At 67.6% G+C, this 56,121-nt stretch carries 52 protein-coding genes and 1 tRNA gene (2 of these 53 running past the window's edge); 31 read left to right on the forward strand and 22 right to left on the reverse strand.

The genetic code is table 11. The features are described from left to right. A protein-coding gene (locus tag MNI96_RS16750) for an aldehyde dehydrogenase family protein (protein ID WP_249695019.1) crosses the window boundary here: on the forward strand, nucleotides 1-769 show its 3' portion. 686 nt of this gene lie to the left of the window's left edge; 769 of the gene's 1,455 nt are visible here — the last part of the coding sequence; its start codon lies off the left edge, out of view; the stop codon is at nucleotides 767-769. Nucleotides 770-957: 188 nt separating this feature from the next. Here MNI96_RS16750 and guaA read toward each other — a convergent pair whose 3' ends face one another. Next, entirely contained in the window at nucleotides 958-2,523 is a 1,566-nt protein-coding gene (gene guaA / locus MNI96_RS16755) for a glutamine-hydrolyzing GMP synthase (protein WP_249695020.1), read from the reverse strand. Between the two features lie 245 nt (nucleotides 2,524-2,768). On the opposite strand from guaA, the gene MNI96_RS16760 reads away from it, so the two are divergent. Beyond that, nucleotides 2,769-3,977 (forward strand): tetratricopeptide repeat protein, encoded by a 1,209-nt coding sequence (locus MNI96_RS16760; RefSeq protein ID WP_249695021.1) that lies wholly within the window; start codon nucleotides 2,769-2,771, stop codon nucleotides 3,975-3,977. 112 nt (nucleotides 3,978-4,089) lie between these two features. On the opposite strand, the gene MNI96_RS16765 is transcribed toward MNI96_RS16760, so the two are convergent. The 4 genes from MNI96_RS16765 to MNI96_RS22120 form a co-directional block, all read right to left on the reverse strand. Beyond that, nucleotides 4,090-5,388 (reverse strand): RsmB/NOP family class I SAM-dependent RNA methyltransferase, encoded by a 1,299-nt coding sequence (locus tag MNI96_RS16765; protein WP_249695022.1) that lies wholly within the window; start codon nucleotides 5,386-5,388, stop codon nucleotides 4,090-4,092. Nucleotides 5,389-6,108: 720 nt separating this feature from the next. Next, nucleotides 6,109-7,611 carry an IMP dehydrogenase gene (guaB, locus tag MNI96_RS16770; protein ID WP_249695023.1) on the reverse strand — a complete coding sequence of 501 codons (1,503 nt, stop codon included), beginning with the start codon at nucleotides 7,609-7,611 and terminating at the stop codon, nucleotides 6,109-6,111. A gap of 188 nt (nucleotides 7,612-7,799) precedes the next feature. After that, nucleotides 7,800-8,498: an RlmE family RNA methyltransferase gene (locus MNI96_RS16775; RefSeq protein ID WP_249695024.1), complete on the reverse strand. Its 699-nt coding sequence runs from the start codon at nucleotides 8,496-8,498 to the stop codon at nucleotides 7,800-7,802. Nucleotides 8,499-8,507: 9 nt separating this feature from the next. Beyond that, nucleotides 8,508-9,482 (reverse strand): Ppx/GppA phosphatase family protein, encoded by a 975-nt coding sequence (locus MNI96_RS22120; RefSeq protein ID WP_502960354.1) that lies wholly within the window; start codon nucleotides 9,480-9,482, stop codon nucleotides 8,508-8,510. 1,128 nt (nucleotides 9,483-10,610) lie between these two features. Between MNI96_RS22120 and MNI96_RS16785 the strand changes: the two genes are divergently transcribed. From MNI96_RS16785 to MNI96_RS16850, 14 genes are all read left to right on the forward strand, one after another. Further along, a tRNA-Gln gene (locus tag MNI96_RS16785) sits at nucleotides 10,611-10,684 on the forward strand. Nucleotides 10,685-10,816: 132 nt separating this feature from the next. Then, entirely contained in the window at nucleotides 10,817-12,127 is a 1,311-nt protein-coding gene (locus MNI96_RS16790) for a hypothetical protein (protein ID WP_249695025.1), read from the forward strand. Nucleotides 12,128-12,271: 144 nt separating this feature from the next. Next, nucleotides 12,272-13,873 (forward strand): ankyrin repeat domain-containing protein, encoded by a 1,602-nt coding sequence (locus MNI96_RS16795; RefSeq protein WP_249695215.1) that lies wholly within the window; start codon nucleotides 12,272-12,274, stop codon nucleotides 13,871-13,873. A gap of 319 nt (nucleotides 13,874-14,192) precedes the next feature. Then, on the forward strand, nucleotides 14,193-14,972 hold the full coding sequence (locus tag MNI96_RS16800; protein ID WP_249695027.1) for a FadR/GntR family transcriptional regulator: 780 nt from the start codon (nucleotides 14,193-14,195) through the stop codon (nucleotides 14,970-14,972). A 162-nt stretch (nucleotides 14,973-15,134) separates the two neighbouring features. Beyond that, nucleotides 15,135-16,019 (forward strand): ABC transporter ATP-binding protein, encoded by an 885-nt coding sequence (locus MNI96_RS16805; RefSeq protein ID WP_249695028.1) that lies wholly within the window; start codon nucleotides 15,135-15,137, stop codon nucleotides 16,017-16,019. Continuing rightward, nucleotides 16,016-16,897 carry a branched-chain amino acid ABC transporter permease gene (locus MNI96_RS16810; protein ID WP_249695030.1) on the forward strand — a complete coding sequence of 294 codons (882 nt, stop codon included), beginning with the start codon at nucleotides 16,016-16,018 and terminating at the stop codon, nucleotides 16,895-16,897. The genes MNI96_RS16805 and MNI96_RS16810 overlap by 4 nt, the downstream gene beginning before the upstream one ends. 1 nt (nucleotide 16,898) lies before the next feature. Further along, nucleotides 16,899-17,942 carry a branched-chain amino acid ABC transporter permease gene (locus MNI96_RS16815; protein WP_249695032.1) on the forward strand — a complete coding sequence of 348 codons (1,044 nt, stop codon included), beginning with the start codon at nucleotides 16,899-16,901 and terminating at the stop codon, nucleotides 17,940-17,942. A 36-nt stretch (nucleotides 17,943-17,978) separates the two neighbouring features. Next, the gene (locus MNI96_RS16820; protein WP_249695035.1) at nucleotides 17,979-19,148 is read left to right on the forward strand and encodes an ABC transporter substrate-binding protein; all 1,170 of its coding nucleotides are present in this window, start codon (nucleotides 17,979-17,981) and stop codon (nucleotides 19,146-19,148) included. 5 nt (nucleotides 19,149-19,153) lie between these two features. Then, nucleotides 19,154-19,963: an ABC transporter ATP-binding protein gene (locus MNI96_RS16825; RefSeq protein ID WP_249695037.1), complete on the forward strand. Its 810-nt coding sequence runs from the start codon at nucleotides 19,154-19,156 to the stop codon at nucleotides 19,961-19,963. 11 nt (nucleotides 19,964-19,974) lie between these two features. After that, complete coding sequence (locus MNI96_RS16830) at nucleotides 19,975-21,780, forward strand: AMP-dependent synthetase/ligase (protein WP_249695039.1); 1,806 nt, start codon at nucleotides 19,975-19,977, stop codon at nucleotides 21,778-21,780. 41 nt (nucleotides 21,781-21,821) lie between these two features. Then, on the forward strand, nucleotides 21,822-23,030 hold the full coding sequence (locus tag MNI96_RS16835; RefSeq protein WP_249695041.1) for an acetyl-CoA C-acetyltransferase: 1,209 nt from the start codon (nucleotides 21,822-21,824) through the stop codon (nucleotides 23,028-23,030). Between the two features lie 10 nt (nucleotides 23,031-23,040). Then, nucleotides 23,041-24,432 carry an enoyl-CoA hydratase-related protein gene (locus MNI96_RS16840; protein ID WP_249695043.1) on the forward strand — a complete coding sequence of 464 codons (1,392 nt, stop codon included), beginning with the start codon at nucleotides 23,041-23,043 and terminating at the stop codon, nucleotides 24,430-24,432. Then, nucleotides 24,429-25,223: an enoyl-CoA hydratase/isomerase family protein gene (locus MNI96_RS16845; protein ID WP_249695045.1), complete on the forward strand. Its 795-nt coding sequence runs from the start codon at nucleotides 24,429-24,431 to the stop codon at nucleotides 25,221-25,223. The genes MNI96_RS16840 and MNI96_RS16845 overlap by 4 nt, the downstream gene beginning before the upstream one ends. Nucleotides 25,224-25,257: 34 nt before the next feature. Beyond that, complete coding sequence (locus MNI96_RS16850) at nucleotides 25,258-26,196, forward strand: NAD(P)H-dependent flavin oxidoreductase (protein WP_249695047.1); 939 nt, start codon at nucleotides 25,258-25,260, stop codon at nucleotides 26,194-26,196. Between the two features lie 18 nt (nucleotides 26,197-26,214). Here the strand turns inward: MNI96_RS16850 and MNI96_RS16855 are convergent, their stop codons facing one another. The 3 genes from MNI96_RS16855 to MNI96_RS16865 form a co-directional block, all read right to left on the reverse strand. After that, nucleotides 26,215-26,421, reverse strand: coding sequence for a hypothetical protein (locus MNI96_RS16855; protein ID WP_249695048.1), 207 nt, complete (start codon nucleotides 26,419-26,421; stop codon nucleotides 26,215-26,217). 13 nt (nucleotides 26,422-26,434) lie between these two features. Continuing rightward, nucleotides 26,435-26,929, reverse strand: coding sequence for a GNAT family N-acetyltransferase (locus MNI96_RS16860; RefSeq protein WP_249695050.1), 495 nt, complete (start codon nucleotides 26,927-26,929; stop codon nucleotides 26,435-26,437). A 116-nt stretch (nucleotides 26,930-27,045) separates the two neighbouring features. Further along, nucleotides 27,046-27,945 carry a LysR family transcriptional regulator gene (locus tag MNI96_RS16865; protein ID WP_249695052.1) on the reverse strand — a complete coding sequence of 300 codons (900 nt, stop codon included), beginning with the start codon at nucleotides 27,943-27,945 and terminating at the stop codon, nucleotides 27,046-27,048. Between the two features lie 127 nt (nucleotides 27,946-28,072). Here MNI96_RS16865 and MNI96_RS16870 point away from each other — a divergent pair, with 127 nt between their 5' ends. From MNI96_RS16870 to MNI96_RS16915, 10 genes are all read left to right on the forward strand, one after another. Beyond that, nucleotides 28,073-29,005 (forward strand): VOC family protein, encoded by a 933-nt coding sequence (locus MNI96_RS16870; RefSeq protein ID WP_249695054.1) that lies wholly within the window; start codon nucleotides 28,073-28,075, stop codon nucleotides 29,003-29,005. 74 nt (nucleotides 29,006-29,079) lie between these two features. Continuing rightward, nucleotides 29,080-29,682 (forward strand): alpha/beta hydrolase, encoded by a 603-nt coding sequence (locus tag MNI96_RS16875; protein ID WP_249695056.1) that lies wholly within the window; start codon nucleotides 29,080-29,082, stop codon nucleotides 29,680-29,682. Between the two features lie 31 nt (nucleotides 29,683-29,713). Beyond that, nucleotides 29,714-30,430, forward strand: coding sequence for a pirin family protein (locus MNI96_RS16880; RefSeq protein ID WP_249695058.1), 717 nt, complete (start codon nucleotides 29,714-29,716; stop codon nucleotides 30,428-30,430). A 175-nt stretch (nucleotides 30,431-30,605) separates the two neighbouring features. Then, complete coding sequence (locus tag MNI96_RS16885; RefSeq protein ID WP_249695060.1) at nucleotides 30,606-31,520, forward strand: AraC family transcriptional regulator; 915 nt, start codon at nucleotides 30,606-30,608, stop codon at nucleotides 31,518-31,520. 115 nt (nucleotides 31,521-31,635) lie between these two features. Beyond that, entirely contained in the window at nucleotides 31,636-32,292 is a 657-nt protein-coding gene (locus MNI96_RS16890; RefSeq protein ID WP_249695062.1) for a hydrolase, read from the forward strand. Nucleotides 32,293-32,364: 72 nt separating this feature from the next. Then, entirely contained in the window at nucleotides 32,365-32,619 is a 255-nt protein-coding gene (locus MNI96_RS16895) for a DUF1427 family protein (protein WP_249695063.1), read from the forward strand. A 54-nt stretch (nucleotides 32,620-32,673) separates the two neighbouring features. Next, nucleotides 32,674-33,165 carry a hypothetical protein gene (locus tag MNI96_RS16900; protein ID WP_249695064.1) on the forward strand — a complete coding sequence of 164 codons (492 nt, stop codon included), beginning with the start codon at nucleotides 32,674-32,676 and terminating at the stop codon, nucleotides 33,163-33,165. A 29-nt stretch (nucleotides 33,166-33,194) separates the two neighbouring features. Continuing rightward, on the forward strand, nucleotides 33,195-35,063 hold the full coding sequence (locus tag MNI96_RS16905) for an amidohydrolase (RefSeq protein WP_249695065.1): 1,869 nt from the start codon (nucleotides 33,195-33,197) through the stop codon (nucleotides 35,061-35,063). 5 nt (nucleotides 35,064-35,068) lie between these two features. After that, entirely contained in the window at nucleotides 35,069-36,703 is a 1,635-nt protein-coding gene (locus tag MNI96_RS16910) for an MFS transporter (RefSeq protein WP_249695066.1), read from the forward strand. Next, complete coding sequence (locus MNI96_RS16915; protein ID WP_249695067.1) at nucleotides 36,700-37,518, forward strand: alpha/beta fold hydrolase; 819 nt, start codon at nucleotides 36,700-36,702, stop codon at nucleotides 37,516-37,518. The genes MNI96_RS16910 and MNI96_RS16915 overlap by 4 nt, the downstream gene beginning before the upstream one ends. On the opposite strand, the gene MNI96_RS16920 is transcribed toward MNI96_RS16915, so the two are convergent. After that, nucleotides 37,508-38,458: a LysR substrate-binding domain-containing protein gene (locus MNI96_RS16920; protein WP_249695068.1), complete on the reverse strand. Its 951-nt coding sequence runs from the start codon at nucleotides 38,456-38,458 to the stop codon at nucleotides 37,508-37,510. The two genes, MNI96_RS16915 and MNI96_RS16920, sit on opposite strands and share 11 nt — an antisense overlap. Nucleotides 38,459-38,777: 319 nt before the next feature. On the opposite strand from MNI96_RS16920, the gene katG reads away from it, so the two are divergent. From katG to MNI96_RS16935, 3 genes are all read left to right on the forward strand, one after another. Further along, on the forward strand, nucleotides 38,778-40,982 hold the full coding sequence (gene katG, locus MNI96_RS16925; RefSeq protein WP_249695070.1) for a catalase/peroxidase HPI: 2,205 nt from the start codon (nucleotides 38,778-38,780) through the stop codon (nucleotides 40,980-40,982). A gap of 321 nt (nucleotides 40,983-41,303) precedes the next feature. Further along, on the forward strand, nucleotides 41,304-42,227 hold the full coding sequence (locus tag MNI96_RS16930; RefSeq protein WP_249695073.1) for a dihydrodipicolinate synthase family protein: 924 nt from the start codon (nucleotides 41,304-41,306) through the stop codon (nucleotides 42,225-42,227). Next, nucleotides 42,227-43,003 (forward strand): SDR family oxidoreductase, encoded by a 777-nt coding sequence (locus MNI96_RS16935; RefSeq protein WP_249695075.1) that lies wholly within the window; start codon nucleotides 42,227-42,229, stop codon nucleotides 43,001-43,003. The genes MNI96_RS16930 and MNI96_RS16935 overlap by 1 nt, the downstream gene beginning before the upstream one ends. 37 nt (nucleotides 43,004-43,040) lie before the next feature. On the opposite strand, the gene MNI96_RS16940 is transcribed toward MNI96_RS16935, so the two are convergent. Genes MNI96_RS16940 through MNI96_RS16950 form a run of 3 tightly spaced genes read right to left on the reverse strand, consistent with a single transcriptional unit; the run spans nucleotide 43,041 to nucleotide 45,741 of the window. Continuing rightward, a complete protein-coding gene (locus MNI96_RS16940; protein ID WP_249695077.1) occupies nucleotides 43,041-43,802 on the reverse strand; it encodes an enoyl-CoA hydratase/isomerase family protein in 762 nt (253 codons plus the stop codon). Then, nucleotides 43,799-45,103, reverse strand: coding sequence for a phenylacetate--CoA ligase family protein (locus MNI96_RS16945; protein ID WP_249695079.1), 1,305 nt, complete (start codon nucleotides 45,101-45,103; stop codon nucleotides 43,799-43,801). The genes MNI96_RS16940 and MNI96_RS16945 overlap by 4 nt, the downstream gene beginning before the upstream one ends. Further along, nucleotides 45,100-45,741, reverse strand: coding sequence for a TetR/AcrR family transcriptional regulator (locus MNI96_RS16950; protein WP_249695081.1), 642 nt, complete (start codon nucleotides 45,739-45,741; stop codon nucleotides 45,100-45,102). Before MNI96_RS16950 ends, MNI96_RS16945 begins: the two co-directional genes overlap by 4 nt. A gap of 883 nt (nucleotides 45,742-46,624) precedes the next feature. On the opposite strand from MNI96_RS16950, the gene MNI96_RS16955 reads away from it, so the two are divergent. Beyond that, on the forward strand, nucleotides 46,625-46,855 hold the full coding sequence (locus tag MNI96_RS16955) for a hypothetical protein (protein WP_249695083.1): 231 nt from the start codon (nucleotides 46,625-46,627) through the stop codon (nucleotides 46,853-46,855). A 30-nt stretch (nucleotides 46,856-46,885) separates the two neighbouring features. On the opposite strand, the gene MNI96_RS16960 is transcribed toward MNI96_RS16955, so the two are convergent. Both MNI96_RS16960 and MNI96_RS16965 read right to left on the reverse strand, forming a co-directional pair. Then, nucleotides 46,886-48,220 (reverse strand): SDR family oxidoreductase, encoded by a 1,335-nt coding sequence (locus tag MNI96_RS16960; protein WP_249695084.1) that lies wholly within the window; start codon nucleotides 48,218-48,220, stop codon nucleotides 46,886-46,888. A gap of 3 nt (nucleotides 48,221-48,223) precedes the next feature. Next, nucleotides 48,224-48,691 carry a DUF2269 family protein gene (locus MNI96_RS16965; protein WP_249695087.1) on the reverse strand — a complete coding sequence of 156 codons (468 nt, stop codon included), beginning with the start codon at nucleotides 48,689-48,691 and terminating at the stop codon, nucleotides 48,224-48,226. Nucleotides 48,692-48,840: 149 nt separating this feature from the next. Here MNI96_RS16965 and MNI96_RS16970 point away from each other — a divergent pair, with 149 nt between their 5' ends. Then, nucleotides 48,841-50,055, forward strand: a complete 1,215-nt coding sequence (locus MNI96_RS16970; RefSeq protein ID WP_249695088.1) for an MFS transporter — start codon at nucleotides 48,841-48,843, stop codon at nucleotides 50,053-50,055. Nucleotides 50,056-50,092: 37 nt separating this feature from the next. Here MNI96_RS16970 and queF read toward each other — a convergent pair whose 3' ends face one another. From queF to MNI96_RS17010, 8 genes are all read right to left on the reverse strand, one after another. After that, nucleotides 50,093-50,560 (reverse strand): preQ(1) synthase, encoded by a 468-nt coding sequence (gene queF, locus MNI96_RS16975; protein WP_249695090.1) that lies wholly within the window; start codon nucleotides 50,558-50,560, stop codon nucleotides 50,093-50,095. A gap of 78 nt (nucleotides 50,561-50,638) precedes the next feature. Beyond that, nucleotides 50,639-51,055: a Fic family protein gene (locus MNI96_RS16980; protein WP_249695092.1), complete on the reverse strand. Its 417-nt coding sequence runs from the start codon at nucleotides 51,053-51,055 to the stop codon at nucleotides 50,639-50,641. Further along, nucleotides 51,052-51,243 (reverse strand): hypothetical protein, encoded by a 192-nt coding sequence (locus tag MNI96_RS16985; protein WP_249695094.1) that lies wholly within the window; start codon nucleotides 51,241-51,243, stop codon nucleotides 51,052-51,054. Before MNI96_RS16985 ends, MNI96_RS16980 begins: the two co-directional genes overlap by 4 nt. Nucleotides 51,244-51,347: 104 nt before the next feature. Continuing rightward, entirely contained in the window at nucleotides 51,348-52,262 is a 915-nt protein-coding gene (locus MNI96_RS16990) for a LysR family transcriptional regulator (RefSeq protein ID WP_249695096.1), read from the reverse strand. 182 nt (nucleotides 52,263-52,444) lie between these two features. Further along, nucleotides 52,445-53,257 carry a class II aldolase/adducin family protein gene (locus MNI96_RS16995; protein ID WP_249695098.1) on the reverse strand — a complete coding sequence of 271 codons (813 nt, stop codon included), beginning with the start codon at nucleotides 53,255-53,257 and terminating at the stop codon, nucleotides 52,445-52,447. A 109-nt stretch (nucleotides 53,258-53,366) separates the two neighbouring features. Next, nucleotides 53,367-54,689: a TRAP transporter large permease gene (locus tag MNI96_RS17000; RefSeq protein ID WP_249695100.1), complete on the reverse strand. Its 1,323-nt coding sequence runs from the start codon at nucleotides 54,687-54,689 to the stop codon at nucleotides 53,367-53,369. Continuing rightward, entirely contained in the window at nucleotides 54,686-55,240 is a 555-nt protein-coding gene (locus MNI96_RS17005; RefSeq protein WP_249695102.1) for a TRAP transporter small permease subunit, read from the reverse strand. The genes MNI96_RS17000 and MNI96_RS17005 overlap by 4 nt, the downstream gene beginning before the upstream one ends. Nucleotides 55,241-55,338: 98 nt before the next feature. Then, nucleotides 55,339-56,121: the 3' portion of a C4-dicarboxylate TRAP transporter substrate-binding protein gene (locus tag MNI96_RS17010; protein WP_249695103.1), read on the reverse strand. 276 nt of this gene lie beyond the right edge of the window; the window shows 783 of its 1,059 coding nt (coding positions 277-1,059); its start codon lies beyond the right edge, outside the window; its stop codon occupies nucleotides 55,339-55,341.

Genomic DNA, 56,121 nt, shown 5'->3' on the forward strand with positions numbered 1-56,121 from the left:
GCGGACCGGCGCTGCCATCGGCGCGGTCGGCGCAGCCCGGATAAAGCGGTTCGGCCTTGAGCTTGGGGGCAAGGCGCCGATGATCGTATTCGACGATGCCGACATCGCCCCGATGTTGCCTGTGCTCGAAAAGGCGCTAACTGTGTTCGCCGGTCAATTCTGCATGACGGGTTCCCGACTGCTCGTTCAGGACGCGGTGTACGCTACCGTTCGGGATCAGCTCGCCGAGCGACTGCGTGCCGTGCGTGTCGGCCCAGCCTCCGATCCAGCGAGTGACATGGGCCCGCTCATCGACAAGGCGAACGTCGAGCGGGTCGACAAGGTCGTCCAGAACGCGATCAACGCCGGGGCCAACCCGGTCGTCCGCGGGGGCCCGATCACTGATGGTCCGCTAGCCAAGGGAGCGTTCTTCCGCCCCGCCTTGCTCGAGGTCACCAAGAACAGCCTTGCTATCGTGCAGGAGGAGACCTTCGGTCCGGTTCTCACCATCCAGCGCTTCGGCGACGAAGACGAAGCCATCGGCCTCGCCAACGACAGCGACTACGGCTTGTCCGCCAGCGTCTGGACGCGCGACCTCGACCGCGCCCTGCGGGTAGCCCAGGCCCTGGAGGCGGGCAGCGTCTTCGTGAACGACTGGGCGAAGGTGTATGACAGCACCGAGGAGGGCGGGTTCAAGCTGTCCGGACTGGGTAGGCTGAACGGCCACGCCGCGCTCGACGACTTCATTGAATACAAGCACATCGCGCTGAAACCGGGACTAAACATCTAGCTGGCGGTTTTATTGCGCAAATTGGCTGAGGCTTTTCCAACAGTTTTGTTTTGGACGCTCGTTTAAATCCGCGACCGCAACTGAGGTCAGCAAGTTCGCCGCGATCGTGTGTGCATATTATCCGGTATCTATCGAGACGTTTGAGCCACCAGTGCCACGACGCGGTATCGTAAGAAACTATGCTCTCGTCACTCCCACTCGATTGTTCCGGGGGGCTTGGAGGTGATGTCGTAGGTCACCCGGTTGATGCCCTCGACCTCGTTGATAATCCGCGTCGCGGTTTCGCCGAGGAACTCGTGGGTAAAGGGGTAATAGTCCGCCGTCATACCGTCGACCGATGTCACCGCGCGCAGCGCGCAGGCATAGTCGTAGGTCCGCCCGTCGCCCATCACGCCGACCGTGCGCACCGGCAGGATCGCCACGAAGGCCTGCCAGATCTCGTCATAGAGGCCATGGCGGCGGATTTGGTCGATATAGACCGCATCCGCCTTGCGCAGGATGTCGAGCTTCGCCCGCGTGATCTCGCCGGGGCAGCGGATCGCAAGGCCGGGTCCGGGGAACGGATGGCGGCCGATGAAGCTGTCGGGAAGACCGAGCTCGCGTCCGAGCGCCCTCACCTCGTCCTTGAACAGCTCGCGCAGGGGCTCGACCAGCTTCAGCCCCATCTTCTCCGGCAGACCGCCGACATTGTGGTGGCTCTTGATCGTCACCGAGGGACCGCCCGAGAAGGAGACGCTCTCGATCACATCCGGATAAAGCGTGCCCTGCGCCAGGAATTCGGCGCCGTCGATGCTGTTCGCATGCTTCTGGAACACGTCGATGAAGAGCTTGCCGATGGTCTTGCGCTTCACTTCCGGATCGCTGACGCCCTCCAGCGCCGACAGGAACAGCTCCTGCTCGTCGGCATGGATCAGGCGGATGTTGTAGTGGTCGCGGAACATGGCCACGACCTCCTCCGCCTCGCCGAGGCGCAGCAGGCCGTGATCGACGAAGACGCAGGTGAGCTGATCGCCGATCGCCTCGTGGATCAGCACCGCCGCAACCGAACTGTCGACGCCGCCGGACAGACCGCAGATCACCTTCTTGTCGCCCACCTGCTCGCGGATCTTGCGGATCGCCTCCTCGCGATAGGCGCCCATCGTCCAGTCGCCGGTGAAGCCGGCCAGCTTGACGAAGTTCTCGTAGAGCCGCTTGCCGTTCGGCGTGTGGTGCACTTCCGGGTGGAACTGCACGGCGAAGAACCGGCGCTGCGGATCTGCGGTGATGGCGAAGGGCGCATTGGGCGAGGTGCCGAACACCTGGAAGCCCGGAGCCAGCCGGCTGACATGATCGCCATGGCTCATCCAGACCTGCTCGCGCCCGCCGTCGAACCAGCCATCGAGGAAGGGCAGCCGCTGCTCAGTCGGCGTCACATAGGCCCGGCCGAACTCCGCCGTGCCGCCACCGCCGGAGATCTTACCGCCTTCGACCTGGCCGCCGAGATCCTGCATCATCACCTGCTGTCCGTAGCAGATGCCGAGGATCGGCACGCCGAGTTCGTAGACGGAGGCCGGCGGGCGGGGCGATCCCTGGCGGGTTACCGAGTCCGGGCCGCCGGAGAAGATCACCGCCTTCGGCCGGAACTCGGCCAGAAAGTCGTCGGTGACGTTCTGAAAGGGATGGATCTCGCAATAGACGTTCAGCTCGCGCAAACGCCGCGCGATGAGCTGGGTTACCTGCGAGCCGAAATCGATGATGAGGAGCTGGTCGGTCATGGGCAGCTAATAGCCAAAGCGTGGCGGGTTTTGAACAGGAATCTTGCGCCGTCAGCCCTGCATTTACCGCAATGCCGCAATCTTGCCGGACGGATGCGGATAACTGCAGGAACGGGCGCAGGAACTTTGACCATCTGGACGAAGCACCCTACGCTCCCGCAATGATCTGCTTTGCAGACCGCGCGGCCGAATCGCCGCTGTCGGACCGCAACGGCACTAGCGCGGCTCAGGAGCCCACCCAATCCATGGCCTCATTCCTTTCGCCGCCCGAAGCCTCCGATGCTCTCATCGCGGCCGCCGCACGCGAATCCGCCGGCGACTTCAACGGCGCCCTCGACATCTACCGTGCGCTGATGACCCGCGATCCGGAGGACTTCGAAGCCCGCTACCGCGCCGGCACCGCGATGATGCGCAAGGGCGACCTCGAGGAAGCGGTGACCTTGCTGCGCCAGGTGGTGTTCACCCGCCCCGAACACGGCCCCGCCCGCGCCAATCTGGGCAATGCTCTGCTGCTGCTGGGACGCTACGACCAGGCCCGCGAGGCATTCCTGGCGGTGCTCGACTTCGACCGCGACAACCGCAACGCCCTCTATGGCCTGTCGACCATACTGATCCGCTCGGGCCGCCATGCCCAGGCCGCTCCCCATGCCCGCCGCCTGCTCAAGGCGATGCCCGAAAGCGCCGCCGCCTTGACGCTGGATGCCGATGCCCAGGCGCCGCTCGGCAATGTGGCCGCCGCCATCGCCCAGTATCGCCATGCCCTGCGCCTCGACGAAACTTATGTTCCGGCCCTGAAAGGGCTGGCCCGCATCCTGTTCCGCCAGGCTCGCCACGAGGAAGCGCTGGACGCGGCCACCCATGCGGTGGCGCGCGGGGCCGCCGATGCCGAGATCATGGCCCTGCTCGGATCGATTCACCTGGCCGGCGAGCGCTGGAGCGAAGCGATCGAGGCCTTTGCCGACGCGCAGGAGCTTGAGCCCGACAATCCGGAGCACCCGATCCAGCTCAGCCATGCCTGCCGCAAGGCGGGCGACCTTGCCGGCGCCCTGTCCAACGCCCGTGCCGCATGGGAGCTGGATGCGGACAACCGGGCTGCCGGAAATGCCCTCGGCACTGCGCTCGCGGCCGCCGGTGCCGGCCTGCAGGCCCGAAGCGTGCTGATGGCCGCCGGCCAGCGCGACCGCGTGCCCCAGGGGGTCTGGCGCGATCTCGACGTGCTGGTGCCGCAGCTCGAAAAGCAGGCGGTGGAGCGGGCACAGGAAGCGGCAGAGCGGGCCGAGCGACTGCTCGCCGAACGCCAGCAACCGACCGATCAAGCCCCTGCGGCGGAAGAGCTGTTCACCGAACCCGCATCGAACGAGATAGAGCAGACAGGACACGCCGAAGGCGAGACCGGCGAAGAGGGCGAGACACGGCGCGATCCGGAGAACCTGCCGCTCTTTCCCGGAATGTGACGGCCAACGCCGGCCGGCCCGGCATCTGACATGCGAACTCATTCCGCCTGAAACGAAAAAGGCTGCCCGCAAGCAGCCTCTCGCATCGGATATCGCTGTCGCCTCCGGCGGCTCAGGTTTCTTCGCGGCGCCGCAGCAGGGCGATGAAGAAGCCGTCCGTCGCGGTGCGCGCAGGGCTCAGCGTCGCAAAGCCCGGCTCCTCGAAGCGCGGTCGCGGCGCAGCCTCGCCGAACAGCTCCGTCCAGCGCGGCTCCAGCGACACGACCTCGAAGTCGGGGGCCTCTGCCAGGAATGCGCGCACCTGCTCGCCGTTCTCGCAAGGCAGCAGCGAGCATGTCGCGTAGAGGAGGTGGCCACCGGGGCGCACATGCCGGCTCGCGGCGGACAGCACCTCGCGCTGCTCGCGCACGCGCGCGGCCAGGGCATTGGGCGTGATGCGCCATTTGGAGTCGGGCCGCCTGCGCCACACGCCCGTGCCCGAGCACGGAACGTCGACGAAAACCAGATCCATCCGCCCTTCGAGATCGGCGAGCGACGTCGCTTCCGGGTCGCGAACCTGGATGTTGCGGGCGCCTGCGCGCTGCAGCCGCTCGAAAATCGGCGCCAGACGCAGCTTGCTGGCATCGTGGGCATAGATCTGACCGCGATTGCCCATGGCGCCGGCCAGCGCCAGCGTCTTGCCGCCGCCGCCGGCGCAATAGTCCAGAACCTGCGTCGGCTCGACGGACGCGGCGACGAGCGCCGCCACTTGGCTCGCCTCGTCCTGCAGCTCGAACCAGCCCTTTCGGAATCCCTCTTCCGCCTGAACGTGCGGCGCACGCTCCTTGCCGAGCGGCGGCTCGATCCTCAGTCCCACCGGCGAGATCGCCGTCTCGTGCAGGGCGAGATGAGAGAGCTTGCGCAGCATACGCTCGCGGTCGCCCTTCAGCAGGTTGACGCGCAGGTCGATAGGCGCACGGGCGGCAAGCGCCCTGCCCTCCTCGACCGCGGCATCGCCGAACGCCTCATGGAACTGCGACCACAGCCACTCTGGAATGTCGGCCGCCACATGCGGCGCCAAGTCCGAAGGCAGCTCGGCGACAAGGCGTGCCGCCTCGGCCTCGGTCACCGGTTCCGGGGCGAAGCGGTCGCCGTCGAGAACCGCAAGAAGGCCGTCGACGCCGAAGCCCCAGATCCGCGCATAAGTGGCAAGAACCAGTGCACGCGGGCTCTCGTCCTGCATGATCGCGGCCAGCGACAGCCGCCGCCGCAGCGCATCGAAGACGAGATTGGCGATGACCAGCCGGTCGCCCGACCCGGCAAAACGGTGCTGCCGTCCCCAGTCGCGCAGCGCATCCTGCACCGGCCGGCGCGCCTGCTCGACGTCGCCGAGAATCTCGATTGCCGCCGCCAGGCGGCCTCCGTCCTTCATCTTCCGTGCCCTCGAAATTCATCCATGCGCACCGGCCTGTCGCGGAACTGGCCGCGCCGCGCAGCCGCTGCCTGAGGCGCGACGCGCAACATCCTGCCGGCAAGCCCGTCACCGCCCTGCCGGCCGGCACTGCGCCCTTTCGGCTGCTTTAACCGATCCGTCACCGATTGCCAATCTCCGGCCACCCTTCCGGTTTTGTTGCCGTCTGTCGATTTTTCGGCCATCTTCATCCAGGGATTGTATTATAAGCCAACCTTAAGTAGGAATGAATAGTTATTATTTACATATTACAACTTTATCTCAACCAATACGTGCCGACGAGTAGAATAGAAATAACGCTTCCATAACGTCCGCAGGCGCCAAATCTTTCCGACCGGAGGAGGATGCCATGCGCCAAGACATCAACCAGCCATCAGCAAGTCCGACAACGGATCCCGAAAAGGAAATCCGCGCCTGGAAGGCGTATTTCACGTATGCGGCTCAGGACATGGCCGGGGAATCCCCAGAGCTTCTCGTCGCCTGCGCGCACCGCCTTCTGGAGATGTCGCGGGCGCCACGTGCGCCCCGCCGCGGAGGCCGGCGACCCGCCTCGCCCACCGTAGCTGCGGAAGCTTCCGCGAGCTGATCGCCCGGATTCGAGGCAAGAGACGTCGGAAACGATAACGGGCGGGAGATATCTCCCGCCCGTTGCTTTTGTCATTGGCGTTGCCCGCGCCGCGCTCAGACGCCGCCGGGATAGTTGGGGCTCTCGCGGGTGATCGTGACATCGTGGGCGTGGCTTTCGCGCAGGCCCGCGCCGGAGATCCGCACGAAACGTGCCTTCTCCTGGAGATCGGGAATGCTGCGCGCGCCGACATAGCCCATGGCCGCACGCAGGCCTCCGCCGAGCTGATGCAGGACGCTGGCAAGCGGTCCCTTGTAGGGCACCTGCCCCTCAATGCCTTCCGGCACCAGCTTCAGGGTGTCGCGCACCTCGGCCTGGAAGTAGCGGTCGGCGGAGCCGCGCGCCATCGCGCCGACCGAGCCCATGCCGCGATACGCCTTGTAGGAGCGGCCCTGGTGCAGATAGACCTCGCCCGGGCTCTCGTCCGTGCCCGCCAGCAGCGAGCCGACCATAGCGGCCGAAGCACCCGCAGCCAGCGCCTTGGCGAGATCGCCGGAGAACTTGATGCCGCCGTCGGCGACGACCGGCACGCCGTCCTTCTCCGCGGCCGCGCAGGCTTCCATGATTGCCGTCAGCTGGGGAACGCCGACACCGGCGACGATGCGCGTGGTGCAGATCGACCCCGGCCCGATACCGACCTTGACCGCATCCGCGCCCGCATCGATCAGTGCCCGCGTGCCGTCGCCCGTGGCGACATTGCCGGCCAGGACCTGCACCGCGTTGGACTGCGCCTTCACCCGGCGGACCATCTCCAGCACGCGCTCCGAATGGCCGTGAGCGGTATCGACGACCAGCAGGTCGACGCCGGCATCCATCAGCCGCTCGGCCCGCTCGAAGCCCTCCGGCCCGACGCTCGTCGCCGCCGCGACCCGCAGGCGGCCCTGCTCGTCCTTGGAGGCGTTGGGATTGAGCTGCGCCTTCTCCATGTCCTTCACGGTGATCAGGCCGACGCAGTTCTGCCGGTCGTCGACGACGAGCAGCTTCTCGATGCGATGGGCATGCAGCAGCCGCTTGGCTTCCGCCTGGCTGACCGTGTCGCGCACGGTCACCAGTCCCTCGCGCGTCATGAGCTCGGCAACGCGCTGCGCCGGATCGGAGGCGAAACGCACGTCGCGGTTGGTCAGGATGCCGACCAGACGACCGACATGCTGGCCGCCGGCGCCGCCGTTCTCGACCACCGGAACACCGGAGATACCGAAGCGCTGCATCAGGTCCAGCGCTTCCTGCAGCGTCGCGTCCGGGCCGATCACCAGCGGGTTTACCACCATGCCGGACTCGAACTTCTTCACCTGGCGGACCTGCTCGGCTTGCTGGTCGACGGTCAGGTTGCGGTGGATGACGCCGATGCCGCCGGCCTGCGCCATCGCGATGGCGAGGCGCCCTTCTGTGACGGTGTCCATGGCGCTCGACAAGATCGGCAGGTTCAGCTCGAGCTCGCGCGTCACGCGGGTGCGCAGATCCGTTTCCGCCGGCAGGACCTCGGAATGGCCCGGCATCAGCAGGACGTCGTCGAAGGTCAGAGCCTCCGTACCATGGATGGACTGGTAAAATGAGGGCATCGGCCAGTTCCCCTTTCAGGAAAAACGAAACTCGTCCGGTCGGGAGGCGTCCGGAAGAGAAATCGCAGATGGGAGAAGTTGGCGCGGGTCATTAACACGCGTGCGACGGGAAGGGAAGCGCGATCGCGGAAGGACCGGCCCCTCCACGATCTTTTCTTCAAGGTTCCGATACGACGACTGCCGTCCGCTCAGTCCTGCCGACCGCGAAAACCCTTCGCAAGCACATAGAGTTCCGGGCTTTCCTTGCGGCTCGCCGGCGGCTTGATGTGATGCACCGTCTGATAGTCGCGCTTGAGCTCGGCCAGCTGGTCGTTCTCCGCCCCGCCGCGAAACACCTTCGACAGGAAGGCCCCGCCCGGCGCCAGATTCTCGCGGGCAAAGAGAGCGGCGACCTCGAACAGGTGCGTCGTGCGCAAGTGGTCGGTCTGACGGTGGCCGGTGGTCGGCGACGCCATGTCGGACATCACGAGGTCCGGCGCGTGGCCGCCCAGCGCCTGCAACAGGGCCTCGGGCGCATCGTCGTCCAGAAAATCCTTCAGCAGCAGCACCACGCCGGGCAGGGGCTCGACCTCCAGATAGTCGATGCCGACGATCAGCGGATCCGCGTCGGTCGAACCGGTCTTGGCCGCCGCCACCTGGCACCATCCGCCGGGCGCGGCACCCAGATCGACGATCCTCTGGCCCGGCTTCAGCAGCTTGTGCTTCTCATCGATCTCCAGCAGCTTGTAGGCCGCACGCGACCGGTAACCGTCGATCTTCGACCGGCGGACGTAAGGGTCGTTGAGCTGTCGCTGCAGCCAGCGGGTGGAGGAGTTGGAGCGCTTGCGCGCGGTCTTCACCCGCTCGAACATGCCGCGGTCGCCGCGTCCGCGGCCCGAAGTGGTCATTGCCTTGTCCTATCTCGTGCGCCCGCGCGGGCGCTGTCGGTGCGGCGGCTTGCGGCGCCAGACATTGTCGGCAGCCATCAGCTCCATCAGGATGCCCTCGCGCAAGCCCCGGTCGGCGACACGCAGCCGCTGGCAGGGCCAGCGCCGCCGGATCGCCTCCAGGATTGCACAGCCGGCCAGCACCAGATCGGCCCGGTCGGCGCCGATGCAGGGGTTGTCGACGCGCTCCTCATAGGGCATCGCGCGTAGCCGCTCAATCATCGCGGTGACGTCTTCATTGTCCATCCACGCCCCGTCGACCCGACGCCGGTCGTAGCGCTTCAGGCCGAAATGCACGCCGGCCAGCGTCGTGACGGTGCCGGACGTGCCGAGCATGTGTACCTTGCCGTCGCAGATGGCGGCACTCAACTCGCGGCCGAGCGTGAAGGCCTCCAGATGTGCGCGCGCATCGTTGACCATCGTCTCGAAGGTGTCGGCCGTGACATGGCGTCCGCCGTGGCGTTCTGCAAGATTGACCACGCCGACAGGCAGCGAGATCCAGGCCCGGATGAAGCGGGTGAGCGCCACACCGCGCGCGCCGCAGCGGTTGCGCAGGTCCAGCCAGACGATTTCCGACGAGCCGCCGCCGATGTCGAAGAGCACGACACCGTTGGCATCCGGACACACCAGCGAGGCACAACCCGCGACCGCCAGCCGCGCCTCGGTTTCCCGCGACGCGATCTCCAGCGCAAGCCCGGTCTCCTGGCGCACCCGTTCGATGAATTGCGGGCCGTTTTCGGCCGCGCGGCAAGCCTCGGTGGCGATCAGGCGGAAGCGTTCGACGCCCCGGTCCTGCAGCTTGTCGCGACAGCAGGCCAGCGCTTCGAGCGCCCGATCCATCGCCGGCTCGCTCAGGCGGTTGGTGTGGCCGAGCCCCTCGCCCAGCCGGACGATCCGCGAATAGGCGTCGACCACGCGAAAGCCGCGCTGCTCGGGCCGCGCCACCAGCAGGCGGCAATTGTTGGTTCCAAGATCGAGCGCCGCATACAGGCGCCCCTGCGCCTCGTCGGAAACGGCCGGCGCCTCGCGGGATGCAGGACGCGGTTGGCCGGAGGCGCAACGAGGACCATGGTTCCTGGCAGCCGCGTCCCGATGCTCGGGCCTGGCAGGGTCTACCTCCCGCGAATGGGGGGCGGTAGCGTCTGGCGCTGCGCCGATCTCTCGGTCGGCAGCGGGCGGCACCGACAACGCTTCCGCGCCGGCCGGAAGCGGCCGTGCCCGGAGTGCCTCGTCGGCCCCTCGGCCTACCGCGTGGTGCGGTCCGTTCGCAGCCGATCCTGTTTCGGCAACCGAATGGCTGTCGGCACGGGCAGCGCCTGCGCGGCGCTCGGCCCGGTTCGGGCGGTGCCGCTTGCGGCCGCGCTTGCGGCTGCCTGCGGACGCAGTCTTGCTATCCGCGCCGCCCCTTGAGGGCGCGTCGGCTGCATTCGCTTTCGCATCCCGGTCTCCGACGGCGCGTCCCGCGCCCTGGCCGGAGACCCCGGCCTGAATGCTCCCGGCATTCTGTGGCCTGCGTCTCTTCCGGGATCTCTTGCGCTTGGCGGGCCCTGAGCCGGCGCCTGTCGCGTCGTCCTGTCCCGGTGTCGAGCCGGGATGCAGCCGGTCGTCGCCCGGCCTCATCTGTCCCGATTCGCTCACAGTCTGTCCTTGCCGGCGCCCTATGGCGCCTCTGCTTTCCCTACGGCAGCCTGCTCGTGGCCGCCGCCCGGAACCGCATTCTCGTTAGGTAGAGTTTACCACCATATGCGCAGCTCGCAACGTGCCAGCCCCCGCGAAGTGTCGGAAGAGGCTGCCGAACGCCGTCCGCGCAGTTCCTCATGATATGGGAGGCGGCGCGCGGATATGCACAGGCAGAAGGGATCAATTTTTCCGTGAGCCGGCATCCATGCTTGACAGCGCAGGTCCGCATTCATAAAAAGCCGCCCATGGATGCGTCGCCGCTTCGCGGTGGGCGTCGGTTGGGTTTTGCCAAAAGCTCTTCCGGCGGGATCGCAAGGCACCAACGGCCGAGAGGTTGTGCGGCCCGAAGATCCCTAGTTTCCGGCAATCTCCGGACACGGCATCCAACGACGTTGGGGAATAGGTTAACGGTAGACCCGCGGACTCTGACTCCGTTAGTCCTGGTTCGAATCCAGGTTCCCCAGCCAACTCTCTTCCTGTACACCCACACACTTTTCGCTCCGAACAATGCCCGCCAGCACCCGCAGCGGCATATGAGTGCGTCCGCGCGTTGATGCTTGAGAGAATACCCCTACCCGGCTAGGCTGCAGGTGGGTCTGTTGCTCTACGTGACATTGTCCGCTCCGGAGGATCTGCCGGTGGAACGCGAAGTCCTGGGCATCCTCGCCGGCGCCATGCTGGCATTTGCGGCAACGCCCGCTTCGGCGGACTATCTGCAGCCACGCAGCAGTGCCGACTGCAATCTCTACAGCGCCGCCTATCCATTTCAAGCCAGACTGCGTGCAATCGATGCCCGCGCCAGCCAGTGCGAGCAATCGCGTAGCCAACTGGATTGGGTGACCGCATGCGACCACCACGGTCCGCGTGCTTGCCTGCCGATCTACCGGCAGACCTGCACGCTCAAGGACCAGATGGCACGCATCGAGGCGCAATGCCGCCAGACCTTCGAGAACTGGAAGATCAGGGAGGCAGCAGAAGCGCGCCGCCGCCAGGCCGAAGAACGGGCGCGCGAGGCAAGCCGCCGGTTCCTGGAACAGGCCCGGCAAGGAGCCGGACACGAGCAGAAACCCTTTGTGGTGCTGCGCGACGGGCAAGCCTTGCCGTTAGAGGTTTCCGACCGGCTGCGCCGCGCCCGCGGATTGCCCGGCCCGGGCGGCGCCGTGCAGCTTTCGCGCGCCTTCGTGGAGCACGGCACGGCGCGGATGCAGGACATCCAGGCCGCCGCACTCGCCTATCTGGAAGGCGCCACCTCCAGCTTCCAGATCTACAGCCCGTCGTCCAAGAACGGCTACAGCGCCGCCAATCCGCGCCGCTCCGCCTCGCAGCTGGACCGCGCGATCCACAGCCGCAATATCCAGCTCCAGCGGATCGAGGTCCTGCGGGACCTGCAAGCGACCGGCGACACTCCCTCCATGGACAGCGCCTACTCAGTCCTGATGACGCAGATCGTCGAAGCGCGCGCCGATGGCAGCCTCTCCGCCGACAGCGCCGATGCCGTCACCCGCTGGATCGCCAGCGAAGTGGAGCGGGCGGAAGCGGATTGGGGAACTGCGGAGCGCGCAAGGGTCGCGAACGCCCTGTTGGAGCTGATGCCGCGCCAGCGCTCTCTCGCAAACGCTGCTTTCCAGGTGCTGGACGAGCGCCGTCAGAACGAGGCACGCAGGAGGGCCGCGCGTCAACGTGGCAACGGCGCAGACGGGACGCGTTCCGGCATACTCTCGGGCGCTGGCAGTGGCGGACACCCCGGCGGCACCCGCTACGAATACTGCCAGGCCAATCCGCATCTCAGCTGGACCAATTGCTTGCAGGGGCGAGATACGCCAGCGACGAGAAGCAGGCCGAGCAGGCAGAATTCCGACAGCAACGGCAGCAGAAACAACTGCGGCCGTCGGACATGTGGCGTCTTTTGAGGTCAAGGACGAGGGATCGCCATGCGAAGGATGACCAGCGCCCTGCGGACAGTTTCCCTGTTCGTGTTGTTGATGACCTGCCCGCAGGTCGGACCCGGCGCCCTCGCCGCCCAGGACGGCATCTCCAGAACCGATGCGGCGGTGATGGCCGCAGCCCGTGCCGACGACCTCGACACGTTGAAAGAGCTCTCCGAGACAGGGCTGGACCTTGCCTCGGTGCAGCATGACGGAACCAATCTCGTGACGATCGCCGCCATGCGCGGCTCACCGGACACACTCGCGTTCCTCGCCGCACAGGGCGTCGATCTGAACCTGAAGGACACCGAAGGCTACACGCCGGTCATGCGGGCCCTGCAGCAGGCACGCGTGGACAACGCGCTGAAGCTCCAGGAACTCGGTGCCTCCCTCGAGGGCGTGACCGAGGACGGCTATTCGGTCAGGGTTCTCGCCGAAGTGGCCGGGCTGGAGAATTTCGGCCCCGAGCCTCCCCCACCCTCCTTACTGCTGTCTCCGGGTGCCGCCGATACGATCCTGCTCAAGGCAGCGGAATTCGGCGATCTCGACACTGTCCGCTTTGCTCTCGATCACGGCGCCAACGTCTCCGCAAGGGCCGCCAACGGATGGACGCCGCTGATGATCGCCGCCCTCGGCGGTCACGCGGACATCGTCCGTCATCTGGTGACGGCCGGGGCGGCAGGCGACGGGGACGGCCCGCTGCCCACCGTGGACGGCAAGATCGATGCCGTGGTCGCAGCTTTGGTCGGCGGCGCCAAGCGCGAAGAGAGCAGAGTCGACGAACTCGTATGCGCCATCTCCGACACCAGGAACCTTGCCCGCGGCATGCCGCGATATCGCATGGTGGCGAGCAGGCTCGGCTACAGCGGTGCCTTCCTCGACAAGCATTTCCCGTCCGACGACCTGCCGCCGCTGGAAATCGACCTGCCCTATCCGCCGACGGGCGAGCCGGCCTCATGGCGCACCTTGCAGTCGGCGCTGCGCGACAAGGGGTTGTACCAGGGCGCCATCGACGGGGTTCCCGGCGACCAGACGTTGATTGCGCTGCACTACTACTTCCAGCCGCTGTTCGAGCGGCTTGTCCAGCGCTCGGCGACGGCGGCGGCCCGCGCGCTGGCTGCCAGGGCGAATGACAGCGCCTCTCCTTACGGTGAGGTCGGAACAGGCAACTCGGGCGAGCCGCTTTACGGCCAGAAATTCGGCTCCGCACTGAAATCGAGATATTTCGCCGAAGGGATAGACAGCTCCGGCAGCGCCACAGGCGACAAAGTCGTCGTCACTTACGAGGGCGAGATCGATGGCCAGCAGCGGCGGATCCGTTTGCTGTTAGAGTCGGACAGTTCCGGATTTTACCAGTATTTCTATACCTATATTGCCGGTGGCTTCTTCTCGGCCCATATCCGGGCCAACTCGCTCACGCTAAATTTCTACGGCGAGCAGCCGAGAACCCGGCATGAGGTCAGCCTGAATCTGTCCGCCGGGTCGTGGATCGAGGTTCGCCCCCTTGCCGGAGCCAGTCTCAGCCCGTCTCGGCCTCTCCCCTGCCTGCCGCAGGATCCTGAGCCGATCAGTCTCGATTCTACCTCCAGCACCGTCATTCTCGACGCATCGAACGATGCCCAGACAGAACCCCGCTCCCGGTTCCCTCGCATCGACGAGGAGCCGCCTGCGACCCAGGAGCCGGCCGGGAGCTCGCCCATCCAGGATGCCAGCGAGGCGTGGGAACGCTGACCGCAGTTGGTGACGCGTTCGAGCAGCGGCGCGTCTCTTTCTGGACCTCTCTTCTCGCGCACCCTGTCTTCGAGTTCGCAAAACGACCGGGCCATGGACGCCCGAAGTACCTGGACTGCGTTTGTCCGACAAACCGGCAAAACACAAGATCAGTGCCGATCAGTCTCCTCTCGTCGGAAATCCGGAGGCGAAAGAGGCAGGAAATATCCGCTTGACGGTCAAAACCTGCTTATGCCAACCTTTGTCGGACAAAGGGACGAACTGATAAGGCGTGCCGCCAAGATGCGTGCCGCAGCCGTCCGGGAGGAGACGTTCAGCAATGTCGGTGGCGGAGCCGGGTCGCTTCGAAAAGATCAAGGTGCCGTCCGCCTACCAGATGGTCGCGGAGGCGATCGAGCGCGAGATCATGGCCGGGCGGCTGCGCCCGGGCGACGAGATCGGCACCGAGGCGGAACTGGTCCGCCAGTTCGGCGTCAACCGCTCGACGGTGCGCGAGGGCATCCGCCTGCTGGAGCAGGCAGGGCTCGTCCAGCGCGAGGCCGGTCGCAAGCTCTATGTCTGCCTTCCCCACTACCGCAAGCTGTCGGACCGCATGAGCCGCGCCCTGGTGCTGCATCAGGTGACCTTCCGCGAACTGTTCGAGGCGGCCGTGATTCTCGAACTCGGGGTGATCGAGAGCGCCGTCGACGAGGCGACGGAAGAGGACCTTGCCGCCCTGGAGGCCAACCAGGCGATGGCCGAGGCGGCGCTGGACGATCCGGTCCGCCTTGCCGGTCTCGACACGGAGTTTCACGCGCTGCTGGCCAAGGCCTCGCGCAATCGGGTGCTGGAACTGGCGCGCGAGCCGGCCGCACTACTGTTCTTTCCCACCTCGGAGCTGATCTGCCGCCGGGTGCCGCAAGGCGCCGGCCGCATGGTCGCTGCCCACCGGCGGCTGATCGATGCCGTCGCCGCGCGCGACAAGGAGGAAGCGCGCTTGTGGATGCGGCGGCATGTGGTCGACTGGAAGCGCGGTTTCGAGCGCGCCGGCCGCGATATCGACGAGCCGGTGGAGAGCATCTTCGAGCGTCTGTCGGGGGTGAGGCAATACGCGTCGTGATCTGAGGTTTTCCGGCCCTGGAGGGGGCCGCCGGCCGAGACCGGAAAGACAAAGGACTGGGAGGAACATGTCGCAGGTTCTGCATGACCGGCCGTTGACGGCCGGCGCCATCGCGCCCATGCGCCGCCAGGGTGCCGAAACGTGCCCCCGGAAGGGCCGCCGATGACCGCGCCCGGCGAGACCGGCGCGGCGCACCTGGAGGTCGAGGGGCTGTCGCTGTCCTTCGGCGGTCTGAAGGCGCTGCGCGGTGTGTCCTTCTCGGTCGAGCCCGGCTCGATCACCGCGCTGATCGGCCCGAACGGCGCCGGCAAGACCTCCATGTTCAATTGCATCTCGGGCTTCTACAAGCCGCAGCAGGGGAGCGTGCGCTTCGACGGGCGCGACGTGACGCGGATGCATCCGCCGGAGCGCGCCGCCCTCGGCTTTGCCCGTACCTTCCAGAACATCGCGCTCTTCCGCGGCATGACCGTGCTCGACAACATCAAGCTCGGCCGCCATGCCCACATGAAGACCGGCCTGCTGCAGGCGCTCGCCTACTGGGGCCCCGCCCAGCGCGAGGAGATGGAGCTGCGCGCCGAGATCGAGCGCCGCATCATCGACTTCCTCGAGATCGACCACATCCGCAACATGCCGGTCGCCTCGCTGTCCTACGGCCTGCAGAAGCGGGTGGAACTGGCCCGCGCGCTCGCCATGCGCCCGCGCATCCTCCTTCTCGACGAGCCGGTCGCCGGCATGAACCGCGAAGAGACCGAGGACATGGCCCGCTTCATCCTCGACGTGAAGGAGGAATGGGGCACCACGATCCTGATGGTCGAGCACGACATGGGCATGGTGATGGACATCTCCGACCATGTCGTCGTGCTGAATTTCGGCGAGGTCATCGCCCGCGGCCTGCCGCACGAGGTGCAGGCGGACCCGCATGTGACGGAAGCCTATCTCGGCAGCGGCGATCCGGCCGCTCTGATGGCCCGGCTCAAGGGCGAAGCCGGCCCGGCTGACGGCGGCAGTGCCGCGGCGAACCGCAAGACGCGCGAGGACGTGGCATGAGCGACCTTCTCTTCTTTTTCGAGGTGACGCTGGCGGGCCTCGGCTCCGGCGCCCTGCTGTCGCTGACCGCGCTCGCCTTCGTGCTGATCTACAAGGCGACCCGCGTGATCAACCTTGCGGTCGGCGAACTGCTGATGCTCGGCGGCTACCTCTTCTTCGCCTTCGCCGCCGGCCTCGGCCTGCCGGCCTGGGCGGCGATCCCGCTCGCCATTGCCGGCGGCGGCCTCGTCGGCGCGGTGGTCGAGCGCGGGCTGATCCGTCCGATGCTCGGCGAAAGCCCGATCGCCGTCTTCATGGTGACCATCGGTCTCGGCTCGATCCTGGTCGGCCTCGTCGAGCTCGTCTGGGGCACCGATCCGCGCGCCCTGCCAGCCTTCATGGGCAACGCGCCGATCTTCATCGGCGAGGCCTATGTCTCGCGCAAGATCGCCATCGCCTTCGCGGTTGCAGCGGTTGTGATCGCAGTCTTCCTTGTCCTCTTCCGCTACTGGCGCGGCGGTGTCGCGCTCCGGGCGACGGCGACCGACCAGGCCGCGGCTTATTCCTGCGGCATCAACGTGCCCGGCGTCTTCTCGCTCGCCTGGGTGATCGGCTGCGGCACCGCTGCCGGCGCCGGCGTCCTGCTCGGCTCCATCGGCGGCATTTCCCCCTCGATGGGCGTCTTTGGCCTGTCCGCGCTGGTCGTGGTCATCGTCGGTGGGCTCGACTCCGTCGCCGGAGCCCTTGTCGGCGGTCTCGTCATCGGCCTCATCGAGGCGTGGGCGGGAACCTATCTCGGCGGCGAATACAAGCTCGTCACCACCTTCGGCCTCCTCCTCGTCGCCTTGATGATCCGTCCCTACGGCTTGTTCGGCACGACAGAAATCGAGCGTCTCTGACATGCAGATCGGAACCGCCAAGCACAGCTATCAGGCCGACGAGGCGCTGCTGACCACCCGGCCGCAGCGCGTGTGGATGGCCCTGTTCGCAGCAAGCCTTTGCATCGCGCCCTTCGTGCTCGACAATTACTGGCTCTATCTCGCCTGCCTCGTCGCCATCAACGTGGCCAGCGCCACCGGCCTCAACATCCTGACCGGCTATACCGGCCTCGTCAGCCTCGGCCAGGCTGCGTTCATGGCAGTCGGCGCCTATACGGTCGGCTGGATGCAGCTCAACCTCGGCACGCCCTTCCTGCTGAACCTCGTCGCCGGCGGCATCATTGCCGCGGCCGTCGGCATCGTGGTCGGCATCCCGAGCCTTCGGGTCAAAGGCCTCTACCTGGCCATCGCCACCATCGCCGCCTCTTTCATCCTGCATTTCATCTTCGTCAACTGGCAGAGCGTGACCAACGGCAACAGCGGCCTGACGCTGACGCCGGCGAGCTTCTTCGGCACGCCGCTGACGGAGTACCAGCAGCTCTATTTCGTCTTCGTGCCGATCACCGCGCTGATGGTTCTGGGCGCGGCCAATCTCTTCCGCACCCGCGTCGGGCGCGCCTTCATCGCCATCCGCGACCGCGACATCTCGGCCGAGGTGCTGGGCATCTCGCTGCTGCGCTACAAGCTCATGAGCTTTGCGATCTCGTCCTTCTATGCGGGCGTTGCCGGCGGCATGTGGGCCTATTTCTTCCGCGTGGTGACGCCGGAGAGCTTCCCCTTCGTCTATTCGATCTTCTTCCTTGCCGCGATCATCGTCGGCGGCATGGGGACGATCCTCGGCGGCATTCTGGGCGCCGTCTTCATGACCCTCGTGCCGGAGCTGCTGCGCTTCGGCATCGACTGGCTCACTCCCGTTCTTCCCAATGCGGCGGCGATGCTCTCGCCCGTCCGCACCATCGTTTTCGGCCTCCTCATCGTCGGCTTTCTCATCTTCGAGCCGAAGGGACTTGCCGAAATCGTCCAGAGATCCCGGCGTTACTTCCATCTCTGGCCCTTCAAGAAGTGAATGACCAAAAGTCACGCGATAAAACCGGAGGAAACAATGCTTAGCTTTACCAGGAGAACGCTGCTTGCCCTGTCGGCATCGGCAGCCATCGCCACCGCGCTTCCAGCCGTTGCGGCCGACGACATCGTCATCGGCGGCTCGATCCCGCTCACCGGCGTCTTCGCCTTCGCGGGCATCGGCATCGAGGCCGGCATGCAGGACTACATCAAGATCGTCAACGAGGCCGGCGGCATCCAGGGCCGCAAGCTGCGTCTCGCCTACGAGGACACCGGCTACAAGGTCGATGCCTCCGTCGCCGTGTTCAACAAGCTGACCAGCCAGGACGAGATTCACCTCTACTACGGCGACTCGACCGGCTTCGCGAAGACCATCAACGGCGAGATCGACCGCCGCGGCTCGATGATCATGGCCGGTGCGTCCTTCGCGACCGAGCTGAACGATCCCAAGGCCTTTCCGCACCAGTTCATGGCCGGCCCCGACTATTCGGAAATGACCGGCATCCTGCTGGAATACATCGCCAAGGAGAAGCCGGGCGCCCGCATCGTGCTGGTCAACTCCGACACCGAATTCGGCCGCGACCCCATCGCTGCCACCAAGGCGCGTGCCGGCGAGCTGGGCCTTGAGGTGGTGGAGGAGATCATCACCCCGCCGACCGCCGTCGACGTCTCCACCGAGGTGCTGAAGCTGCGCCGCGCCCGTCCGGACTACACCATCTTCCATGGCTACGTTCTGGCGCCGCTGCCCGAGTTCATGACCCAGGCCAAGCAGCTCGGCCTGGAGACCAAGTTCATGGGCACGTTCTGGTCGATGGACTCCAGCATCTGGGCCAAGGTCGGCGAGGCCGCCGACGGCTTCATGGGCGTCATGCCCTATCGCTACTACTACGACGAGGCCGACAACGCCCCGATGATGGACCGCATCCGCGAGATGCGCCCCGAGTACCAGTCGACGCCATACATGCAGGGCTTCCTGACCGCCATGCTGTTCACCGAGGCGGCCAAGCGCACGCTGGAGGCCGGCAAGGAACTGAACGGCGCCAACCTGAAGGCCGCGCTCAACTCCATCGAGAACTTCGACACCGGCGGCATCATCGGCGTGCCGATCTCGATCCCGGGCAACTCCATCCCGGTGGGCCGCATCTACCGCTACGACGCCAGCGCCCAGCAGATGCAGCCGGCGTCCGACTGGATCAGCGTTCAGGAGTAAGTGAGATGGCCGCGGACATCCTCCTCGAGATCAACAACATCGAGGTCGTCTACAACAAGACCGTGCAGGTGCTCCGCGGCCTGTCACTGAGTGTCGGGCGGGGCAAGATCGTCACCCTGCTCGGCTCCAACGGCGCGGGAAAATCGACGACGCTGAAGGCGGTGTCGAACCTTCTGGCGCTGGAGAACGGTGCCGTAACGGCCGGAGCGATCCGCTTCGACGGCGACGACATCTCCCGCCTGACGCCCCACGCCCTGGTGCGGCGCGGCCTCTTCCACGTGATGGAGGGGCGCCGCATCTTCGAGGACCTGACGGTCGAGGAAAACCTGACGGCGGCGACCTTCGCCCTGTCGGGGCGCGGGCTCAAGCCGACGCCCTTCGACCTCGTCTACCAGTATTTCCCGCGCCTGTTCGAGCGGCGCAACGGGCGCGCCGGCTACCTGTCGGGCGGCGAGCAGCAGATGCTGGCGATCGGACGCGCGCTCATCGCCCAGCCTTCGCTGATCCTTCTGGACGAGCCCTCGCTCGGGCTGTCTCCCGTCCTCGTCGAGGAGATCTTCACCATCATCGCCTCGATCAACCGCGATCTCGGCGTGTCCATGCTCCTGGTCGAGCAGAACGCTGCCGTCGCCTTCGCCGTCGCCCATTACGGCTACATCATGGAGACCGGCAAGATCGTGCTCGACGGGCCGACGGAGCGGCTGGTGAAGGACGACGACGTGCGCGAGTTCTACCTCGGCGCCAGCGGCGGCGAGGGCACCAAGAGCTACCGCGACATCAAGCACTACAAGCGCCGCAAGCGCTGGCTGTCCTGAGGCGAGACGACATGGCCGATTTTCCCGAACTCACCCTGCCGCAGATGCTGCGCGCCCATGCCGAGGCGACGCCCGACCGCGTGGCGGTCCTGCAGAAGGATTTCGGCATCTGGAATCCCCTTACCTGGCGCCAGTATCACGAGCGCGCCTGCGATGTCGGCGAAGGCCTTTTGGCGCTCGGGCTCGGCGAAGGTGGCCATGTCGCCATCCTGTCCGAGAACCGGGTGGAGTGGGTGCTGGCGCAGCTCGGCACCAACATCGTTGGCGGCGTCGCCATCGGCGTCTACCCGACCAGCCCGGCCAACGAGGTCGGCTACGTGCTGGAGCATTCCGACAGCGAGATCATCGTCTGCGAGGACCAGGAGCAGCTCGACAAGGTGATCGAGGTGCGCGACCAGCTGCCGAAACTGCGCCGCGTCGTGGTGATCGAGACCAAGGGCCTGCGCGGCTATTCGCAGGACTTCGTCATCTCCTTCGCCGCCATGGAGGCGATGGGGCATGCGCGCCGCACCAAGGCGCCAGCGTCCGAACGCAGCGCCTCCGCCGATCGCGGCCTCGATGACATTGCCCTGATGATCTACACCTCGGGATCGACCGGAAAGCCCAAGGGCGCGATGCTGTCCTATCGCAACCTGCGGGCCCAGGCGATCGCGATTGCCGACCGTATCGACCTCGACGCGCAGACCGTCCACCTCTCCTATCTGCCGCTGTGCCACGTCGCCGAGCAGATGGTGACGGTGATGGCGCCGATCTATCTCGGCTCGCGGATCTGCTTCGGAGAGTCCTTGCGCACCGTCCAGGAGGACCTGCGCGAGGTCGCTCCCTCCTCCTTCCTCGGCGTGCCGCGGATCTGGGAGAAGCTGCATTCCTCGATCCATATCCGCATGCTGGAGGCCGGCGGCTACCGCCGCGCGCTCTACGAATGGGCCTATCGCGCCTGCGAGCCCTTCGCCGAAAAATCCCGCGCGCAGCGCAGCCTCAGTGAGCGGGTCACCTTTGCGCTCTGCTACCTTTTCGTCTTCCGCGCCCTGCAGAACTATATCGGCCTGCGCCGCGCCCATATCGCCATGACGGGCGCCGCGCCGATCTCCCCGCGCATCGTCCGCTTCTTCCGCACCATCGGCGTGCCGCTGGTCGAGGTCTACGGCATGACGGAATCGAGCGGCGTCGCCCTCGGCCAAACGCTGGACCGCCTCGTTCCCGGGTCTGTCGGCCCGGCCGCGAAGGGCGTCGAGGCACGCGTCGGCGAGCACGGCGAATTGCTGCTCAAGGGCGATACCATCTTCGTCGGCTACTACAAGAACCCATCCGCCACCGAGAGTTCCCTGCGCGACGGCTGGCTCCACACCGGCGACGTGGTCGAGGTGGAGAACGGCGAATTCCGCATCGTCGACCGCCTGAAGGACATCATGATCACCGCCGGCGGCAAGAACCTCAGCCCCTCGGAGATCGAGAACACGGTCAAGGGCAGCCCCTACATCAAGGAATGCATCGTCATCGGCGAGGGCCGCAAATACGTGGCGGCGCTCGTCCAGATCGACTTCGAGACCGTCGCCAAATGGGCGGAGGAGAAGGGCCTGTCCTACACCAACTTCCGCAGCCTTGCCGAGAACCCGGCAGTGCGCGAACTGGTCGACACGGAGATCCGCGCCGCCAATAGCCAGCTCGCCCAGGTCTCCCACATCCGCCGTTTCCACCTGCTCATCAAGGAGCTGGACCACGACGACGACGAGGTCACCGCGACCATGAAGGTGCGTCGCTCCAGCATCCAGACCAAATATGCCGGAGAGATCGCCAGCCTCTATCCGACCGGCTGACGCATCCCCGCCCCGGATCCAACGGAGCCCGACACCCCGACATGCCCGACGCCCTGATCTACGACCACCTGCGCACGCCGCGCGGCCGGGGAAAGCCGGACGGCGGCCTGCACGAGGTAACGCCGATCCGCCTTGCCACCACCGTGCTGGAGGCGGTGCGCGAGCGCAACGCGCTCGACACCGCCCTCGTCGACGACGTGGTGATGGGCATCGTCATGCCGGTGGGCGAGCAGGGCCAGTGCCTGCCGCGCGTTGCCGCCATCGCCGCCGGCTATGCGGAAGAGACCGCAGGCGTCCAGATCAACCGGTTCTGCGCCTCGGGTCTCGAGGCCTGCAACATGGCCGCCGCCAAGGTGATGGCCGGCCAGGCCGACATGATGGTTGCCGGGGGCGTCGAATCCATGTCGCGCATCCCGATCCTCTCCGACGGCGGCGCCTGGGGCGCCGATCCGCAGGTTGCGGCCGCAACGACCTTCGTGCCGCAGGGCATCTCCGCCGATCTCATCGCCACCAAATGGGGCTACTCGCGCGAACAGCTCGACGCCTTTGCGGTGGAGAGCCACCGCCGTGCCGCACGGGCCTGGTCAGAAGACCGCTTCTCCCGCAGCATCGTTCCGGTGCACGATCGGGTCGGCGAGGTGCTGCTCGCCCGCGATGAGACCATCCGCGGCAACTCCACCGTCGAGGATCTCGGCCGGTTGAAACCGTCCTTCGCCGGGCTCGGCGAAAAGGCCGGCTTCGACGCGGTGGCGCTGGAGCGCTATCCCGGCTTTGCCGAAATCCGCCACGTCCACCATGCCGGCAATTCGTCCGGCATCGTCGACGGCGCGTCGGCTGTGCTGCTTGGCACCCGCGAGGCGGGAGCGCGCGCTGGCCTCGTCCCGCGTGCCCGCATTCGCGCCTTTGCCGAAATCGGCTCCGAGCCGACCATCATGCTCACCGCACCCTCCTTCGCGGCGGAAAAGGCGCTGAAGCGGGCCGGCATGACCGCTGCCGACATCGACCTGTTCGAGATCAACGAGGCCTTCGCGGCCGTCGCCCTGCGCTTCATCGAGGCGCTCGATCTCGACCCCGAAGCCGTCAACGTCAACGGCGGCGCCATCGCCATGGGTCATCCGCTGGGGGCAACCGGCGCGATGATCCTCGGCACCGCGCTGGACGAACTGGAGCGGACGGATCGCCAGACCGCCCTCGTCACCCTGTGCGTCGGCGCCGGCATGGGCGTCGCCACCATCATCGAACGGATCTGAGGACGCACCCGTGCTGACAAGCGAGATCGACAGCGGCGGCATCGCCCTCCTGACCATCGACATGCCCGGCCGCTCGATGAACGTCATCGACTGGGCGTTCACAGAGGCCCTGCGCGAAGAGATCGCCCGGCTCGCCGCCGATCCGGCGGTCACCGGCATCATCGTTGCGTCCGGCAAGGACAGCTTCATCGCCGGCGCCGACCTTGCCATCATGAACGGCATGACCGGTCCGGGCACCTCTCCGGCCACCGCGTCGGAGCGCATCCGCGCCATGACCGATGCCTTCCGCGCGCTGGAGACCTGCGGCAAGCCGGTCGTCGCAGCCGCCAGCGGCACCGCGCTCGGCGGCGGGCTGGAGCTGATGCTCGCCTGCCATTACCGGATCGCCGCGCGCAATCCCAAGGCCGTCTTCGGCCTGCCCGAGGTCACGCTCGGCATCCTGCCGGGCGCCGGCGGCACCCAACGCCTGCCCCGCGTCATCGGCATCGAGGCGGCCCTGCCCCTGCTGCTGGAGGGCCGCCGCCTGTCCGCGGACGAGGCGCTGTCGCTCGGCCTTCTCGACGAGCTGGCCGAGCCGGACGATCTGATTGCCGCAGCCAGGCGCGCGCTGACGGAAGGCCGTGCCCCGGCGACTGCGCCTTGGGACGGCAAGGGCTTCGCCCCGCCAGGCCCGGCCGTGACCTCCGAGGCAGCGTCGAACATCTTCCTCTTCGCCAATGCCAAGGTTCGCGCGCGCGGCCACCGCAACTATCCGGCGCTGGAGGCGATCCTCTCCTGCGTCTACGAAGGCCTGCGGCTGCCCATCGACAAGGCACTCAAGGTGGAGCGTCAGTATTTCGGCCATCTGGTCCATGGCGATGTCGCGCAGGCGATGATCCGCACCCAGTTCTTCGCCCGCCAGGTGCTTGCCCGCGAGGGCCGGGCGCGGGCGGACAAGGACGGGCCTCTTGCCACCGCCTGCCGAAACGCGCTCGACGCCGAGGCGCTTCGCATGCAGGCTGAGGGCATGAGTCCCGCCTTCATCCGCAATGCCGCCGAGGTTGTCGGCCTCTCCGTCCTGCCCGCTCTCCCCGTGGATTCGGCCCGTCCGTCCACCAATGATGCCAGCGATCGCGCGGCCCTGCGCCCCGCCGGCCTGCGGCTTCTGCGTGCCATGGCGCTTGCCGCCGCCGCGACGCTCGACCGCGGCGACGTCGCCTCGGCGCTGGAAGCCGATGTCCACGCCATCGACGCAGCGGGCTTCCCCGTGTGGACCGGTGGGCCGCTCAGCTTGATCGACAGGCAAGGCGCGGCGGAATTTGTCGCCGCCTGCCGTGCCGACAAGCTGGAGATCCCGGTCGGCCTCGCCGTCATGGCCCGGGACGGCGGACGGTTTCATTCTGTGAAGGAGGCCGCCGCATGAGCGACGACCTGGTGCTTGCCGAGTTCGATGCCGCAACCGGTATCGCCACCATAACGATCAACCGGCCGAAGGTGCTGAACGCGCTCGACGTAGCAACCGCCCGCGCCTTCCTGCAGGCGGTGCGCAAGGCCACCACGACCAAGGGCGTGCGCTGCATCGTTCTTTCCGGCAGCGGCCGCGCCTTCATGGCCGGCGGCGATGTCGCCGCCTTCGGCAAGGATCCGGACCGCGCCGCCGAGGTCGTCCACGACCTGCTCGACGCGCTGCACCCCGCGCTCACGGCTTTGCGCGAGTCGCCCGTCCCGGTGATCGCCGCCGTGCGCGGCGTGGCGGCCGGCGCCGGCTTCAGCCTGGTGCTCGGCGCCGACCTCGTGATCGCCGAGGCCGGCGCGCGCTTCGTCGTCGCCTACGACCGCATCGGCACCTCGCCCGACTGCGGCGGCACCTGGGCGCTGCCGCGCAAGGTCGGCCGGGCCAAGGCGATGGAACTGCTGCTGCTCGGCGATGCCCTGAGCGCGGAGGAGGCCCGCGCGGCGGGCATCGTCAACAAGGTGGTGCCGGCAGAAGACCTCGACGCCGACACCCTCGCCCTGGCAACGCGCGTCGCCAGCGGCCCGACACAGGCGCAGGGCGCGGTCCGCGCGCTCGTCGATGAGGCGCTCGACCGTCCCTTCGCCGCCCATCTTGAGGCCGAACGCGCCTCCTTCATCCGCATGACCGGGACCCGCGATTTCCGCGAGGGCGTCTCGGCCTTCCTCGAAAAGCGCCAGCCGCATTTTCGCGGCGAGTGACCGGCACACCCGGCAGATACCGGAGGAATTCCGCATGACCATGCCGAAAGCATTCGACGGCCACCTCAAGGTTCCGGCGATCGCCTCGCCGATGTTCCTCGCCTCCGGCCCCGATCTTGTCGTCGCCACCTGCCGCGCCGGGGTGATCGGCACTTTCCCAGCACTCAACCAGCGCACGACCGAAGGCTACGGCGAATGGTTGAGCGAGATCGAGGATCGCCTGTCGGGCCATGCCGATGCAGCCCCCTACGGCGTCAACCTGATCGTCCACCGCAGCAACAAACGGCTGGAGGCGGATCTTGCGATGACCGTCGAGCGCGAGGTGCCGCTGGTCATCACCTCGCTCGGCGCCAACCCCGACGTCGTCTCCGCCGTCCACTCCTATGGCGGCCTCGTCTTCCACGACGTCATCAACCCGCGCCACGCCCGCAAGGCGGCCGAAGCCGGCGTCGACGGCATCATCGCGGTCTGCGCCGGCGCTGGTGGTCATGCCGGCACCATGAGCCCCTTTGCGCTGGTCTCGGAAATCCGCGCCTTCTACGACGGCGCCATCATTCTGGCCGGCGCCATCAACACCGGTGCGCAGATCGCCGCCGCCCGCGCCATGGGCGCGGATCTCGCCTATCTGGGCACCCGCTTCCTCGCTACCGCGGAAGCGATGATCGTCGACGACTACAAGCAGATGATCCTGGATGCGACCGCCGCCGACATCCTCTACACCCCGGCGATCAGCGGCGTGAACGCCAACTTCCTGCGCCCGAGCATCGAGCGCGCGGGCCTCGACCCGGACAATCTCGAGCATGCGGGTACGCTCGACATGGGCAGCGAGGCGAAGGTCTGGAAGAATATCTGGTCCGCCGGCCAAGGCACGGGAACCATCACCGACCTGCCGCCTGCGACCGAGTTGTGCGAGCGCCTCCGCGCCGAATACCGCGCCGCGTGCGCCGCCCTCGCCTCGGACCCTTACGCCTGAGGCAGGGCAACGAGCCCCTTACGAAACAGGAACGGTCTTGGGCTTCATCACCGGCGGTTCGGGCTTGGTGATGTTTGTGCTTTCGCCTTCGGAACCGACCGGAACCAGCGTGATGTAGACCGGGTTGGGGTCATGGTCGAGCGCGGCTCCTCGCTGGTGCCGCGAACGGCGGACGCGCAGCCCGAGACCAGGACGGCGCAGGCAGTACCACCAATAAAATGCCACAGCGTGAAGCGGCCTAGGCGCCGCCCGCCAGGTCTAACCGGTATTTGCGAAAGCGCGTTCCCTCGTACTCGACTTCGCCGAGGAACCGCGCGCCGAGCCGGGCCAGCGCCGACAGGCTGCGCCGCGAGGGCGCCAGCAGGAAGGTGACATGGGAAATGCGCGGGTCCGCTTTTGCGACGTCGAGCGCCTTCGCCGCGATCCTCGAGCCGAGCCCGAACGCATCAGGCCGCAGCACGAGGCCGAAATCCCAGTCCTCGTCCTCCTTCTGGAAACCGCCCCAGCCGACATAGCACCCGTCGCACAGGATAGCCCAATGGCCGAGCCCGTCGCGCTCCCAGCACGCTTCCTTGGCGGCGATGAAGCCCTCTACCGTCTGCGCGTCCCAGCGCTCCGTCATCAGCGGCATGTGCTCGCCGACGCGCGGGTCCTGCATATGCGCCAGCATCTCCTCGCCGGAAACCTCGGTCAGTCGAACAAAGGCGATTTCGGGCAGGCCGGGGCGGCTCATGACGGGTGCGATTCCTGGGCGGGTCGGTCCGGCGGAAGGTGGCCGCCATCACGCTGTCTTGCAAGGGGCGGCGCACACCGTCCCCATCAACTGGGCGTGCACGACCCGGGCGCCGGCTAGAGCGGCCGCGTCGTCGTCACATATGCCTCGAAGAAGTCGGAGAATTTCGCGACCCGCATCGGCAGGCGCTCATAGGGCGGATAGTAGAGCGTCAACCAGATGTCCGGCGCCTGCCAGTCCGGCAGCACCTGGGCGAGCCGGCCCTTTGCCAGCCCCTCCTCGACGATGAACAGCGGCAACAGGGCGATACCCTCGCCGTTCTCCGCAAGGCGCGCCAGCAGGTCGCCGTTGTTGCCGGCGATCGTGGCGCCGGCCCGTACCCGGCGCGCGCGCCCGTCACGGCGAAGCTCCCAAGTCTCGGCCTGCGAGCGCTCGTCATAGGCAAGGCAGGAGTGGTCCGAAAGGTCGTCCGGCGTCTCCGGCACGCCGCGCAAGGCCAGATAGGCGGGAGACGCGACCATTACCCGGCGCACGAGGCACATCTTGCGCCAGATCGTCGACTTGTCGCGCGGGGCCTCGGAAATCCGGATGGCCAGATCGAAGTCGTCGGACACGATGTCGATGAAGCGGTCGGTGAGGCTGATCGACAGCGACGCCTGCGGATACTGGCTGCGGAACCCGGCGGCCACATCGGGAAGCACCTGCTGGCCGAGCGACATCGGCGCGTTGATGCGAATCGTGCCGGCCACGTCGCCGTGCTGCTCCTGCAGGTCCTCGGTGGTGCGGCGGAACTCTTCCAGCAGCGGCGCGATGCGCGCGGCATAAACCGCGCCCGCCGAGGTCAGCGACACCTGTCGCGTGGTGCGCAGGAGCAGTTGCACGCCGAGCTGCTCCTCAAGCGCACTGACCGCGCGCGTGACCGTCGGCGCCGTCATTGAAAGTTGGCGCGCGGCGGCCACGAAACTCCTGTGCTCGGCGACCGCCAGGAAGATGCGAATGTGGTCGAGATCGATCATGCTGGCGATTATTACATTAATTGCAATAATATCAGAGAAATTAATTCCATTCTCAAAAGGCCCTCCCTGCCCCATCTTCACGTCAACGGCACAAGCCGGCGACGTTTCGAGAAAGGGAACCAGCGCCATGCTCACTCAGATCAAGGGCCTGCATCACGTCACCTCCATGGCGGGCGATGCCCAGGAAAACAACGACTTCTTCACCCGCACGCTCGGCATGCGGCGCGTCAAGAAGACGGTCAACTTCGACGATCCGGAGGTCTACCACCTCTACTACGGGGACAAGACCGGCACGCCCGGCTCGGTCATGACCTACTTCCCCTTCCCGCATATCGTGCAGGGCCGTCCCGGTGCCGGCGAAGTGGGCGACACCTACTTTGCGGTTCCGACAGGCTCCCTGCCCTACTGGAAGGAGCGCCTGCCCGGCCTCGGCGTTGGCGGCCTCGAAGAGTACGACGCCTTCGGTGAGAAGCGCCTGCGCTTCAAGGGTCCGGACGGCGACGGCTTCTCGCTGGTCGAGACCAAAGACGACGAGCGCCTCGGCTGGACCGCCGGCGGCATCAATAGCAGCGAGGCGATCCAGGGCTTCCGCGGCGCGGCCTTCCGCCTGCAGGACGCCGGCGGCACGGCCGAACTGCTCCGCTTCATGAACTACCGCGAGGTGGAACGGAGCGGCAACTGGACCCGCTTCGCCATTGAGGGCGGCAACGGTGCCGATGTCATCGACATCGAGGAAGTGCCGTCCGCCGGGCATGCCCGACAGGGCGCCGGCTCGGTCCATCACATCGCCTTCGCGGTGGAGAACCGGGCGGCCCAGTTGGAGGTGCGTCAGGCCCTGCTCGACACGGGATACCAAGTCACGCCGGTGATCGACCGGGACTACTTCTGGGCGATCTACTTCCGCACCCCCGGCGGCATCCTCTTCGAGGTGGCGACCAACGAGCCCGGCTTCGACCGGGACGAGGACACCGCCCATCTCGGCGAGGCATTGAAGCTGCCGACCCGCTACGAGCAGTTCCGCGCGCAGATCGAGGACATCCTCACCCCGATCCGGGACTGACATTCCATGCCTCCGCAAGGCTCCCAAGGGCCGAGCGGAGGCCTTCTTCCTCGGCCCATCCGGGACTTAACGCCATGACGACAGATACCTATCACGCCCTGACCACGGAGCCGGCTCCCGGCGCGCCGCTGGTCTTCGCCTTCCACGGCACCGGCGGCGACGAGCACCAGTTCGCCCGCTTCGTCGAGGAAGCCCTGCCCGGCGCTGGCCTCGTTGCCCCCCGCGGCGATGTGTCGGAGCACGGGGCTCTGCGCTTCTTCCGCCGCACCGGCGAAGGCGTCTACGACATGGACGACCTCGCCCGGCGCACGCAGGCGATGGCCGGCTTCGTCGAGGCCCATCGCAAGGCCCATCCGGGCCGCCCGGTCTACGGCTTCGGCTATTCCAATGGCGCCAACATCCTGGCCTCGGTCGCCTTCCTGCGGCCGGACCTGTTCGACCGGATCGCGCTTCTGCATCCGCTGATCCCGTTCGAGCCGGCGCCCCAAGCCGGTCTTGCCGGGCGCAAAGTGCTGATTTCCGCCGGACAGCGGGATCCGATCTGCCCTCCGGCCGCGACCAGCGCCCTGATCGACTGGTTCAAGGCGCAGGGCGCGGACGTGACGCTCGCCTTTCACGAGGGCGGGCACGAATTGCGACAGAACGAAATCGACGCGCTGGTCGGCTTCCTGAAGTAGCCGCCAGCCCATCAGCCAAGGAGACGGTACGATGGTCCTGATCCACGAGAACATGAGCCGGGGCCGCACGCAGAGCGGCTGGCTCGACGCCTGGCACACCTTCTCCTTCGGCGGGTTCCGCGATCCCACCCGCATGGGCTACGCCGCCCTGCGGGTGCTCAACGAGGACCGCGTTGTTCCGGGCGCCGGTTTTTCCGAACACGGCCATTCCGACATGGACATTTTGACAATGGTCCTGTCCGGCCGGCTGCGCCACACCGACACGCTCGGCAACGAGGCTGAGATCGCAGCCGGCGAGCTCCAGCTCATGTCGGCGGGCAGCGGCATCCGCCATGCGGAGATGAACGCCTCCGACAGCGAGCCGGCCCACGTGCTGCAGATCTGGCTGATCCCGGACACGACCGGCGGTGCGCCGACCTATCAGCAGGTCGACCTGCCTGCCGCCGAGACGACGCGGGACTGGACCCTTCTTGCCAGCGGCAAGGAGGGAGAGGCGCCCTTGAGGCTCCTGTCCGATACCCGCGTGTCGCTTGCCACTCCGCGGACGGGAGACGCCACCGCCCTTCCCATCGCCACTGGACGGCGGCTCTTCGTCCATCTGGTCGAGGGCATCGCCAGCGTAGAGGGCGAGCGCCTGGTTGCCGGCGACGGATTGCAGATCGGCGAGGAGGAGATCGGCGATCTCCTCTGGCAGACAGACGGCCGTGTCCTGCTCTTCGACATGAGCGCTCGCGCCGGCAGGGCCTGAGCACGCCGCGGGCCTCACGCACTGGCCCGGTCCGGTTCGCCGGCCCGGGCCAGCTGCGAGCCAGCTGTAGGCAGAGCAAAATCCCGTTGCCACCGGCTCAGGCGCGGAAAATACTATCCAAAAGCGGCGGCAAGACCGAAAAACCTTTGTCGGCAACGCAGTACGAGGTGTCGTGATGAACGCTGTCGCACCGTCCCGCGATCGTCTTGGCTGCCGTTCAACGGACCTGGCACGAGACGAGGAACTCGCCCTGAAGGATGTCACCTTCCTGCGCAAGACCTCGCGCAGTGCAGCGCCGGTCAAGGTCGAGACGCCACCGACCGGACAGGGCCTCGTCCTCGGCATGTCGCTCGGCGACGAGCATTGGCGCGACATCCGCACCGGCAAGACGGCGCATCGCCACCACTTCCAGCGCAACAGCCTTTACCTGCGTGACTTCGAGATCGCCTACCGGGCGGAACTCGGCGGCCAGTTCGACTTCCTGCTGGTAGAGATTCCCTGGGAGCGCTTTCTCCCGCAGGACGAGACGGGGCCGCGCGTGATGCCGCGCCGGATCGATTTCGAGACCGGCACCACCGATCCGACGGTCACCCATCTGCTCTCCGCCATCCAGCCGATGCTGTCCGGCCAGCAGCCGCGCGACCAGCTCTTCATCGATCAGGTGGCAGAGGCGCTCGTCACCTATCTGCGCCATCGCTACACGACCATTCGCATCCGTCGACACCGGCGCCAGCGCAGCCCTTCCGCCCTGATCCGACAAGCGCTGGAGATCCTGCGCGAGTCACTCGACGGGAACGTCTCGCTCGACGACATCGCGCGGCGCTGCAATGTCTCGCGCTCGCATTTCTATCAGGTCTTCCGTCAGGAACTCGGCTGCACGCCGCACGAATGGCTGATGCGCATGCGCATCGAGCAGGCACGCTCCATGCTGTGCCGACCGAACCTGACGCTGGCCGAGATCGCCGCCCAATGCGGCTTCGCCGACCAGAGCCACTTCACACGCGCCTTCGGCCGCCGCTTCGGCCTGTCGCCGGGGCGCTGGCGGGCGGAGCACGGCGCTGCAAGCTCGAGAGAACCGGCCTCGGGATAGATAGAGTCCCGGACAATCCTTCAACTCCGAGGCGACGGGCATTCAAGACAGTCGATGCCAGCGGCCGGTACGGTCGAGCCATCCGATTGCCACTCCTCCACAAGGACTGACGACCATGGCTCCCACTGCCACGCCGACCCCCGGCGAGTTGCTGCTTTCCCCGACCGACCACATGCTGGTGATGATCGATTTCCAGTCGCAGATGTCCTTCGCCACCAAGTCGATCGACGCCACGCTCCTGCGCAACAACGCCGCCCTCGTCGCCAATGCGGCCGCCGGCTTCAAGGTGCCGACGATCCTCACCACCGTCGCCGAAAAGTCGTTCTCCGGGCCGATGTTCGAGGAAATCACCGACGCCTTCCCGGGCCAAGCGCTGCTCGACCGCACCTCCATGAACACCTGGGAAGACGCCGCCGTCATCGACGAGGTCAACCGCATCGCCAAGCCGCGCATCGTGCTGAGCGGGCTGTGGACCAGCGTCTGCATCGTCGGCCCGGCGCTCTCCGCCCTGTCGCAGGGCTTCGAGGTCTATGTCATCGCCGACGCGTGCGGCGACATCACCGACGAGGCACACGAGCGCGCGATGGAGCGCATGGTGCAGGCCGGCGCAAGGCCCATGACCTCGCTCCAGTACATTCTTGAGCTGCAGCGCGACTGGGCCCGCACCGAGACCTACGACATGACCACCGGCATCGCCAAGAAGTTCGGCGGCGCCTACGGCCTCGGCATCATCTACGCCAAGTCGATGTTCGGCGCCTCCGAAGGGCACTGACGAAGCTCAGCGGGGCCGCGTCCGCGCGGTGCCGCCCCGGTCTTTGCATTCTCGCTGCCGGAGCGTCCGACCATGAAAATGTACCTGCTCTCGCTCGGCGCTGGTATCCTCGTCGGCATCGTCTACAGCCTGCTCAACGTGCGCTCGCCCGCCCCACCCATCGTCGCGCTGGTCGGCCTTCTCGGCATCCTGCTCGGCGAGCAGGTGGTGCCGATGGTCAAACGCATCATCGACGGACGGCCCGTCGCCGAGTTCATCCGCACCGGCTGCGCCGAGCATGTTCTGGGCGAGTTGCCGAGGTCCGGGAAGAAAGGCCGCGACGCCTGATCCCGTGTGCGGCCGGATCATCTCCGGTCCCGACCACAGCCAAGGGAGGAAGCAATGAGCTATGTCGAGGCGCTGACCATCTTTCACACCGGGCTCAGTCTGGCCGCCATCGCGGTAGGCATACCAGCGGTCGCCGGGCTCGTCGGCCCGGCCCTTCGCGGCTGGATATCGCCGTTTCTGGCGCTGGCAGTCGCTACCAGCGTCACCGGATACTTCTTTCCGTTCTCGGTCGTGACACCGGCGGTGATCGTCGGCGCCGGCGCGCTGGCGATCCTCGCCGCCGTCTACTACGCCGCGCGCAGATTGGATAACTCGCCGATGTGGCAGCGCATCTACGCAGGCGGGGTGGTCGCGAGCCTCTATCTCCTGATCTTTGTCGCCGTAGCCCAGGCGTTCCAGAAGATCGGTCCGCTCGCCCGCTTGGCCCCGACCCAGTCCGAACCACCCTTCGCCATCGCCCAGTTGGTGGCGCTTACCGTTTTCGTCGCAATCGGCTTCGTCGTGACGCGACGCTTCAGCTCGACGCCGGGTCGAGGCCCCGCCTGATTGCACCGGCTCAAGCCAAGGAACCCGCCATGCCCCCCGATCTCGTTCTCTACAACGGCCGCGTCACGACGCTCGACCGCACCCGACCGGAAGTCTCGGCCCTGGCGATCCGTGACGGCTCCTTCACCGCTGTCGGCGAGGACGCCGCGATCCTTGCGCTCGCCGGACCGCAGACCCGCCGCATCGACCTGCAGCGCCGGCGGGTCCTGCCGGGGCTCATCGACAACCATACCCACGTCGTGCGCGGCGGCCTCAACTTCAACATGGAGCTGCGCTGGGACGGGGTGACCTCGCTCGCCGACGCCATGGCCATGCTGCGCGCCCAGGTCGCCATCACGCCGCCGCCGCAATGGGTCCGCGTCGTCGGCGGCTTCACCGAGCACCAGTTCGCGGAAAAGCGTCTGCCGACGCTGGACGAGATCAACGCCGCCGCGCCCGACACGCCGGTCTTCCTGCTGCATCTCTACGACCGCGCCTTGCTGAACGGGGCGGCCCTGCGCGCCGTCGGCTACGACCGAGACACGCCCAATCCGCCGGGTGGCGAGATCCAGCGCGATGCGAGGGGCAACCCGACCGGCCTGCTGCTGGCCAAGCCCAATGCCGGCATCCTCTATTCGACCCTGGCGAAGGGGCCGAAGCTGCCGCCAGAATACCAGCTCAACTCCACCCGTCACTTCATGCGCGAGCTCAACCGGCTCGGCATCACCGGCGTGATCGACGCCGGCGGCGGCTTCCAGAACTATCCCGAGGATTACGAGATCATCCGCACCCTGGCCGAGGCCGGGCAGATGACGGTGCGCCTCGCCTACAACCTCTTCACCCAGAAGCCGGGCGAGGAGAAGGAGGACTTCCTCGCCTGGACCCGCTCGGTGAAATACCGCCAGGGCGACGACTATTTCCGCCACAACGGCGCCGGCGAGATGCTGGTCTTCTCCGCCGCCGACTTCGAGGACTTCCGCCAGCCCCGGCCGGACATGGCCGAGAGCATGGAGGACGAGCTCGAGGAGGTCGTGCGCATCCTCGCCGAGAACCGCTGGCCCTGGCGGCTGCATGCCACCTATGACGAGACCATCTCGCGCGCCCTCGACGTCTTCGAGAAGGTCGACCGGGATATCCCGCTGGCCGGCCTCAACTGGATGTTCGACCACGCGGAGACGATCTCGGAGCGCTCCATCGACCGGGTCGCCGCGCTCGGCGGCGGCATCGCCACCCAGCACCGCATGGCCTATCAGGGCGAATATTTCGTCGAGCGCTACGGCGCGGCCTCAGCCGCCGCCACCCCGCCCATCGCCCGCATGCTGGAAAAGGGCGTCACCGTCTCGGCCGGCTCGGATGCCACCCGCGTCGCCTCCTACAACCCATGGGTTTCGATCGCCTGGATGGTCACCGGCCGCACGGTCGGCGGCCTGCGGGTGACGCCGGCGGCGAACTGCCTCGACCGCGAGACCGCCCTTCGCATGTGGAGCGAGAAGGTCGCCTGGTTCAGCAACGACGAGGGCCGGCGCGGCCGCATCGCGCCGGGCTATCTCGCCGACCTTATGGTGCCCGACCGCGACTATTTCTCGGTTCCCGAGGCGGACCTGTCGCATCTCGTCTCGGACCTGACGATGGTCGGCGGCCGCGTGGTCTGGGGCTCCGGCGACTTCGCCGCCCTCGACGACAACCCGCTGCCGCCTGCGATGCCCGACTGGTCGCCCGTGCGGCGCTACGGTGGCTTTGCCGCCTGGGCGGCGGATAAGTCGGACGCGGGCCTTGCGCGCACGGCGGCGGCCGGCTGCGGCTGCGCCAGCGCCTGCCAGGTGCACGGCCACGACCACGCCCGCGCCTGGGGTGCGGCCCTGCCGATCGGCGACCTCAAGGGCTTCTTCGGCGCGCTCGGCTGCGCCTGCTGGATGTGAAGCGGATGAGCAAGCCCTCCGCTTCCGCCGCGTCCGCCCCCGGCGCCTTCGCCCCGCTTGCCGGGCGCGTCTTCCTGGTGCTGTGGATTGCCACCGTCGTCGGCAATGTCGGCAGCTTCATCCGCGACACGGCCAGCGCCTGGATCGCCACCGACCTCAGCGCCTCGCCGGCCGCCATCGCCACCGTGCAGGCCGCAGCCACACTGCCGGTCTTCCTGCTCGCCATTCCCGCCGGTGTGCTGTCCGACATTCTCGACCGCCGCCGCTTCCTGATCGTCGTACAGGTGTTTCTCGGCCTCGTCAGCCTCTCCCTGATGCTGCTGTCGGCCTTCGGCGCCATGTCGCTGACCGCGCTCGTCGCCCTCACCTTTCTCGGCGGCACGGGTGCGGCCCTGATGGCGCCGACCTGGCAAGCCATCGTACCGGAACTGGTCGAACGCCCGCAGATGAAGGCCGCCGTCGCGCTCAACTCGCTCGGCATCAACATCGCCCGCGCCGTCGGCCCTGCCGCCGGCGGCCTGCTGCTCACCGCCGCCGGCACCACGATCACCTACGGTGTCGACGTGCTGAGCTACGTGCTCGTCGTCGCCGCGCTCGCCTGGTGGCCGCGCAAGGCGAAGGGCAGCGATCCGCTGGCCGAGCATTTCGGCGGCGCCTTCCGCGCCGGCCTGCGCTACGCGCGCCAGAGCCGGGAACTGCATGTGGTGCTGCTGCGCGCCGCTGTGTTCTTCCTGTGCGCCAGCGCCGTGTGGGCCCTGCTGCCGCTGGTCACCCGGGATCTGCTGGGCGGAGGCTCCGGCCTCTACGGCCTGCTGCTTGGCGCCGTCGGCCTCGGCGCCATCGGCGGCGCGGTGCTGCTGCCGCGCCTGCGCGCCCGTTTCGACGCCGACGGCCTGCTGCTGGCCGCCTCGCTTGTCGCCGGTGCCGTCATGGTCACCCTTGCCTTCGGCCCGCCGCAGGAGGCCGCCCTGGCCCTGCTCGCCCTGCTGGGCGCGGCGTGGATCACCGCCCTGACCACGCTGAACGGCACGGCACAGTCCGTCCTGCCCGACTGGGTGCGCGGGCGGGCACTTGCCGTCTATCTCACTGTTTTCAATGGCGCAATGACGCTCGGCAGTCTCGCCTGGGGCGGCGTCGCGCAGCTCTTCGGCATTGCCGCCGCACTGATCGCCGCAGCCATCGCCCTCGCCCTCGCGGGCGTGATCTTCAACCGGATCCGCCTGCCGCGCGGCGAGGCGGACCTCACCCCCTCGAACCACTGGCCCGAGCCTCTGGTCGCCAGCGGCCTTGCCGAAAATCTCGAGGCCGACCGCGGCCCGGTGCTGATCACCATCGCCTATCGCGTAGCGGCCGAGGATCGCCCCGCCTTTCTGGAGGCGGTCCACCGGCTGGCCGGCTCGCGCCGCCGCGACGGGGCCTTCGCCTGGGGCATTACCGAGGACGTGGCCGAGCCCGGCGTGCTTCTGGAATGGTTCCTCGTCTCGTCCTGGGCCGAACACCTGCGCCAGCATCGCCGCGTCGCCGGCCATGATGCCGACCTGCAACAGGAGGTGCAGCGCTTCCATTCCGGCGACAACCCGCCGCAGGTTCGCCACTACCTGACCCTTGATCCACCGCCACCTGAAGAGGCAAGCAAATGAGCACCTTAACCACCAGCGACGGCACCGAGATCTTCTACAAGGACTGGGGCTCGGGCCAGCCGATCCTCTTCTCCCATGGCTGGCCGCTGTCGGGCGATGCCTGGGACGCGCAGATGCTCTTTTTCGGCATGAACGGCTACCGGGTCATCGCCCATGACCGGCGCGGCCATGGCCGGTCCTCCCAGCCGTGGGACGGGAATAACATGGACCGCTACGCCGACGACCTGGCCGAATTGATCGAGCATCTCGACCTCAAGGATGCGATCCTGATCGGCCATTCCACCGGCGGCGGCGAGGTCTGCCGCTATATCGGCCGCCACGGCACGGCCCGCGTTGCCCGCGTCGTGCTGGTCGGAGCCGTTCCGCCGGTCATGCTGAAGTCGGACAGCAACCCGGAAGGTACGCCGATGGATGTATTCGACAGCATCCGCGAAGGGACCGCAAAGAACCGCGCACAGTTCTTCCTCGATCTGACAGTGCCTTTCTATGGTCTCAATCGCGATGGAGCGCCAAAAGTGCCGGGATTGCAGGAGAAATTCTGGCTTCAGGGCATGGCAGGCGGCATCAAGGGCCAATACGACTGCATCCATGAGTTTTCGGAAGTGGACTATAGCGAGGATCTGAAGAAGATCGACGTGCCGACGCTCGTGATCCACGGCACCGACGACCAGATCGTGCCGATTGCCGCCTCGGCGGAAAAGGCGGTGAAGCTGCTATCGCAGGGCGAGTTGCTGGTGATCGAGGGCGGCAGCCATGGGCTTGCCGAGATCGACCCGGACACGTTCAACGAGGCCGTGAACAAGTTCATCCGCTGACGGGGATATCAGCGGCAACGGGAAGCGGGTCCGGCAGCGACCGGACCCGCATTTCCTGCGCCGCCTGGCGCACCGCATCGGCGATCTGCTGCAACTGGCGGGCGAGCGGGCTCGCCTTGCGCCAGATCATGCCGATGGTGCGCGAGGGCTGCGGCTCGTCGAAGCGCGAGACCGAAACGGAAGCCGAGCGGGTTTCCACCGGCAGCGCCATTTCGGGGATCAAGGTCACGCCGATGCCGGCGCTCACCATCTGCACCAGCGTCGACAGCGAACTGCCGTCCATCAGTTCGCGCGGCTGCGCCGGCCCCATGTTGCAGAAGGACAGCGCCTGCTCGCGAAAACAGTGCCCCTCCTCCAGCAGCAACAGGCGCATCTCGCGCAAGGCCTCGCGGTTCGGCACCGGCTTGCCCTCGTCCTCCGTCGGGCGGACCAGCACGAAGTTTTCGGAAAAGAGCGCCACCTCGCTGAGCGCAGGTTCGGACACCGGCAGCGCCACGATGGCCGTGTCGAGGCGGCCTTCGACGAGCTCCTGCACCAGCCGCGAGGTCACGGTCTCGCGCACATGGATGTCCAGACCCTCGTTGGCGCGGGTCAGCCGGGCGATCACCGCTGGCAGCAGATAGGGCGCAATCGTCGGGATGATGCCGATGCGCAAGCGACCGGCCAGCCGGTCGCGGGAGGCGCGGGCAAGGTCGCCGAGCTCGTCCACCGCCTGCAGGATGTCGCTGGCACGGCTGGCGAATTCCTCGCCGAACGCCGTCAGCCGCACCTGGCGCGCGGTGCGCTCGAACAGTTCCGTGCCGAGCGAATCCTCCAGATCGCGGATCTGCACGGACAGCGCCGGCTGGGAAATCGCGCAGGCTTCCGCCGCCCGGCCGAAATGGCCGTGCTCCGCCAGGGCGCGGAAATAGCGCAACTGCTTGAGCGTCAGGTTTCTCATAATAAAAAACTATCGTGATAATCAAAAAATACAACTTAAATTAATGAAAAGACTGGGGCATAGTAGCGCGTGCGAGGATGAGAAGCGACGACCTTGGCGCCCCGCTGGCGCAACGGATTCGGGCCGCGCGCAATGGCGCGTCACCGACCCGGAAGGATCGCCGCCCCTCCCGGCATGCAATGCTTCGGGACGACCTCGAGAGGGAGAGTGCATGGCAGCGCGATACGGTCGCCATGCGGGTCGCAGGGCGGGCCACCGCGCTGTACGCCATGATTTTCTCCTTCTCAGGCAGTCATTTACAACCTGACGAGTGAGAGACATGGACAGACCCGATTTCGACACCGCCGGCAAATGCCCGGTCGTTCACAACACCGCCCGGACCCGCCAGAACTGGTGGCCCAACCAGCTGAACCTGCGCGTCCTGCACCAGAACTCTTCGCTGTCCAACCCGATGGGCAAGGACTTCAACTACGCAGAGGAGTTCAAGAAGCTCGACCTGGCGGCCGTCAAGGCCGACCTGACCGCGCTGATGACCGACAGCCAGGACTGGTGGCCGGCCGACTGGGGCCATTACGGCCCGCTCTTCATCCGCATGGCCTGGCATAGTGCCGGCACCTACCGCACGTTCGACGGTCGCGGCGGCGGCGGCAACGGCCAGCAGCGTTTCGCCCCGCTGAACAGCTGGCCGGACAACGTCAACCTCGACAAGGCCCGCCGCCTGCTGTGGCCGGTCAAGCAGAAGTACGGCAACCAGCTGTCCTGGGCCGACCTGATGATCCTGGCCGGCAATGTCGCGCTCGAGAGCATGGGCTTCAAGACCTTCGGCTTTGCCGGCGGCCGCGCCGACACCTGGGAGCCGGAGGAGCACGTCTACTGGGGTGCCGAGACCGAGTGGCTCGCCACCAGCGACAAGCCGAACAGCCGCTATTCCGGCGACCGCGAGCTGGAAAACCCGCTCGCAGCCGTGCAGATGGGCCTCATCTACGTCAACCCGGAGGGGCCGGACGGCAAGCCGGATCCTGTCGCCTCGGGCCGCGACGTGCGCGAAACCTTCGGCCGGATGGCGATGAACGACGAGGAAACCGTCGCTCTGGTGGCCGGCGGCCACACGTTCGGCAAGTGCCACGGTGCGGGCGATGCCGCGCTGCTGGGCGCCGAGCCGGAGGGCGGAAGCCTTGAGGACATGGGTCTCGGCTGGACCAGCCGCTTCGCCTCGGGCCTTGCCGGGGACACCATTTCCAGCGGCATCGAGGGCGCCTGGAAGCCGAACCCGACGACCTGGGACATGGGCTACCTGAAGGTCCTGTTCAAATACGAGTGGGAGCTGGTCAAGAGCCCGGCCGGCGCCAATATGTGGCTGGCCAAGGACGTGGACGAGGAGGACATGATCGTCGACGCCCACGACCCGTCGAAGAAGCATCGCCCGATGATGACGACAGCCGACCTGTCGCTGCGCTTCGACCCGATCTACGAGCCCATCGCCCGCCGCTTCCTCGAAAATCCGGCCGAGTTCGCCGACACCTTCGCCCGCGCCTGGTTCAAGCTGACCCATCGCGACATGGGCCCGAAGTCGCGCTACCTCGGCCCGGAAGTCCCGGCCGAAGACCTGATCTGGCAGGATCCGGTCCCGGCCGTCGACCACCCGCTGGTCGATGAGGCGGATGTCGCCGAGCTCAAGACCAAGGTCCTCGCCTCCGGCCTCAGCGTGTCCGAGCTGGTCTCGACCGCCTGGGCCTCGGCCTCGACCTTCCGCGGCTCGGACAAGCGCGGCGGCGCCAATGGCGCACGTATCCGCCTCGCCCCGCAGAAGGACTGGGAGGTCAACCAGCCGGCCCAGCTCGCCAAGGTGCTGGCAAAGCTGGAGGAAATCCGCTCGGCCTTCAACGCGGCCCAGTCGGGCGGCAAGAAGATCTCCCTCGCCGACCTGATCGTGCTGGCCGGCGGCGCCGCCGTCGAGAAGGCCGCCAAGGATGCCGGCCTCGATGTGACCGTGCCCTTCGCGCCGGGTCGCACCGACGCGAGCGCCGAGCAGACGGACGCGGAATCCTTCGACGTGCTGGAGCCCAGCGCCGACGGCTTCCGCAACTATGTCTCGGCCAATCCGGTGCTGCCGCCGGAGGAACTGCTGATCGATCGGGCCGAGCTGCTGACCCTGACCGCGCCGGAAATGACCGTGCTCATCGGCGGCCTGCGCGTGCTCGGCGCCAACTACGGCGGTTCGGCCCACGGCGTCTTCACCGACCGTCCGGGTGTCCTCACCAACGACTTCTTCGTGAACCTGCTCGACATGGGGACAAAGTGGAAGCCGGTGTCGGATAAGCAGGACGTGTTCGAGGGCTCCGACCGGGCAACCGGCAAGGCGAAGTGGACCGGCACCCGCGTCGATCTGGTGTTCGGCTCGAACTCGCAGCTGCGCGCCCTGTCGGAGGTCTACGGCCAGAACGATGCCAAGGAGAAGTTCGCCCGCGACTTCGTCGCCGCCTGGACCAAGGTGATGAACGCGGACCGCTTCGACCTGCGCTAAAGGCATGCTGTGCCCGCCGGCGGCCGGGGATCTCCCCGCCTGCCGGCGCAAGCGACACGAGAGGCGCGGCGGACCCTCCGCCGCGCCTTTTTTGTTTGGCGGCAGAGGCTTGCCCGCAATTGACTCCTGCCGCGTGCGGCCTACCATCCACGTCCCCGAGGCGGGACATGCCGGATATCCCCCGCCGGCCCGCACGCCTGTCCACACCCGCGGTGCGCCGTCGGGCCTTTGCAAATTTTGCGCGGAATTTTGCGAAATTCCGTCTCGAAATCGCTGATTTTCGAGAATCCCGTCTCAATTCACTTCATGCGGAAGGACATCATGGCCCGACTGGACGAAAGTGCCCGCGGCGTCTACCTGATCGCCGTCACCCCCTTCACCGAGACCGGCGCACTCGACCTCGAGGGCTGCGACCGGATGGTCGACTTCTACCTGCAGGCGGGGGCCACCGGCCTGACCCTGCTCGGGGTGATGGGCGAGGCGCCGAAGCTGACGACCGACGAGTCCGCTATCGTGGTCAACCGGGTGCTGAAGCGCGTCGACGGGCGCGTGCCGATCGTCGTCGGCGTGTCGTCGCCGGGCTTCGCCCAGATGCAGGCGCTGACGGGCCGGGTGATGGACGACGGCGCCGCCGGCGTGATGATCGCCCCGCCGGGCAGCCTTCGCACCGACGACCAGATCGCCGGCTATTACGAGCAGGCCGCCGAGATGATCGGGGATGTCCCCTTCGTGCTGCAGGACTTCCCGCTGACCACCGGCGTGCAGATGTCCGTGCCGGTGATCGCCCGCATCATCAAGGATATCCCCACCTGCGTGTGCCTGAAGCACGAGGACTGGCCCGGCCTTGCCAAGATCACCGCGCTGCGCAAGGAGGGCGCGACCGCGCGCCGGGTGTCGATCCTGTGCGGCAATGGCGGCGTGTTCCTGCCGGAGGAGATGGAGCGCGGCGCCGACGGCGCGATGACCGGCTTCGCCTATCCGGAGATGATGACCGGCGTCGTCGAGAACCACGCCAAGGGCGATATGGAGCGGGCCCGCGACCTCTTCGACGCCTATCTGCCGCTCGCCCGCTTCGAACAGCAGCCGGGCCTCGGCCTTGCCATACGCAAATACGTCCTCTACCGGCGCGGCGTGCTCGCCAACCCGACCCTGCGCAAGCCGGGCGCCGCCCTCGATCCGCTGTCGCGGGCCGAGGTCGACCGCCTGATGGCCCGTCTCGAAAAACGCCTGAAGGAGCTCAACTGATGGATCTCGGCCTGAAGGGCAAGCGTGCCCTCGTCCTTGGAGCCAGCCGCGGCCTCGGCCGGGCCATCGCCGAAACGCTGGCGCGCGAGGGCGTCCGCGTCATCGCCGCCGCCCGCAACGAACCGGCGATCGCCGAATGGGCCGCCGCGATGCCGGACTGCGACATCACTCCGCTGCGGATCGACCTTGCCGACATCGCCTCGATCGACGGCACGCTGGAGGCGATCCTGGCCGATGGCGGGGTCGACATCCTGATCAACAATGCCGGCGGCCCGCCCCCGGGAACGGCGCTCGATGCCGATCCCGCCGCCTGGACCGCCAATTTCTCGGCGATGGCAGCGAGCCTCTTCCACATCACCTCGAAGCTGGTGCCGCCGATGCGCGAGCGCGGCTTCGGCCGGGTGATCACCATCGGCTCGTCCGGCGTCGAGCAGCCGATCCCCAACCTTGCCATGTCGAACGGCATCCGCGCGGCGGTGCTGGCCTGGTCGAAGACGCTGGCAAGCGAGGTCGCGGGCGACGGCGTCACCGTCAACATGGTGGTGCCGGGCCGCATCCATACCGCCCGCGTCGACGAGCTGGACGCGGCCGCCGCCAAGCGCACGGGCAAGAGCGTCGAGGAGATCGCCAGGGCTTCCGCCGCCTCGATCCCGGCAGGGCGCTACGGCCGGCCGCAGGAATTCGCCGATATGGTGGTGTTCCTGGCGTCCGAGCGCGCGTCCTATGTGACGGGAAGCCGCGTACGCGTCGACGGCGGCGCGATCAGAAGCCTCTGACCGCAAACGCATTTCAAGACGGACCGCCGGGTCCCGCTCAAAAGGCGGAGATCCGGCGGGTGGTCTCCGGATCGAGGAAGCCGGCGACCGTCGCCTCGGTTTCCAGATCGAGCGCGCGGTGAAGATCGCCGGCGGCGACCGCGTTGAGCACGCGCTTCATCGAGCGCACGGCAAGCGGCGGCAGCTCGGCGAGCCGCCGGGCCAGCGCCTCGGCTTCCGCCATCACCGCGTCGTCCGCTACCACCTTGTGGGCAAGGCCCAGCCTGCCCAGCTCGGCCGCCGTGTAGCGCTCACCGAAGAACAGCATCTCGCGCGCCTTCATGAGGCCGACGAGCGCCGGCAGCAGCGCCGTCACCGCGCCGGTGGCGAAGACGTTGAGCGAGACTTCCGGGAAGAAGGCCCTCGCCCCTTCGCCCCATATCGGGAAATCGCAATTGATCGCCCATTCGAAGCCGCCGCCGACGGCCCAGCCGTGGATCGCCCCGACCACCGGCTTCGGTCCGAAGGCGATGGCGTGGGTCGCCCGCTGGATGGCAAGGACGAGATCGCGCGCGGCCTCCTCCGTTTCCGGGTGGACATGCTCGCGCCGGTCGTCGCCGGCGCAGAAGGCCTTGCCGGCGCCGGTGAAGAGGATTGCGCGGGTTTGCGGGTCGCGGTTGGCATCGTCGAAGGCGCGCGCGACATCGTCGATCAGCTGCCGGTTCATGGCGTTCAGGCTTTGCGGTCGGTTGAGGGCGATGGTGCGCACCCCGCCCTCGCCAAGCCGGCTCAGCACGGTCTTGTAAGCAAAATCGGTCATTGCCCCTCCCTGATGACCCGCCGGGTCTTGCCTTCGGTGCGCGGCAGGCTGCCGGCGGGCAGCAGCGTGACGCTGGCGCTGGCCCCGAGCCGTGCCTTGATCTCGCCCGCCACCCGGGCGGCAAGCTCCACTGTGTCCGCCTCGCCCTTCGCCAGCTCCGCCTCCACCGGCAGCGTGTCGTAGGGGGGCGGCGACGCGAGGCGGATGCGGTACTCGCCGGACAGCTCGGCGAAGGAGTTGAGCACCGCCGCGACCATGGTCGGGAACATGTTGAGCCCGCGCACCACCACCATGTCGTCGGAGCGGCCGACGACGGAAAAGCGGAAGCCGGTGCGGCCGCAGGAACAGGGCGTGGTGGCAGCGACGCGGATGATGTCGCCGGTACGGAAGCGCACCAGGGGCTGGCAGTCGCGCACCAGATGGGTGAGCACCAGTTCGCCGCTTTCGCCGGCTTCCACGGCCTTCGGCGCGCCGCTGTCCGGGTCGATCAGCTCGGCATGGAGCACGTCGGCGGCCATGAAATGCAGATGCGTGTCGTGCTCGCATTCGGAGGCGAAATTGCAGAAGACGTCGGAAACGCCATAGTTGGAATTGCGCGGCTGCAGGCCCCAGGTCTCGGTCATGCGCGCGCGGAAGGCGGGATCGTCGACGCCGGGCTCGCCGCCGAAAAGGCCGAGTTTCAGGCCGAGGTCGCGCGGGGCGAGGCCGGGGAACTTCTGCGCGATCACCCGTTCCAGCACCGCCGGATAGGACGGCGTGCAGGAGATCGCGGTCACCCCGACCTCCAGGATCGTGCGCACCAGCAGCTCGGTCGAGCCGACGCCGAAGGGCACCACGGTCGCCCCGGTCTCCTCCAGCGTAAGATGGTCGGTCAGCCCGCCCATCCACATCTGGTAGTTCAGGCAGTGCACCACCGTGTGGCCGGGGCCGAGACCCGCCGCGCGCTGGCAGCGGCCGCCGATCTCCTGGGTGACGCGGGTGTCGCGGGCCGACAAGGCAAGGTTCATCGCCTGCCCGGTGGTGCCGGAGGTGCGGTGCATCCGGCGCACGCTGTCGCGCGGGGCGGCGAGATAATCGCCGAAGGGCGGATGGGCGGCCTGGGACAGGCGCAGCTGCGCCTTGTCGGAGAGCGGCAGGCGGGAGAGGTCGGACAGCGCCAGCGGCGGCGCCTCCCCCTGCCACAGGGCGCAGTAGAAGGGAGAGTTCGCCATCACATGCGCCCGCTGGCGCTCCCAGGCGGCCTCGACATGCGGCCGCAGGTCCTCGGCGGAGACGAACTCCGCGCGCGCCACCGTGCTCATAGGCTCATTCCCCGCTTCCAGATGAGGGTCAACGTGTCGATGACGGCCTCGTCGCTGGTCGAGATCGCGACCAGCGCCGGGTCCTGCGACAGGATGAGGGCGGAGAGGTACTGGTCGACCATGCCGCCGAGCGCATAGGCGCGGCGCAGCAGTTCCTCGCGGTCCACCGCCTCGCCGCGCCCGAGCCGCATCAGCCGGCGCTCGACCGCCGCGACCACGGTTTCCAGCCAGTCGCGGTTCAGCCGGTGAAAGGCCTCGCGCGCCTGCGGCAGCGTGTCGAGATGGTGGACGAGGCAGCGCATCAGGCCGGGATTGCGGCGGAACAGCTCGACATAGGCACTGGTCGCCGCGCGCACGGGGTCCTCCGGCTGGGCGGAGCCGGCGACCCGCATCGCCGCCTGCAGGAAGCCGACGAAGCCGACCAGCAGTTCGTCGAGCAGCACGGTGCGGTCGGCGAAGTAGATGTAGAAGGTGCCGTTGGAGATGCCCGCCGCCTCGCACACGGCGGAGACGGTGAACTCCTGCGGCCCCTGCCGGTCGAGCACGGCACAGGCCGCCGCCTGGATCTGGGCGCGGGTGCGCTCGCCCTTGGGCCGCCCGGCAGCGCGCGCGGCGAGAGCGTGCGGATAGAACAGCACCTGATCCTCCCCCTTCCGGGGCACGGCACGCAGCATGGCGGCGACCTCAAAAATAAAACTGATATCAGTTTTATATTTCGGAGACGGGCGAGAGTCAAAGGGGATTTTGGGGTGGGGTGCGTCGAGGGAGCGTGTTGCCGAGCCGACGGGGGGCGGGGGCTATTGGTTTCCAGAGCGGCTGCGAAAGTGCACGTGCCTCTCCCCGCGTCCTCCCGGACGGCGCGCAAGCGCCGAGCCGGGATCGGAGAGCCGAACACCTGCCGGTGCGCGCCCGGCGAAAACCCACGCCCGCCGAGGCTCGCCGGTCCCGGACCATCGGCCTTCGGCCTCGTCAGGGAAGACGAAAGGAGAAGTTGGGGCGAAGGCTCAATCGCCCGGGCGGATACTGGATACCTGCCTTCGCAGGTATGACAGCCGAGAGGCAGCTGTCGCCTTCCGTCTCATACCTACTGAGGACGCCAATGGTTCCCGGCTCTCCGGCTTCGCCTGCGGCCGGGATTGTTCGTCTGAAGAGATGGTAGAGTTTGGGTGGTCTCCCAGACACGCCGTCCGGGAGACCAGCGGCCGGCGACCGTGCCGGGATCGGAGAGCCGGGGGCGTATGAGGTGCGCTCCCGAAAGATGCCAGGACCACCGTGGCTCGCCGGTCCCGGGTCGCGGCTACGCCTTGCCCGGGAAGACGCCCGAGAGGGCGGAGCGAGCGCCTTGAGAGGCAGCTGTCGCCTTCCGTCTCATGCCTGCTGAGACGCCAATGGTTCCCGGCTCTCCGGCTTCGCCTGCGGCCGGGATGGCGAAAGCGGAGGCCGCTTGAGCGTGCACCCGAAGCTTGCAATCGGCGCCCGACCCCGAAACGATGGCCGCATCGGAATCCGGGGAGACGGCCCTTGCTGCGCGCAATGCTATCGCTGGCGTTTCTCGTCGTCTCCGGCGTTTCCGCGCAGCTCTACTATTCGCACCACTTCAAATGGCGCGACTGCTTCAACGAACTGGGCCGGTGCTACGACCCGGGAACGGGCGTCGTCTATCTGGAGCAGAGTGGAACCGTCTGGCTTCTGCTGGCAATTTCCGCATTCGCGATAGCCGTCTACCAGGCCTGGCGCTGGACAAGACGGTAGCGCCCTCCCCGCACCCGCGCCTGCTGGCCCCTACCGGTCGTCGAGGATCGCCAGGGCGACGAGCATCAGCACGATGGCGGGACCGGTCTTCACCAGCGCGCCGAGCGGCTCGATCCACATCTCCGGCGTGAGAACGGCCGCGCCCGCCATGTAGAAGAGCGACAGGGCGATGCCGGCGAGAAGCCCGGCGCGGCAGCTGCGCCGGGCCACGATGGCCGCGCCGATGCTCATGTCGGCAAGGCTGGTGACCACGGTGATCGCTTTCGCCAGCAGCGGCGGGAAGGCATGCGCCGTCAGGATCGCCACCGCCGCGTCGAAGGCCACCGTAAGCGCGATCAGCCCCGAGAAAAACCAGAAGACGACGAGAATGCCGAGGATCGCCGGCTTCAAGAGGTAGAGGCGGGCGAACCAGAGTTCCTGCACGCCGGCGGGATAGCGGGCGAGCGCCGCCTCCAGCGAGCGCGGCTCAAGGCGTGTCGCCGCTACCCAAGAGCCGGGATCGCCGGCAACGCCGCGCCGCATCTCGGCCAGCGCCGTGCTGCGCACGGGCGGCGCCCAGCCAAGGCGCGCGGCCAGATCCCCCGCCCGTGCCCCTAGCAACAGAAGCGCGCGCGGCAGCCGCCAGCGCGGCGCCGGGCCGCCGATGCGGGCGCGGAACGCCTCCACCACCTCGCCGACGGTGTGCGGCCGGCGCTCCATCACGTCCCAGGTCTCGCGCCAGTCGCGCCGCCCCTGCGCCCAGGCCTCCCCGAGAAAGGCGATGCTGCGGGAAATGTCGGCGACATCGGTCGAGGCGAAGGGGCGCGAGGCTTCCTCCTGCGGCAGGCCGACCGGCAAGGCGGCAAGGCCGCGGATCAGCGCGCTGCCGCCATAGGCCACCGGCGCGACAACGAAGCCGGGCCGCAGGATCGCGAAGGGAACGGTGCTGCCAGAAATCAGCCGCTCGGCCTCGCGCTTGGTGGCGGAAAAGGCGGTGCGATCGCCCTCGGCCAAGCCGGGGATCGACAGCTGCACCAGGAGCTGCGGCCGCGCGCCCTGCTCCGTCATCGCGGCGAGCAGGCGCGAGGCGAAGCCGCCATGCGCGTCCGCCGCCGTCCCCTTGCCCGGCATGTCCTGCAGGACGCCGATGCAGTTGACGAGGATATCGACATTGCGCCCGGCAAGCAGAGCGGCCAGGCCACGAGCGTCCAGATCGACCAGCGGCGCCTCGACGGCAGCAGCGCCGAGCGCGGCTTTCTGTGCGCCGGTAAAGCGGCGGGCGAACGCCAGGACGCAGAAGCCCCGGTCCATGAGATCGAGCGCCACGGCGTGGCCGATCAGGCCGGAGGCGCCGAGGACGGCGATGGTGGGAGCGTCGGCGGCCATCGGTCAGATCTCCGGTTTTGCGATCATCAGCCAGAGGATCGCCGCGACCGAACCGAAGCCGGGAAAGCCGAAGACGAACCAGATGCGAAACAGGCGGTGATAGGCGGCGGGAAGCGGCGCCCCCTCTGCGGCGGCACCGCGCGCAAGATCGCGCATGCGCGCCTGGATCCACACCACCGGCAGCCAGAAGACGCCGGCAAGCAGATAGAGCCCCAGCGACAGGGCGATCCAGCCGTCGGTGAAGGCGTATCCGCTCTCGCGCATCAGCAGGTACCCGGTGACCGGCTGCACCGCGACGGCGGTGGCCGTGAAGAGCTTGTCGGCCAGCACGACCACCGCCGAGGTCTGCGCGATGAAGGCAGCGCTGCCGGAGCGATGCGCCATCAGCATGAAGAAGGCGATGCCTGTGCCCGTGCCGAGAATGACGATGGCGCCGAGGACGTGGAGATACTTGAGCAGCAGATAGGTCACGGCAGGCGGTCCCAGGAGGACGGGCTTTTCTCTTCGCATCCGCAGCAGGCCGGATCAAGCGGTTGCGGGAGACCGCCCGCTCGCAAATCGGGTCGAGCCGGCCGGGCAGCCTTCGTTAAATGCGCGCATCACCGCCAGCGGAGCCTGCCATGCGCGCCCTCGACAGACTTGTCGCCTCGTCCTACGGACTGAACATCGCCGACCAGATCGCGCTGGTCGCGGTGCCCATCGTCGCCGCAACCGCCTTCGGGGCCGGGGCCAGCACCATCGGGCTGCTGGTCGCCTGCCAGTCGATGGCGCATCTGGTCGGCAGCCTGCCCTTCGGCGTGCTGGTCGACCGCATCCAGCCGCGCAGCGCGGTGCTCGCCTCGGCGGTGCTGTCGCTTGCCGGCTTTGCGGCGGCGGCCCTCGCCATCGCGGCCGGAGCGATCCTGCCCTTTGCCGGGGCGATCGCGCTGGCCGGCCTCGGCATCGTGCTCTACGGGCTGGCGAGCCTGTCGATCCTGCCGCGGATCGTGACGCAGGCCGAACTCGCCGGTGCCAATGCCGCAATCTCCCTGCCCCGCTCGGTCGCCTCGCTGGCCGTGCCGCTCGCCCTCGGACTGGCGCTCGACAGAACGGGCGCCGCCGCCGTGTTCTGGGCCGCAGCCGCCTGTGCGCTGTCGGCGCTGGTGCTGACGGTGCGCCTGCCGGTCTTTGCCTTGCGCCCCATGCAGCGCGAGGCGCTGATCCTGCGGCTGGCGAAGGGCGCCGGCTTCGTGCTGCGCCACCCGATGCTGCTGCCGATCACCTTCTGCGCGGTGTTCTGGAACTTCGCCTTCTCGATGCTGGTGGTGCTGGCCGTGCCGGTGATCACGCAGGGACACGGCGGCGAGGCGACGCTCTTTGCCGGTGCGATGGCCGCCTTCGGCCTCGCCTCGGTCGCCGGCATCTTCGTGGCGGGACGGATCGCGAACCGCATCGCCCCGCGCATGGTGCTGATGTTCGGCCCCGGCAGCTCGGTCGTTGCCGCCGGGATGCTTTTGGCGCTGCCGCAAGGCGATCCTGGTCCGCTGTTGCTGGCGGCCTTCTTCGTGCTCGGCTTCGGCCCGTCGATGTGGCTGGTGACGCAGAACACGGTGCGCCAGCTGGTGACGCCGGCCCATATGCTGGGGCGGGTCAACGCGGTGATCCAGACGGCGATCTACGGCACGCGGCCGCTCGGCGCACTGGCGGGCGGGGCCGTCGGCACGGCGGTCGGCCCGCAAGCCGGGCTGATCGTGGTGGCGCTCCTCTTCGCCCTGTCCTTTGCCGTGGTGCTGGCGAGCCGGCTGACGACGGTCGCCGACTACGGCGCGCTGGCGCTGGCGGAGGAGAGGGCGTGAGGAGAGCAACTCTCCTCATAACGGAGCGGTCGCGGGTTCAGCCCCGGCCGCGATAGGGCGGCACGCCCTGGTCGGGGATCCACACGTCGGCGGGCGCCGGGCCGGTCTGATAGAAGACGTCGATGGGAATGCCGCCGCGCGGATACCAGTAGCCGCCGATGCGCAGCCAGTCCGGCGCCAGGAGGTCGACGAGCCGCCGGCCTATGCTGACCGTGCAATCCTCGTGGAAGGCGCCGTGGTTGCGGAACGAGGTGAGGTAGAGCTTCAGCGACTTGCTCTCCACCAGCCAGCCGGCCGGCAGGTAGTCGATGACCAGATGCGCGAAATCGGGCTGGCCGGTCATCGGGCAGAGGGAGGTGAATTCCGGCGCGGTGAAGCGCACGGCATAGCGCACGTCCGGCTGCGGATTGGGCACCCGCTCGAGAACCGCCTGCTCCGGGCTGGCCGGGATCTCGGTCGCGCTGCCGAGCTGGGTCAGGCCGGAATAGATACCCTTGTCGCTCATCGCACACCGTCCGTCGCTAGAATGCCGCAAGGCGCCTCCTGTAGCACCGCATGCCGGACGCGGCAAACGGGTCGGGGCTCAGCCCGCTTCCCAGTCGATCAATTCCGCATGCGGCTCGAACAACGAGGCGAGTTGATCCACAGTGATCACATCCGCCATCAGGTCCTTAATCGGCTGGGAAAAGAACCGGGGCTCGGGCTCAATAAGGTCGACACTATTGTGCTGCAGGAACAGGGAAGCAGCCAGAAAGCAGACGCGCTTGTTGCCGTCGCCAAAGGCATGCGCCTTGCCGATGCCGAACGCATGCTCGGCCGCCAAGATCATCAGGTCGCTCTGATACTCGAACGCCCACTTGTTCCTGGCGCGATAGAGGCCAGCCTCAAGGTCGCCGATCTTGTGGGGATAGAGCTCGATGAAATGGCCGGGAAATTCCGCCTCTATCGCCCGGACGATGACGTCGATGTCCTGAAGCGTGAGCCATGTCGGCTCGATCATTCGCCGAGCGCCTTAAGGGTCTCGGCGAAACGCTTCACATCCCGGCGGACGATCTCCTCGCTGGATCGGCGCGGTGCACCGTCCTTGCGGGCCCGCAGGACCTCCTCCGCGCTGAACTTCGGCGCAACGCGGTCGTCGCCGTCGCGGGCCTTGCCCGGACGCTCCTCGACCTTGGGATCGTGAGCCATCGTTGCACCTCGTTGGCTGGCGGATGCCGTATCCGCAGGACCATCTTACGCCCGCGCCCGAAAGAACCGCAAGAACGCGACCATCTCTTGAATATGGGACGGGGTCAGGGCACCGACCAGGGCGGGACGCGGAAGATCTCGACCAGATAGTCGATGAAGAGGCGCGCGCGCGGCAAAAGCTGGCGCTCGGGCAGGTAGACCGCGTGGAAGGCGGTGTCGTCGCGCACCTGATACTCGCTCAGCAAGGGCACCAGGTCGCCGCGCGCGATGGCGGGATTGGCCAGATGCTCGGCCATGCGCATGACGCCGTGGCCGGCAAGGCAGATCTGCACCAGCGACAGGCCGTTGGCGCTGCGGAAATCGCCCTCCACCGCCACGGTCTCGACGGTGCCGTCCATCAGGAACGGCCAACGGTTGAGATGGCCGCGCCGGCCCTCCCACATCAGGCAGTTGGCGCGGGAAAGGTCGCGCGGATGCGCGATGGGCCCGTGCGCGGCGAGATAGGCGGGCGCTGCGACGACGACCCGCTGCAGGTCGCAGAGCTTGCGGCTCATCAGCGAGGAATCCTCCAGCCGCCCCATGCGCACGGCGACGTCGATGTTTTCCTCGATGAGATTGGCGAAGCGGTCGGTCAGCGACAGGGCGAGGGTCAGCCCCGGATGCCGCTTCAGGAAGTCGGGAATGCGCGGCACGATCTGGTCGGTGCCGAAAGCGATGGGTGCGCTGACGCGCAGCTCGCCGGCGGCCGCCCGCGTGGCGGAGGACACCTCCCCTTCCGCCGCCTCCACCGTGTCGATGGCGCGCACGCAGGCCTCGAAATAGGTCTGCCCCTCGTCGGTGAGCCGGTGGCCGCGGGTCGAGCGGTGCAGCAGCTTGACGCCGAGCCGCTTTTCCAGCCCCGAAACGCTCTGGCTGACGAAGGGCTGGCTGACGCGCAGCATGTCGGCGGCATGGCGGAAGCCCCCCGCCTCGACGACCGCGCGGAACACCCGCATTTCCAGCAGACGATTGTCCTTCATGCCCCGTCCATGTCTCCCTCGCCGCCCCCCCTCGGGCAGCGGGCCAGACTAGCAAGGCGGGCGGGCGGCGTCAGCCGGGGGACAAAAAAAGACGGCCGGGCGCACGGGACGCACCGGCCGCTGGAAGCGGGGCAAAACAGGGCAGACACTCGTCAGTCGAACAGGCGTCAGCCGAACATGCGTCAGTCGAACATGTCCGGGCAATCCTGGACCAGCTGGTCCCAGATGGTCTGGAAATGCAGCCAGCCGATATATTCGCTGCCGACATGCTCGCGGCTGTAGCGGGCGCGGTCCTCGCGGATGTAGATCGGCGGGATGCCGGCGGCGGCAATCGCCAGCTGCTGCTGGCAGCAGCGCTCCAGCGCGATGAACCAGAAGGCCGCCGCCTCGATGCTGTGGCGGCTCGCCGTCAGCAGGCCGTGGTTCTGGTGGATCGCCGCCTTGACGCCCTTGAAGGCCGCCGCGACGTTGGACCCGGCATGGTTCTCGACCGCGACCGCACCGGCCTCGTCGCCGATGATGACATGGTCCTCGAAGAAGGCGCAGGCATCCTGGGTGATCGGCTCGATGGGCCGGCCGAGCGCGGCATAGGCGGTGCCGTAGACCGTATGCGCATGGCACATGGCGATGATGTCGGGATGCGCCTCGTGCACATTGGCATGCAGCACGAAGCCGGCCCGGTTCACCGCATGGGTGCCCTCGATGACGTTGCCCTCGTGGTCGACGAGGATCAGGTTCGACATCTTCACCTTGTCGAAGTGGATCGCCATCGGGTTGGTCCAGTAGAGCTCCGGACGCTCCGGATCGCGCACCGTCAGGTGGCCGGCGAAACCGTAGTCGAAGCCCTGCCGGGCGAAGGCGCGGCAGGCGCCGACCAGGCGCTCCTTGCGGTGGCGGCGCTCGTCCTCGACGCTCTCGAACGAGGGCTCGTACGGAAAGATCAGGCCTTCCTGCTCCGGCTGGTAGATCGAAACCCGTCCCTTGAGATCCAGCATGTCGTTCCCTCCTGAAGGCCGGCGCAATCCCGGCTCGCATATCTCCCCTTCTGGCTCGCATGCCCGCCGGAACGGGTCAATTCCGCCCCGGTGATAACTGTTATCGCCCTCACACGAGGGCGAGCGTCAGGTAGGGAAACAGCGCGATCAGCGCGAGCGAGCCGAGCATGACCAGCATGAAGGGCACGGTACCGAGGAAGATCTGCTCCACGCCGACGCTCGGGTCGGCCAACGTGTTGTGCACCGTGAAGACGGATATGCCGAAGGGCGGCGTCAAGAGCCCGATCTCCACCGCGATGACGGTGACGATGCCGAAATGGATCAGATCGAAGCCCATCGACTGGGCGATGGGGGCGGCGATCGGCACCATGATCAGCAGGATCGAGCTGCTGTCGAGGATCATGCCGAGCAGCAGCAGCAGCACGACATAGAGCATGAGGAAGCCGTAAGGGCCGAAGCCGCTCATGCGCACCACGTCGCCGATGGCGTTGGGAATGCCGGCGACCGACAGCATGCGGCTGTAGAAGCCGGCCGCGATCAGCAGGATCAGGATGCCGACGGAGACCGTGCCGGTCTGTTTCAGGACCTCCCAGATGCGGTGGCGGTCGAGCTTGCGGCGGGCGAGCGCGATGACCAGCGCGCCGAAGGCGCCGACGCCGCCGGCCTCCGTCGGGGTGAAGAAACCGCTGTAGAGGCCGCCGAGCACGAGGATGACGAGCATCAGGATCGGCAGCAGCTTGACCGCGATCTCGCGCCCGCCCATCTCGCGCTCCCGGGTGGCCACACGCGCGGCGGCGGAGGCATCGGTGAAGACGAAGCCGGGGCGGAAGCGGGCGAGCAGCATGATCACCGCGACGAAGCCGAGGGCGAGCATCACACCGGGAACGACGCCGGCGACGAACATGCGGCCGATGGAGACCTCGGCGAGCACGCCGTAGATGATCAGGAGCAGGCTCGGCGGGATCAGCATGCCGAGGACGGAACTGCCGGCGACGGTGCCGGCGGAAAAGCCCGCGCGGTAGCCGTGGCGGCGCATCTCCGGCACCGCGACGCGGGTGAAGACGGCGGCCGAGGCGATGGAGACGCCGGTGACGGCGGCGAAGACCGTGTTGGCGGCGACGGTGGCAACCCCGAGCCCGCCGGCGATACGCCGCAGCAGGCTCTCGGCCACCTCGAACGTGTCGCGCCCGACATTGGAGACGCTGACGAGAAGCCCCATCAGCACGAAGAGCGGAATGGTGGCGAAGAGATAGTCGGCGATGCCGTTATAGGCGGTGATCGACAGGAGCCGCATGGCGAGCTCGAAATTGTCGCGGATGATCCACACGCCGGCAAAGGCGACGGCGAACAGCGCCACCGCGATCTGCATGCCCAGAAGCACCAGGAAGATGAGCGCGGCGATCAGCAGGACGCCGATGGTCAGGGCGGTCATGGACGGGCCTTCCGGTAGGCAGAAAGATGCGAGACGGCGACCGCGAGATAGGCGGCGACGGCAAAGCCCGAGCCGATCACGATGATGGCGCGGAACGGCAGGGTGGGAATGGTGAAGACGCCCTGGACGCCGAAATACTCGCTGCCGCGCCAGGCGCCGACCGTATCCGGCCAGGCGGAATAGAGGATCGCCAGGAAGACGGCGGCGCCGACCAGCGAGAACAGCGCGTCGACCAGCGCCATCAGGCGGGGCGTCGCGCGCTCCAGCCCGCGCACGAAGAAGTCGGCCCGGGTCATGCGGCCGCTGAGAATGGCGGATGAGACCTGCAGGAAGACGATGGCGACGACCGAGCGGGCGCAGACCTCGGCAACGCCGGTGATCGGGGCGTCGAGCAGGTTGCGGCCGACGACATCGGCGACGATGGCCAGCATCATCGCGAAGATCCACACGGTGCCGACGGCGGCCAGCGCATTGGCGGCGAGCCCCAGCAGGCCGCCGCTCGCCGGCGGCGTACCCGCCTCGCCGGCCTCCAGGTCGATTTCCTCAGCCATCGTCTCCCCCGCTGGCTTTTCGCGCGATGCGTCCTGCCCGGCAAGCAAGTCCCGCCCGGCAGGAGGCCGGGCGGGACGGTCAGTGCGGCATCAAGATATTACAAACCTTCGTCCCATGCGCGCAGCGGCTCGACACCGCGCTCGCGCAGGGCCGCGAAATAGGCCTTGAGCACGGTCCTGGCCGCATCGCCGCCGGTCTCCAGCCAGGGCTCGACGATGTTCGGCAGGTTGTTCACCCACTTGCGCTTCTCCTCCTCGGGAAGCTCGCGGATCTCCAGGCCCGCCGCCTGCATCTCGGCGATGGCGGTGGTCGCCTTCTCCGTCACATAGGCGCCGTGACGCTTGGAGGTCTCCTTGCCGGCGGCGCGGAAAGCTGCCTGCACGTCCTCCGGCAGACCGTCGAAGAAGGTCTTGTTGACGGCGATGCCGCCGAAATACATCGAGCCGATGCCGACGCGGGTGAGCTTCGGCGCGACCTCGTAGACGCGGGTCGGCAGGATGCCCGAGGCGAAGGACAGCGTGCCCTCGGTCACGCCGGTCTGGATGTTGGTGTAGTAGGTGGTCAGCGCGCCGTCGACGGGCGTTGCGCCGGTGTCGCGCAGCCAGTTGGCCGAGGTGCCCGGCGCGTTCAGCTTGCGGTTCTGCAGGTCGGCGAGGCTGTTCACCTCGAACGTGGCGTAGATGTCGTAGCTGTCGGTGATCAGCGACGACAGGTGCACCATGTTCTGCTCGGCCCAGCTGTCGCGCAGCTCGGGGAGCTCGTCGGTGAGCTTGTCGAAGATCTCGATCAGCAGCTCGTGGTCGCCGGTGGCGAAGGGCGTGAAGTAGGTGACGTTCTGGAGCGGCATGGTGGCGCCCTCCCAGACCGTGCCGACCATGCC

It is taken from the genome of Stappia sp. WLB 29 (genome assembly GCF_023507705.1).
In the GTDB taxonomy this organism is placed as follows: domain Bacteria; phylum Pseudomonadota; class Alphaproteobacteria; order Rhizobiales; family Stappiaceae; genus Stappia.

What these genes read in the sequence shown, in the direction of transcription:
- guaA (WP_249695020.1), bottom strand. Translation starts at nt 2,523, where the DNA reads ATGACCGACCAGCTCCTCATCATCGATTTCGGCTCGCAGGTAACCCAG.
- MNI96_RS16760 (WP_249695021.1), top strand. Translation starts at nt 2,769, where the DNA reads ATGGCCTCATTCCTTTCGCCGCCCGAAGCCTCCGATGCTCTCATCGCG.
- MNI96_RS16765 (WP_249695022.1), bottom strand. Translation starts at nt 5,388, where the DNA reads ATGAAGGACGGAGGCCGCCTGGCGGCGGCAATCGAGATTCTCGGCGAC.
- guaB (WP_249695023.1), bottom strand. Translation starts at nt 7,611, where the DNA reads ATGCCCTCATTTTACCAGTCCATCCATGGTACGGAGGCTCTGACCTTC.
- MNI96_RS16775 (WP_249695024.1), bottom strand. Translation starts at nt 8,498, where the DNA reads ATGACCACTTCGGGCCGCGGACGCGGCGACCGCGGCATGTTCGAGCGG.
- MNI96_RS16795 (WP_249695215.1), top strand. Translation starts at nt 12,272, where the DNA reads ATGGCCGCAGCCCGTGCCGACGACCTCGACACGTTGAAAGAGCTCTCC.
- MNI96_RS16800 (WP_249695027.1), top strand. Translation starts at nt 14,193, where the DNA reads ATGTCGGTGGCGGAGCCGGGTCGCTTCGAAAAGATCAAGGTGCCGTCC.
- MNI96_RS16805 (WP_249695028.1), top strand. Translation starts at nt 15,135, where the DNA reads ATGACCGCGCCCGGCGAGACCGGCGCGGCGCACCTGGAGGTCGAGGGG.
- MNI96_RS16810 (WP_249695030.1), top strand. Translation starts at nt 16,016, where the DNA reads ATGAGCGACCTTCTCTTCTTTTTCGAGGTGACGCTGGCGGGCCTCGGC.
- MNI96_RS16815 (WP_249695032.1), top strand. Translation starts at nt 16,899, where the DNA reads ATGCAGATCGGAACCGCCAAGCACAGCTATCAGGCCGACGAGGCGCTG.
- MNI96_RS16820 (WP_249695035.1), top strand. Translation starts at nt 17,979, where the DNA reads ATGCTTAGCTTTACCAGGAGAACGCTGCTTGCCCTGTCGGCATCGGCA.
- MNI96_RS16825 (WP_249695037.1), top strand. Translation starts at nt 19,154, where the DNA reads ATGGCCGCGGACATCCTCCTCGAGATCAACAACATCGAGGTCGTCTAC.
- MNI96_RS16830 (WP_249695039.1), top strand. Translation starts at nt 19,975, where the DNA reads ATGGCCGATTTTCCCGAACTCACCCTGCCGCAGATGCTGCGCGCCCAT.
- MNI96_RS16835 (WP_249695041.1), top strand. Translation starts at nt 21,822, where the DNA reads ATGCCCGACGCCCTGATCTACGACCACCTGCGCACGCCGCGCGGCCGG.
- MNI96_RS16845 (WP_249695045.1), top strand. Translation starts at nt 24,429, where the DNA reads ATGAGCGACGACCTGGTGCTTGCCGAGTTCGATGCCGCAACCGGTATC.
- MNI96_RS16850 (WP_249695047.1), top strand. Translation starts at nt 25,258, where the DNA reads ATGACCATGCCGAAAGCATTCGACGGCCACCTCAAGGTTCCGGCGATC.
- MNI96_RS16860 (WP_249695050.1), bottom strand. Translation starts at nt 26,929, where the DNA reads ATGAGCCGCCCCGGCCTGCCCGAAATCGCCTTTGTTCGACTGACCGAG.
- MNI96_RS16865 (WP_249695052.1), bottom strand. Translation starts at nt 27,945, where the DNA reads ATGATCGATCTCGACCACATTCGCATCTTCCTGGCGGTCGCCGAGCAC.
- MNI96_RS16870 (WP_249695054.1), top strand. Translation starts at nt 28,073, where the DNA reads ATGCTCACTCAGATCAAGGGCCTGCATCACGTCACCTCCATGGCGGGC.
- MNI96_RS16875 (WP_249695056.1), top strand. Translation starts at nt 29,080, where the DNA reads ATGACGACAGATACCTATCACGCCCTGACCACGGAGCCGGCTCCCGGC.
- MNI96_RS16880 (WP_249695058.1), top strand. Translation starts at nt 29,714, where the DNA reads ATGGTCCTGATCCACGAGAACATGAGCCGGGGCCGCACGCAGAGCGGC.
- MNI96_RS16885 (WP_249695060.1), top strand. Translation starts at nt 30,606, where the DNA reads ATGAACGCTGTCGCACCGTCCCGCGATCGTCTTGGCTGCCGTTCAACG.
- MNI96_RS16890 (WP_249695062.1), top strand. Translation starts at nt 31,636, where the DNA reads ATGGCTCCCACTGCCACGCCGACCCCCGGCGAGTTGCTGCTTTCCCCG.
- MNI96_RS16895 (WP_249695063.1), top strand. Translation starts at nt 32,365, where the DNA reads ATGAAAATGTACCTGCTCTCGCTCGGCGCTGGTATCCTCGTCGGCATC.
- MNI96_RS16900 (WP_249695064.1), top strand. Translation starts at nt 32,674, where the DNA reads ATGAGCTATGTCGAGGCGCTGACCATCTTTCACACCGGGCTCAGTCTG.
- MNI96_RS16905 (WP_249695065.1), top strand. Translation starts at nt 33,195, where the DNA reads ATGCCCCCCGATCTCGTTCTCTACAACGGCCGCGTCACGACGCTCGAC.
- MNI96_RS16910 (WP_249695066.1), top strand. Translation starts at nt 35,069, where the DNA reads ATGAGCAAGCCCTCCGCTTCCGCCGCGTCCGCCCCCGGCGCCTTCGCC.
- MNI96_RS16915 (WP_249695067.1), top strand. Translation starts at nt 36,700, where the DNA reads ATGAGCACCTTAACCACCAGCGACGGCACCGAGATCTTCTACAAGGAC.
- MNI96_RS16920 (WP_249695068.1), bottom strand. Translation starts at nt 38,458, where the DNA reads ATGAGAAACCTGACGCTCAAGCAGTTGCGCTATTTCCGCGCCCTGGCG.
- katG (WP_249695070.1), top strand. Translation starts at nt 38,778, where the DNA reads ATGGACAGACCCGATTTCGACACCGCCGGCAAATGCCCGGTCGTTCAC.
- MNI96_RS16930 (WP_249695073.1), top strand. Translation starts at nt 41,304, where the DNA reads ATGGCCCGACTGGACGAAAGTGCCCGCGGCGTCTACCTGATCGCCGTC.
- MNI96_RS16935 (WP_249695075.1), top strand. Translation starts at nt 42,227, where the DNA reads ATGGATCTCGGCCTGAAGGGCAAGCGTGCCCTCGTCCTTGGAGCCAGC.
- MNI96_RS16940 (WP_249695077.1), bottom strand. Translation starts at nt 43,802, where the DNA reads ATGACCGATTTTGCTTACAAGACCGTGCTGAGCCGGCTTGGCGAGGGC.
- MNI96_RS16945 (WP_249695079.1), bottom strand. Translation starts at nt 45,103, where the DNA reads ATGAGCACGGTGGCGCGCGCGGAGTTCGTCTCCGCCGAGGACCTGCGG.
- MNI96_RS16960 (WP_249695084.1), bottom strand. Translation starts at nt 48,220, where the DNA reads ATGGCCGCCGACGCTCCCACCATCGCCGTCCTCGGCGCCTCCGGCCTG.
- MNI96_RS16970 (WP_249695088.1), top strand. Translation starts at nt 48,841, where the DNA reads ATGCGCGCCCTCGACAGACTTGTCGCCTCGTCCTACGGACTGAACATC.
- queF (WP_249695090.1), bottom strand. Translation starts at nt 50,560, where the DNA reads ATGAGCGACAAGGGTATCTATTCCGGCCTGACCCAGCTCGGCAGCGCG.
- MNI96_RS16980 (WP_249695092.1), bottom strand. Translation starts at nt 51,055, where the DNA reads ATGATCGAGCCGACATGGCTCACGCTTCAGGACATCGACGTCATCGTC.
- MNI96_RS16985 (WP_249695094.1), bottom strand. Translation starts at nt 51,243, where the DNA reads ATGGCTCACGATCCCAAGGTCGAGGAGCGTCCGGGCAAGGCCCGCGAC.
- MNI96_RS16990 (WP_249695096.1), bottom strand. Translation starts at nt 52,262, where the DNA reads ATGAAGGACAATCGTCTGCTGGAAATGCGGGTGTTCCGCGCGGTCGTC.
- MNI96_RS16995 (WP_249695098.1), bottom strand. Translation starts at nt 53,257, where the DNA reads ATGCTGGATCTCAAGGGACGGGTTTCGATCTACCAGCCGGAGCAGGAA.
- MNI96_RS17000 (WP_249695100.1), bottom strand. Translation starts at nt 54,689, where the DNA reads ATGACCGCCCTGACCATCGGCGTCCTGCTGATCGCCGCGCTCATCTTC.
- MNI96_RS17005 (WP_249695102.1), bottom strand. Translation starts at nt 55,240, where the DNA reads ATGGCTGAGGAAATCGACCTGGAGGCCGGCGAGGCGGGTACGCCGCCG.